The organism is Carnobacterium mobile DSM 4848, from assembly GCF_000744825.1.
GTDB lineage: Bacteria > Bacillota > Bacilli > Lactobacillales > Carnobacteriaceae > Carnobacterium_A > Carnobacterium_A mobile.
Map to the genome: position 1 here is coordinate 1,095,758 of NZ_JQMR01000001.1, position 57,671 is coordinate 1,153,428.

38 protein-coding genes, 3 rRNA genes and 2 other annotated features (1 of these 43 cut by a window edge) are annotated in these 57,671 nt (G+C 39.0%); of the genes, 4 read left to right on the forward strand and 37 right to left on the reverse strand.

The window, feature by feature from the left end:
• Positions 1-440 precede the first annotated feature (440 nt).
• From trxA to BR87_RS05095, 4 genes are all read right to left on the reverse strand, one after another.
• Entirely contained in the window at positions 441-752 is a 312-nt protein-coding gene (trxA, locus tag BR87_RS05080) for a thioredoxin (RefSeq protein WP_035029494.1), read from the reverse strand.
• 92 nt (positions 753-844) lie between these two features.
• Positions 845-3,214 carry an endonuclease MutS2 gene (locus BR87_RS05085; RefSeq protein WP_035029497.1) on the reverse strand — a complete coding sequence of 790 codons (2,370 nt, stop codon included), beginning with the start codon at positions 3,212-3,214 and terminating at the stop codon, positions 845-847.
• Between the two features lie 111 nt (positions 3,215-3,325).
• Positions 3,326-3,868 (reverse strand): CvpA family protein, encoded by a 543-nt coding sequence (locus tag BR87_RS05090; RefSeq protein ID WP_226799700.1) that lies wholly within the window; start codon positions 3,866-3,868, stop codon positions 3,326-3,328.
• Between the two features lie 40 nt (positions 3,869-3,908).
• Positions 3,909-4,187 carry a cell division protein ZapA gene (locus BR87_RS05095; RefSeq protein ID WP_035029500.1) on the reverse strand — a complete coding sequence of 93 codons (279 nt, stop codon included), beginning with the start codon at positions 4,185-4,187 and terminating at the stop codon, positions 3,909-3,911.
• A 376-nt stretch (positions 4,188-4,563) separates the two neighbouring features.
• On the opposite strand from BR87_RS05095, the gene rnhC reads away from it, so the two are divergent.
• Complete coding sequence (gene rnhC, locus BR87_RS05100) at positions 4,564-5,505, forward strand: ribonuclease HIII (protein ID WP_035029503.1); 942 nt, start codon at positions 4,564-4,566, stop codon at positions 5,503-5,505.
• 269 nt (positions 5,506-5,774) lie between these two features.
• Here the strand turns inward: rnhC and BR87_RS05105 are convergent, their stop codons facing one another.
• The 27 genes from BR87_RS05105 to BR87_RS05225 all read right to left on the reverse strand — a co-directional run bounded on the left by BR87_RS05105 (position 5,775) and on the right by BR87_RS05225 (position 42,888).
• Positions 5,775-7,091: an APC family permease gene (locus tag BR87_RS05105; RefSeq protein WP_035029505.1), complete on the reverse strand. Its 1,317-nt coding sequence runs from the start codon at positions 7,089-7,091 to the stop codon at positions 5,775-5,777.
• Between the two features lie 167 nt (positions 7,092-7,258).
• Positions 7,259-9,676, reverse strand: a complete 2,418-nt coding sequence (pheT, locus tag BR87_RS05110) for a phenylalanine--tRNA ligase subunit beta (protein WP_035029508.1) — start codon at positions 9,674-9,676, stop codon at positions 7,259-7,261.
• Positions 9,677-9,680: 4 nt separating this feature from the next.
• Positions 9,681-10,727, reverse strand: a complete 1,047-nt coding sequence (gene pheS / locus BR87_RS05115) for a phenylalanine--tRNA ligase subunit alpha (RefSeq protein WP_035029511.1) — start codon at positions 10,725-10,727, stop codon at positions 9,681-9,683.
• Positions 10,728-10,792: 65 nt separating this feature from the next.
• Positions 10,793-11,030: a binding site (T-box leader), on the reverse strand.
• A 70-nt stretch (positions 11,031-11,100) separates the two neighbouring features.
• Entirely contained in the window at positions 11,101-11,463 is a 363-nt protein-coding gene (locus BR87_RS05120) for a winged helix-turn-helix transcriptional regulator (protein ID WP_035029514.1), read from the reverse strand.
• Positions 11,464-11,705: 242 nt separating this feature from the next.
• Positions 11,706-12,215 carry an HD domain-containing protein gene (locus BR87_RS05125; protein WP_169741146.1) on the reverse strand — a complete coding sequence of 170 codons (510 nt, stop codon included), beginning with the start codon at positions 12,213-12,215 and terminating at the stop codon, positions 11,706-11,708.
• A 172-nt stretch (positions 12,216-12,387) separates the two neighbouring features.
• Positions 12,388-13,146, reverse strand: a complete 759-nt coding sequence (locus BR87_RS05130; protein ID WP_035029519.1) for a TrmH family RNA methyltransferase — start codon at positions 13,144-13,146, stop codon at positions 12,388-12,390.
• Positions 13,147-13,236: 90 nt separating this feature from the next.
• Positions 13,237-14,583 (reverse strand): M23 family metallopeptidase, encoded by a 1,347-nt coding sequence (locus tag BR87_RS05135; RefSeq protein WP_035029522.1) that lies wholly within the window; start codon positions 14,581-14,583, stop codon positions 13,237-13,239.
• A gap of 169 nt (positions 14,584-14,752) precedes the next feature.
• Positions 14,753-17,809, reverse strand: a complete 3,057-nt coding sequence (locus BR87_RS05140) for an AAA family ATPase (protein ID WP_035029525.1) — start codon at positions 17,807-17,809, stop codon at positions 14,753-14,755.
• Position 17,810: 1 nt separating this feature from the next.
• Entirely contained in the window at positions 17,811-18,941 is a 1,131-nt protein-coding gene (locus BR87_RS05145) for an exonuclease SbcCD subunit D (RefSeq protein ID WP_035029528.1), read from the reverse strand.
• 285 nt (positions 18,942-19,226) lie between these two features.
• Positions 19,227-21,023 (reverse strand): DUF4153 domain-containing protein, encoded by a 1,797-nt coding sequence (locus tag BR87_RS05150; RefSeq protein WP_035029529.1) that lies wholly within the window; start codon positions 21,021-21,023, stop codon positions 19,227-19,229.
• 482 nt (positions 21,024-21,505) lie between these two features.
• A 5S ribosomal RNA gene (rrf, locus tag BR87_RS05155) occupies positions 21,506-21,621 on the reverse strand.
• A 91-nt stretch (positions 21,622-21,712) separates the two neighbouring features.
• Positions 21,713-24,634 (reverse strand): 23S ribosomal RNA (locus tag BR87_RS05160).
• Positions 24,635-24,842: 208 nt separating this feature from the next.
• Positions 24,843-26,404 (reverse strand): 16S ribosomal RNA (locus tag BR87_RS05165).
• Together the 16S, 23S and 5S rRNA genes form the textbook arrangement of a ribosomal RNA operon.
• 760 nt (positions 26,405-27,164) lie before the next feature.
• Positions 27,165-28,529: a M20/M25/M40 family metallo-hydrolase gene (locus BR87_RS05170; RefSeq protein WP_035029532.1), complete on the reverse strand. Its 1,365-nt coding sequence runs from the start codon at positions 28,527-28,529 to the stop codon at positions 27,165-27,167.
• A gap of 126 nt (positions 28,530-28,655) precedes the next feature.
• Entirely contained in the window at positions 28,656-29,618 is a 963-nt protein-coding gene (locus BR87_RS05175; protein WP_035029535.1) for an ABC transporter ATP-binding protein, read from the reverse strand.
• Positions 29,619-30,674: an ABC transporter ATP-binding protein gene (locus tag BR87_RS05180; RefSeq protein WP_035029538.1), complete on the reverse strand. Its 1,056-nt coding sequence runs from the start codon at positions 30,672-30,674 to the stop codon at positions 29,619-29,621.
• Positions 30,675-30,727: 53 nt separating this feature from the next.
• Complete coding sequence (locus BR87_RS05185; RefSeq protein ID WP_035029540.1) at positions 30,728-32,371, reverse strand: ABC transporter substrate-binding protein; 1,644 nt, start codon at positions 32,369-32,371, stop codon at positions 30,728-30,730.
• A 42-nt stretch (positions 32,372-32,413) separates the two neighbouring features.
• Positions 32,414-33,340, reverse strand: coding sequence for an oligopeptide ABC transporter permease (gene opp4C, locus BR87_RS05190; RefSeq protein ID WP_035029543.1), 927 nt, complete (start codon positions 33,338-33,340; stop codon positions 32,414-32,416).
• A 14-nt stretch (positions 33,341-33,354) separates the two neighbouring features.
• Positions 33,355-34,305 carry an ABC transporter permease gene (locus BR87_RS05195; protein WP_035029546.1) on the reverse strand — a complete coding sequence of 317 codons (951 nt, stop codon included), beginning with the start codon at positions 34,303-34,305 and terminating at the stop codon, positions 33,355-33,357.
• A 28-nt stretch (positions 34,306-34,333) separates the two neighbouring features.
• Complete coding sequence (locus tag BR87_RS05200) at positions 34,334-35,530, reverse strand: amidohydrolase (RefSeq protein ID WP_035029549.1); 1,197 nt, start codon at positions 35,528-35,530, stop codon at positions 34,334-34,336.
• A gap of 30 nt (positions 35,531-35,560) precedes the next feature.
• Positions 35,561-36,796, reverse strand: a complete 1,236-nt coding sequence (locus BR87_RS05205; RefSeq protein WP_051929686.1) for a M20 metallopeptidase family protein — start codon at positions 36,794-36,796, stop codon at positions 35,561-35,563.
• A 273-nt stretch (positions 36,797-37,069) separates the two neighbouring features.
• Positions 37,070-38,716 carry an ABC transporter substrate-binding protein gene (locus BR87_RS05210; protein WP_035029552.1) on the reverse strand — a complete coding sequence of 549 codons (1,647 nt, stop codon included), beginning with the start codon at positions 38,714-38,716 and terminating at the stop codon, positions 37,070-37,072.
• Positions 38,697-38,825, reverse strand: a complete 129-nt coding sequence (locus tag BR87_RS13475) for a hypothetical protein (protein WP_280511679.1) — start codon at positions 38,823-38,825, stop codon at positions 38,697-38,699. Before BR87_RS13475 ends, BR87_RS05210 begins: the two co-directional genes overlap by 20 nt.
• Before the next feature lie 84 nt (positions 38,826-38,909).
• On the reverse strand, positions 38,910-39,374 hold the full coding sequence (locus BR87_RS13335) for a group II intron maturase-specific domain-containing protein (RefSeq protein WP_084683558.1): 465 nt from the start codon (positions 39,372-39,374) through the stop codon (positions 38,910-38,912).
• Positions 39,287-40,324: a group II intron reverse transcriptase/maturase gene (gene ltrA / locus BR87_RS05215; protein ID WP_244877016.1), complete on the reverse strand. Its 1,038-nt coding sequence runs from the start codon at positions 40,322-40,324 to the stop codon at positions 39,287-39,289. Before ltrA ends, BR87_RS13335 begins: the two co-directional genes overlap by 88 nt.
• Before the next feature lie 792 nt (positions 40,325-41,116).
• On the reverse strand, positions 41,117-41,785 hold the full coding sequence (locus BR87_RS05220) for an ABC transporter ATP-binding protein (protein ID WP_035029556.1): 669 nt from the start codon (positions 41,783-41,785) through the stop codon (positions 41,117-41,119).
• Positions 41,786-41,796: 11 nt separating this feature from the next.
• On the reverse strand, positions 41,797-42,888 hold the full coding sequence (locus tag BR87_RS05225) for an ABC transporter permease (RefSeq protein WP_035029558.1): 1,092 nt from the start codon (positions 42,886-42,888) through the stop codon (positions 41,797-41,799).
• Between the two features lie 180 nt (positions 42,889-43,068).
• On the opposite strand from BR87_RS05225, the gene BR87_RS05230 reads away from it, so the two are divergent.
• The gene (locus BR87_RS05230; RefSeq protein ID WP_035029561.1) at positions 43,069-44,250 is read left to right on the forward strand and encodes an iron-containing alcohol dehydrogenase; all 1,182 of its coding nucleotides are present in this window, start codon (positions 43,069-43,071) and stop codon (positions 44,248-44,250) included.
• Between the two features lie 217 nt (positions 44,251-44,467).
• A complete protein-coding gene (locus BR87_RS05235; protein WP_035029564.1) occupies positions 44,468-44,779 on the forward strand; it encodes a single stranded DNA-binding domain-containing protein in 312 nt (103 codons plus the stop codon).
• Between the two features lie 440 nt (positions 44,780-45,219).
• On the opposite strand, the gene pepV is transcribed toward BR87_RS05235, so the two are convergent.
• Complete coding sequence (gene pepV / locus BR87_RS05240; protein ID WP_035029567.1) at positions 45,220-46,620, reverse strand: dipeptidase PepV; 1,401 nt, start codon at positions 46,618-46,620, stop codon at positions 45,220-45,222.
• Positions 46,621-46,785: 165 nt separating this feature from the next.
• Here pepV and BR87_RS05245 point away from each other — a divergent pair, with 165 nt between their 5' ends.
• The gene (locus BR87_RS05245) at positions 46,786-47,613 is read left to right on the forward strand and encodes an NAD(P)H-hydrate dehydratase (protein ID WP_035029570.1); all 828 of its coding nucleotides are present in this window, start codon (positions 46,786-46,788) and stop codon (positions 47,611-47,613) included.
• A 334-nt stretch (positions 47,614-47,947) separates the two neighbouring features.
• Here BR87_RS05245 and BR87_RS05255 read toward each other — a convergent pair whose 3' ends face one another.
• The 5 genes from BR87_RS05255 to BR87_RS05275 all read right to left on the reverse strand — a co-directional run.
• Positions 47,948-48,670: a pseudouridine synthase gene (locus BR87_RS05255; protein ID WP_035029575.1), complete on the reverse strand. Its 723-nt coding sequence runs from the start codon at positions 48,668-48,670 to the stop codon at positions 47,948-47,950.
• Positions 48,671-48,744: 74 nt separating this feature from the next.
• Positions 48,745-50,412: a putative polysaccharide biosynthesis protein gene (locus tag BR87_RS05260; protein WP_035029578.1), complete on the reverse strand. Its 1,668-nt coding sequence runs from the start codon at positions 50,410-50,412 to the stop codon at positions 48,745-48,747.
• Between the two features lie 186 nt (positions 50,413-50,598).
• Positions 50,599-53,016: a leucine--tRNA ligase gene (leuS, locus tag BR87_RS05265; RefSeq protein ID WP_035029580.1), complete on the reverse strand. Its 2,418-nt coding sequence runs from the start codon at positions 53,014-53,016 to the stop codon at positions 50,599-50,601.
• 79 nt (positions 53,017-53,095) lie between these two features.
• Positions 53,096-53,317, reverse strand: a binding site (T-box leader).
• Between the two features lie 274 nt (positions 53,318-53,591).
• Positions 53,592-57,113: a LysM peptidoglycan-binding domain-containing protein gene (locus tag BR87_RS13480; protein WP_051929688.1), complete on the reverse strand. Its 3,522-nt coding sequence runs from the start codon at positions 57,111-57,113 to the stop codon at positions 53,592-53,594.
• A gap of 324 nt (positions 57,114-57,437) precedes the next feature.
• A protein-coding gene (locus BR87_RS05275; RefSeq protein ID WP_035029581.1) for a hypothetical protein crosses the window boundary here: on the reverse strand, positions 57,438-57,671 show its 3' portion. It continues 21 nt past the right edge of the window; 234 of the gene's 255 nt are visible here — the last part of the coding sequence; its start codon lies off the right edge, out of view; its stop codon occupies positions 57,438-57,440.

The following is a 57,671-nucleotide window of genomic DNA, read 5'->3' on the forward strand; positions in this document are numbered from 1 at the left end:
CTTGACCTCCGTAAAAATAGGGAATACGACTCGGGAGCAACGCTCCTTTCGTCGCCTTGTACTGGTATTCTACGAGATGAATCTCTTAACGTACCAGGCAAATGAGCCTACTGCACAATTACTAGGAGACTTCCAGCTTTAGCCGATTACATCAAATAGTCTAAAGCTCCCTCAGCGAAGCTTTAGACCTTTAATAAGAGCATTTTTCTTGATTTTTTTCTTTTGCTAATTAGAGCATTTCTACTTAACACTTCTTACTTGTTTCTTGCTTCTTTTGTTCGTTAGACCCACTCTATCGGATATTCCATCCCTCCCAAACCGAGTACAAGAGAGATGGCTATAAATATTTAATCTTTCCCTATTTTCCCAAAGTATTTTACATACTCTCATCCATAAAAAAAGAAGATGAGAAAAAAATCTCATCTTCCTTTTTTTAATTATTATTTATATTTTGCAATGACTTCTTCAAGTTGTTCTTTGCCATGGTAGCCAATTAATTTATCAACAACTTCTCCGTCTTTTTTAATTAGCAATGTTGGGATACTCATAATACCGAATGAAGCAGGTACAGTTGGGTTTTCATCAACATCCATTTTTACAAATTTAACTTGATCGCCAATTTCTTCATCTAATTCTTCTAAAACTGGTGATTGCATCCGACAAGGTCCGCACCAAGTTGCCCAAAAGTCAGTGATGGTTAATCCCTCTTTAGTTTCTTCTTCAAAGTTTGTATCTGTTACTACTTGTACCATATTATTTCCTCCTTAATTCTTAAACTTATTAATAGTAAGTCTTTCACTCTTATTATTATAACAAACAAAAGAAATTATTTCTACTATCTTGCTTATGCTTTAAACTCTACAATCGTTGCGCCGTTTCCACCTTGATTTGCAGGAGCATAATGGAAACTTTTGACAGAGCGATGTTTTTTCAACGCTTCCGTCACCCCTTGTCTCAAAGCTCCGGTACCTTTACCATGTACAATCGTAACTTGTGGATAATTCGCTAATAAAGCTGCATCCAGGTAACTGTCCAAGTCTGCTAAAGCATTCTCATAACGTTCTCCCCGTAAATCTAATTGAGGGGAAACATGACTAGATGAAGCCGATTGGACGGTAGCTGACATTCGGCGGGACGGTTCTTTTTCAGGAGCTACTACAGTCAAATCACTTTCTTTAATTTTCATTTTTAGCATTCCCATTTGAACGACCCACTGATTATTGTCGGCTTTTTCCAATAAGACGCCTTTTTGTCCAAAAGACGTCACTTGAACATCATCACCGACTTTAAAATTCTGCTGTTTTTTCGCTTTTTTTAAAACTTTATTTTTAGCTAATGCTTCTTCGTGCCGCATCTGAGCAAGATGTGTTTTAGCATCGATTAATTCATGCTCTTTGATCGCATTCCCATAAGGCATTTCCAATTGCTTTTTACGTAAATCAGTAATGATCTTATTTGCTTCTTCTTCTGTTTCCTCAACAATTGTATTGGCTTTTTCACGCGCTTTTTTTAATAAATCCTCGCGTTCACCATAAAATTGTTGAACGGCTGTTTGCAAATCCACATGAAGCTGTTCTGCTTCCGTGACATAATGACGAACTTCAAGGTATTCTGTTTCTGCCATTTTTCGTCGGTTTTCTAAATCACTGATCATTTCATTTAAGTCTTGACTCTCACTATCAATCAATTGACTAGCTGAATCAATGATTTCTGACTTCAAGCCCAATCGTTTAGATATCTCAAAAGCATTACTGCGTCCCGGTACCCCGATCAATAAACGATAAGTCGGACTTAATGTGTCTACATTGAACTCCATACTAGCATTAATGGTTGCAGGACGATTGTATCCATAGGCTTTTAGTTCAGGATAATGAGAAGTGACCATCACATAACTTCCAACTGCTCCAATCTGGTCTAAAATGGCTATCGCTAAAGCTGCTCCTTCTTGAGGGTCTGTGCCGGCTCCTAATTCATCTAAAATCACTAAACTCTTTTCATCAATTTTATCTAAAATTGAAACAATATTGGTCATATGCGAAGAAAAGGTACTTAGGCTTTGTTCAATTGACTGTTCATCACCAATATCAGCAAAGACTTCGGTAAATAAGCCCATTTGACTGCCTTCTGCTACTGGCAGCTGTAAACCTGCTTGTCCCATTAATTGCAATAAGCCTAATGTTTTTAAAATAATGGTTTTCCCACCTGTATTTGGACCAGTGATCACAATAGCTTGGTAATCGCCGCCTATTAAGATGTCATTAGCTACCACAACAGCAGGGTCCAACATTGGATGACGTGCACTCAGCAACCTGACTTCATTGGTTTCACTGATTGCCGGCCGAGTTGCTTCAATGCTTTTACCATAACTCGCTTTTGCTCCAATAAAATCCAATTTTCCAAGTAAAAACATATTATTCAAAATCTCATTGCCGTATGGTGCAATCTCATTTGATAATTCAGCTAAAATGCGTTCAATTTCTTGCCGTTCCTCGATCTGCAACTGACGTAATCGATTATTTAAATCTACAACAGCTTGTGGTTCAATAAACAAGGTTTGTCCCGTCGAACTTTGATCATGAACAACCCCGCCAAAACGATTCCGGTGCTCAGGCTTTACTGGAATAACATAGCGGTCATTCCGCATCGTAACAACTGCATCGGTCAAATATTGGGCGCTTTTTCCGCGAATCAAACTATCTAATTTTTCACGGATTGCGTTTTCTCCACGTTTGATTCCTGTTCGGATACCTTTCAATGTTGCGCTGGCATCGTCTAATACACGTCCATCTTCTTCAACTGATTCACGTATTCGTTGATTTAACTGAGGCGTAGTAACGAATCTCTCTGCTAATTGATAGAGGGTATTTAATTCGATTCCAGCTTCTTTTAAAGTCTCAAAAAAACGATTTATCTCTGAAGTTGTGCGCAATATTCTCCCAATTTGAGCTATTTCTAAACCATTTAAGGCTGCCCCGATTTCCAAGCGTTTTAAATGGGGTTGAACATTTTGCAATTTAGGAATCGGCATACCGCCTCGTATACGTAAAATAGTGGCCCCGTCTTCTGTTTCATCTTGCCATTTTTCAATATCCGACAAAGAAGTAGAAGGTTTCAATTCCATTGCTTGTTCTTTTCCCAATTCAGAAGCCGTAAAACGAGCTAATGCTTGGATGATTTTAGTGAACTCCAATGTTTGAAATATTTTCTTATTCATTCTATTCACCTCTATTAAAAAATAGTTTATCTCTACATACTAAGAAACCGTCCTTTAAAAATTGAAGAACGATTTCTTGATTATCTTATTTTAATCACTGTGGTATTTCTGTTAAATAACCGTTTCGATCCACCAATTATAAATTTGGTTTGAAAAAACAGGTGTGTTTTCCACAATCATTTGAGCTACTCGACTATGACCGAAAGCAGATTGAATCGAATCAATTGGCAACATGGTTAATACAGTCAACACTAAAAAGATGCCTACGTAAGTCACCAAAAAGGCTAACAAAGCGCCTCCTATTGTATTTACTTGTTTTAATACCGGTATAAACGTTAATGAATTCAACAATCCGCCCATAAACCGCGTTATAAGCCATCCGATGAATAAAATCAAGAGAAAGGCAATGCCATTATAAAAAGCATGATCCAGACTGAACCCTATTGCTTGATTATAAAATTGGAAGTGACTTCCTTCAGAGGCTGCAGGATATGGTATCAGCAACTCTAAATGCGAACCCAACGTTTTATAGTATTGGGCAGCTACAACATAAGAAACTGCATAACCAATCGTCATTACAAGTTGTAGAACTAATCCTCTTCTAGCCCCGCCATAGATCCCTAGTGCTAAGATAATTATTATTGCTATTGACATGATCATTTTTCCACCCTTTTCAATCAGAAGTCATGCGTTTTTAGTTCTGAATTTGTTTTAACTGAGACTCTAACTCGTGTACTTTTTTCTCTAATTTCGCCAATTTTATCTGCATTTCGTATTGATCAGAAACTGCATTAACAGCTGCTAATACAGCACGTCTTTCTGGATCTAAATCCTTAGATAAATTTTCGATTTGACGCATCTGCTCATCTACCGTCTCGGCTACCATTTTTAAATGTGCTTCAGGTCTTGCACCAATGATCGTGTAGGATTTTCCTGCAATGGTTGCTTTATAACGAATTTTACCTTGAGACATTGCGACCCCTCCTAAAAATTACATTTCCTTTATTTTACCATGAAAGACTAAGGAGTGACACTTTTTTCAGGTATCTTTTTTCATTTCCAGTAAGATAGCTTTTAATTCTTCTTGTTTTGCCTTAAAACGGCTTTGTTCACTCCGCAGATAACCTGCATATGCTATAATAAGCCACGTGCTGATAAGACAAATTCGACTAATAATTTAGCGAATCAGCTTAACTTGTTCCGCTCTTATTCTAAAAACAATCAAGGAGATTATCTGTTTTCTAACTTCAGGCTTAACAGATAGCTTCAATCAACAGATTAAAAACAACAGTTGAAAAGTACATTTAAACAGAAATTATGGCACTACGTTATATGAAAGGAAAATCAATATGGCAAATGAAGTTTTAACAGTTTCACCTAAAATACTAAAAGAAATGAAAAGCTATTATCAAAACTACTTAAAATCAACTACTCCGCCTGGAGGTAATTTTGCTGCAAAAAAAGCAGCAGTCAACATCACCGCTTACAACTCCGGAAAAGTTTTGTTTCAAGGACATTCAGCACAACAGGAAGCAGCACTTTGGGCAAGTAAAGCGACGAATAAACCAACGAAAAAAAGCAGCAGTAACGGTTCTACACTTAATACCCCTCTACCAGCAGGATTTCGCAATTGGTCGGTTATTGGCAGTGATGAGGTTGGAAATGGCAGTTACTTTGGACCTTTATCGGTAGTAGCTGCTTATGTTGATCAATCACAACTGCCTTTATTGAAAGAATTAGGTGTCCGCGACTCAAAAGATATGAAAGATGCTGAAATTATAACAGTCGCAAAAGACTTGATTACTTTTTTACCGTATAGTTTGCTCAATGTCATGCCGCAAAAATACAACGCTATCCAGCCGACTATGACTCAAGGTAAAATGAAAGCTGTTCTTCATAATCAAGCTTTAGGCCATGTACTGATGAAGATTCAGCCAGTTACACCTGATGCAATTTTAATTGATCAATTTGAATTACCCGCTACTTATTTTAAGCACATTCAAGACCAGCCGCAAAAAATCAAAGATGCTGTTTACTTTCAGACTAAAGGCGAAGGCCATCACCTTGCTGTTGCCGCAGCTTCTATCATTGCTCGTTATGCATTTTTAAATAGTTTAGATGAATTAACAGCTGAAGCTAAACTGAAAATTCCTTCTGGAGCAGGAAACAATGTTGATTTAGTCGCTGCTAAGTTATTAAAGAGAGGCGGCTTATCTTTATTGGGAAAATACGCTAAGCTTCATTTTGCTAATACCGAAAAAGCTAAAAAAATTGCTGGTTTTTCAAATTAATTTAGGCTTTAACAAAAAAATAAGCACAGAAAAATAAAGAGGCTGGGACAAAATTCTCAACCTCTTTGGCATATCCGAATGTTTATTCTAGAACGTGTTCCAAAAAGCAGATCCGACGTCCACTTCACGAATAATGCTCGATGGTCTGTGACCATACTGCGGTTATTCGTTCCAGTTGCCTTAGCCCTTGCAGCTTTAGCTGCTTAGGGATACGGTATGCGAGATAGAAGATTCGGGTCTAAACGCTTTTTGTTTCACTCCCTTTATTTTTAGTCCTTTCTTTTACTGCAAAATAAATAAATTGGAATACCAGCTAGAGTTAAAACCAAACCTAAAAATGCATTTTGCGGCTGCACAATGAGGGTATTGACGATAATATAAAATCCGCCAAATATAGCAATCAGAGGAATGATTGGATAGAAAGGAACTCGATAAGGTCGTTCTATATCCGGCTGAGTTTTGCGTAATATCAGGACAGCTATAAAAGTCAACGTAATAAATATCCAAATGACGAAAATAATCAAATCTGTTAATTGATTAAACTGTCCCGTTAAAATCATCACTATAGAAATAATCAAGATAACCAATCCGCCATTTATAGGGATATTGGTTTTCGGGCTTATTTTACTGAACCACCCACTAAATGGCAATAATTTTTGAGTGGCCAGTACATAAGGGATACGGATGCCTGAAATAGCATAGCCGTTCATACCGCCAAAGACCGAAATCAAGATACCCGCAGTTACTAGTTTTCCTCCGATACCGCCGAATAAATGCGCAGCAACTAAAGCAGCAGGTGTATCAGTAGCTGCAAGTTGCGAACTATCCAAGACGAATAAATAAGCGACGTTGATCATTAAATAAACCGCCATCACGATTGACAGCCCTCCCACGATCACTCTAGGCAGCATTTTAGCAGGATTTTTCATTTCTCCTGCCAATGCTCCTACGTTGATCCAGCCGTCATAAGCAAACAACGTCGCTACCAATGCAGAACCTAAACTAGATGCAACTGGATGGCTTGACACTGAAAATGGGATTAACCGAACACTTCCTCCTCCCGGATAACATAAACCTGCCACAATAATGACAGCGATTGGAATCAATTTTAAAATAGTTGCCGTAGTTTGAATCCGACCACTATACTTGGTTCCCATAAAATTGATGACCATCACAAAGATAGCTGTCACAATGGCAATAGGAACAATATACTGGTCTGATAATAAAAACAAACTGCCGACTTGTGTTGCAAATATAATAGCTAAAGCACCGATATTGGCTGGATAATAAACAATCATTTGAGCCCAGCCGACTAAAAAGCCAAGCCAGCGTCCATATACTTTTTCTAAATAAATCATCATTCCGCCGGTTTCAGGATAAATGGTTCCTATTTCTGCAACGGTTAGCCCACCTGCGATCGTAATGATCCCACCGATAAGCCAAGCAAGCAACGTTAGTCCAGGCGCTCCCGTTGCGCTGCTTACAGCTGTTGGTTTAAAAAAAATGCCTGCTCCAATAACTGTCCCTACTACTACTGTCAAAGCCGTTAAACCCGTTACTTCTTTTTTTAAATGCCCTTCATTCATTTTCTGCCTCCTTTATTCTATTGTTCAATTCGAGAATAGATTTCACTAGCTTACCATAATCATTTTATGACGGCTATCTTTTTTATGCAAATTCTATTTACACTATGAAAGCAAGCAAAAAAAGGCTTTGTCAGTAGCACAAAGCCTTTTTTTGCTATTGCTCTTTCTTATCTGACTACCGCTTGGTACGTTTCGATTAAAGCTTTGATTACTTTCTCAAATGCCTTAGTAACTTCCTCTTCAACTAGTGTATCTATTGGATTTAAATAAGACAATGTGTAAGCAAGAGATTTTTTACCTGTTTCAATATTATCTCCTTGGTAAATATCAAATAGCCGTACATTTGTTAAAAATTTCCCGCCTTTTTCAAGGATCAATTCGGTCAATTCTTGATTTGTTACTGTTTCATCCACTAATAAGGCCACATCGCGTGTCATTCCTGGGTATTTTGGAATACCAGCATAAATCGTCGGATGTTTCGCTGCATCTGCGATAGCCTGTAAATTCAATTCAAATGCATAAGTTTCTTTCAATTCATATGCTTTCGCTCTTAAAGGATGGATTTGTCCTGCAAAGCCGATTTCTTCTTCGCCAAGATAAATTGTTGCGGTACGTCCAGGGTGCATGCCTTCATGATCGCTAGCTGCCACAAAAGACACAGGATCAGTTAATCCATACGTGGCAAACAATCCTTCAAGAATTCCTTTCATATCAAAGAAATTCACTTTAGCTGCTTTTCCCTGCCAATTATCGTTCACTAAAGAACCTGTTAAAACACCCGCTAAATGATCCTCTTCTACGGGCAATACACGATCTCCCTCTTTATAAAAAACATGACCAATCTCATAAAGTGCAACGTTTGTATTTTTTCGAGCACTATTGTAGCTAGTATTATCCAGTAAACCACTGACTAAATTCATCCGCAGTGTACTGTGATCTTCACTCATTGGCCATTCTACGCGAGTCATATCACTTTTGCGCATCATGAATTGTTGAGCTTTCTCAGAAGTTGTCAAAACGTAGCTGATCGCTTGTGACAATCCTGCACCTTCCAAATAATGTCTTGTATGACGTACTAAACGTTGTTTGTCATTTAATCCTCCAGGAATAGCTTCCGATACTGGTAAAGTTGCCGGTAAATGATCGTAGCCATAAATACGCGCTACTTCTTCTACCAAATCAGCTTCGATTGAAATATCCCAGCGGCGCGGCGGAACAGCTACCTCAAATAACCCATTTGTTTCAGTTACTTTAAAACCAAGACGATCAAAAATCGCCATCACTTCTTCAGTCGTGATTTCAGTTCCCAAAGAGCGGTTCAATTTTTCCAATGTAATGCTGACTAGCGCATCTTTCACTTCAAGAGTGCTTTCAACAGCTCGTCCTGATACTACCGTGCCGCCTGCTAACTCTGTTATCAAAGCAGCTGCATGGTCTCCGGCTGTTGTGATAGCAGCATGGTTGATGCCTTTTTCATAACGTGAACTAGATTCGCTGCGCAAATTGAATTCTTTCGCCGTTTTGCGAATCGCGATCGGATCGAATAAAGCCGCTTCAAGTGCGACATTTATGGTGTCTTCTTGAATTTCTGAGTCCATTCCGCCCATGACTCCAGCTAAAGCAACCGGTTTTTCACCATTAGTAATCACAATATTTTCAACAGACAAGTTGCGTTCTTTTCCGTCTAACGTTGTTAATACTTCACCTTTTTCAGCTCGGCGAACTAAGATTTCTTTAGAATGTAATCTGTCATAGTCAAATGCATGCAGCGGTTGGCCATACTCTAATAGAATGTAATTCGTAATATCCACGACATTGTTCAATGGACGAATACCAGCATTCATTAATTTCGTTTGTAACCATAATGGACTTTCTTCTACTTTTACATTTTTAATCACTCGAATGGTATAACTTGGTGTGTCTAAGTTGTTTTCAACAGCTACTTTAATATAATCCTCAACTTTTTCATCAGCTGCTTCTGTCAAATGATAGGTTTTGAAGTAAGGTTTTTGATTGTAGATTGCTCCCACTTCATGAGCTACTCCATGCATACTTAAAGCATCTGCTCGATTAGGTGTGATCGACAACTCTAAAATGGCGTCGTCCATTGCCAAATAAGGAAACACACTTTCTCCCGGAACAGCTTCTGCCGGCAAAACGTAAATCCCTTCCGCATATTGTTTCGGTACCACTTTTTCAGAATAACCCAGCTCTTCCAAAGAACAGATCATGCCATTTGAAACTTGTCCGCGCATTTTGCCTTTTTTGATTTTAACGTTTCCGGTGATTCTTGAGCCGGGTAAAGCTACAATGACTTTTTGTCCTGCAGCAATATTCGGTGCTCCACATACGATTTGCGACAATTCTGCTTCGCCGATGTCGACTTGGCAAACATGCAAATGATCAGAATCGGGATGATCCACTACTTCTGCAGTATAGCCTACTACAATTTTTTTCAAGCCTGTTTCTGGAATAGCCACATCTTCAACTTCAATACCTGTACGAGACATCTTGTCTGCCAGTTCCTCAGGTGTAATATCTGTTAAGTCTAAATATTCTTTTAACCACTGATAAGATACGTTCATCATTCTACTCCTTTACTTTGAATTGATTTAAGAATCGTATATCATTTTGATAAAAATGACGGATATCATCAATCCCATATTTCAACATTGCCACACGGTCTGGTCCTAAACCAAACGCAAATCCGCTGTATTCAGCTGCATCAATTCCTGACATTTCCAACACATTCGGGTGAACCATTCCGGCGCCCAGTATTTCGATCCAACCTGTGTGCTTACAGACGTTACAGCCTTTTCCGCCACATTTAAAACAACTAACATCCACTTCAACAGAAGGTTCAGTAAAAGGGAAGTAGCTAGGACGCAATCGGATTTCACGTTCTGCACCAAACAATTTTTTCGCAAAAACTTCCAATGTGCCTTTTAAATCCGCCATTGTTACGCCTTTTGAAATAACCAAACCTTCGATTTGATGGAATTGGTGTGAGTGAGTCGCGTCGTCACTGTCGCGGCGATAAACTTTCCCTGGACTAATCATTTTTAGCGGGCCTTTAGAAAAATCATGTGTGTCCATTGTTCTTGCTTGTACCGGAGAGGTATGCGTCCGCAATAAAATGTCATCCGTAATATAGAAAGTATCTTGCATATCACGGGCTGGGTGATTTTTTGGCAAATTCATCCGCTCGAAATTGTAACTGTCTTCTTCTACTTCAGGTCCCTCAATGATTTGATAACCCATACTGATAAATAAATCTTCAATTTCTTCCATGATTTGAGTCAATACATGCGACTGACCTTCAGGTACTGGATTTCCCGGTAATGTCACATCAATAGCTTCGTTAGCTAAATCATGATTGATTTTTTCCATTTCTAATACACTTTTTCGTTCCTCTATCGCAACGGCAATGGCATCTCTGATTTCATTAGCAATCGAGCCGACGACCGGCCGTTCTTCAGCTGAAAGATCTTTCATTCCTCGAAGAATTTCAGTAATGGGACCTTTTTTGCCTAGATAAGCAACGCGCACTTGATCCAACTTCGCCAACTCTGCAGCTGCTGAAATTTTTTCCAGTGCTTCTTTTTTTAATGTATCTAATTTATCTTTTATCTGCATGCTTCTTCTCCTTCTTTTACTGCTTTATTTTATCTGTTTTTGGACGCAAAAAAAGCCTTATCCCTAAAAGGGACGAGGCTTCGATTCGCGGTACCACCCTTGTTTGGATTTACAGAAACTAAATCCACACTTGATTACATAACGGTGTATACCGGAACTTTTTTCATTACGTTAAACGTAACTCCCAAAGTCAACTCAGGAAGTGAACCTTCGTCTGGTCGATTAGACAAATGCTTACAACCCAGGGCATTTGCTCTCTTAACTAATCAAGTCCAAATTACTTTTTTCCGTCATCGTTTTTATTTACCATATTATTTTGCTTCATACTCAGTCTACCCAACTGGTGCGAGTGAGTCAAGGATTGTTCGAAAAATTAATCTTTCTTTACGCAGATCCATTCATCCGCCCAATTTTGTATTTCATACATCACTGATCTTAAATCTTCGCCTTTTTTAGTCAAACTGTAAGCAACACGCATCGTTGCTTTCGGATCGACTGTCCGTGTTACCAGTCCTTCTTGTTCCAACTCTTTTAAGCGTTCCACTAATACACGATCACTAACATTGGGAATAGTTGCTGCAATATCTTTAAAACGTTGAGGGCCTTCTAACAATACATCGATGATTAGACCCATCCATTTTTTCCCTAAAATAGAAAAAGTGTGTTCGAACTTTGGACAAATTTCTCTTTGTCTAGTTTCACAGCTGATCTCTTGGTTCACATCTTTTACTGTCATTGTGTTTATTCACCTCTTTTGTTGTATTATATCACTTTTGGTTATCAATAGTAAGTGATATGTTTGTTGGTACTTCTCACTTTTTGTATTATACCTTAATTTTTTTATTTGTCCTGCTTTATTTGATTAATTTATCGCATATCAGAAAAAATACTTCTTTTATCTAAAATAAGACTTAATAAAAGGCCACTTCAAAGTTTTAGACTTTGCAGTGGTCCTAGTTTTATATTTACTGGTTTAATTTAAGCTTCTGCTGGTTTAAATCGTGCTAAGATATTTTTCATTCGATGATGGACTTTATTTGATAACGGCACAGCAACTTCTTTTACTGCACAATACTTATCAACAAAAGTAACCACATAGCTTTCTTTATACTTAGGTAAAGCTACAGTTGCTAACCACATGTGTTTAATGATAATGTCACATTCCAACTCGCTCAGCTCAGTTATCTTTTTGGCATTTTCACAAGCCATCCGCGGATGAACATAAGCATGAGTTCCTTCATCAAATTTTGTGGTTCTCCAATCATAGTAGAACAAGTCATGAAGTAAGCCAGCACGTGCAGTTGCTTTTGCATCCCAGCCATATCGTTTGGCAATACGATAACTAAGATAAGATACGCTAATTGAGTGTTCTAGACGCGTCGTGAAATGATGTTGTGTGTAGTCATTCAGCTTTTGAACTTCTTCGCAATTAAGCAAGTCTTCAATTAAAGCAACGTATTCTAAGTCTTGTTTCCATTTTGGTTCGATCATTCAAAGACTTCCTTTTCTATGAGTTTAGGTCGTTTACGCGACTTGCAACTAGCATACACTTTTTCTTACCGTATTAAAAGTAGAACGTTTGCGTTTTACACTAAAAGAAAGAAATTTAATAATTTAGACATAATTAAGTCATTTTTTTCTCTTTAAGCAACTTTGCTATTTATTTTATTAAAGCAAACATCAAAATCCCAGCTGCCACTGCTACATTTAATGATTCAGCTTGTCCTTTTATAGGGATATAGAGATTTTTTGTAGTTTTCTCTAATAATTCTTTGCGCATTCCATTTCCTTCATTTCCCATCACTACAGCAAACACAGGTTGAGGTTGGATCTCCCGGTAAACAACTGCTGCTTCATTTAATTCTGTTCCATATACTGGAATATTTTCTTTTTGAAATAAATCAAACCACTCCATTAAATCACCTTGAAAAATCGGTAAATGAAAATGACTGCCTTGCATAGAACGAATTACTTTACTGTTATATAAATCAACTGTTCCTTTACCTAATACTACCCCGCCGAAACCAGCTGCATCAGCTGTACGGATCATCGTTCCCAAGTTGCCCGGATCTTGAACGTTATCTAAGAATAAGTAGGGCTTGTCTAAAATAGGTGTTTCAGGCGTGCTTTCTTTTTCTATCACTGCAAAAATCCCTTGTGGTGTTTCTGTTTCACTCAATTGTTTAGAGATATCGCGCGATACAAGAACTGTTTTTTCGTCCAAATCAGGAATTTTTTCAGAATCTCCATTGTCTTCACTAATGATCAATTCTAGAATAACTGCATTATTTTTGCTTGCCTCATCGATTAAATGAAACCCTTCAATTAAGTAAGCAGCCGCTTTTTCACGACCTTTTTTTGTTTGTAATTTTTTCCATTGCTTCACACGTTCATTTTTAGCTGATACAATTTTTTCCATTATTTTATTATCCTCCAATTGCCCCTATCTGTTTGCTCTTTCATTGTACTAAAAAAACCTCTCTTTTTATAGAGAGGTTTCTCGTTTTAGTTACATTCCTAAATAAGATGCTGGATCAACGCGAGTGCCATTTACATATACTTCAAAGTGCAAATGAATGCCTGTTGCCGAACCTGTCATTCCCATAGTCCCAAGATGTTGTCCTTGAGAAACTTTTTGCCCAGGAGCAACAGCTAAACTACCTGAAACCATATGCGCATATAGGGTTTCTACTCCATTACCATGGTTGATTTTAACATAATTTCCCCAGCCAGAGTCATAACCAGCTATTTCAACCGTACCGCTTTGAGCTGCTACGATTGGCCCGCTTCCACCAAAATCTATCCCGCCATGCAATTTATGTTCTCCTGTAATCGGATGGATTCGGTAACCAAAAGGTGAAGTGGTTACACCATTACTTGGACGAATAAATCCAGAACTATTGGACGTCGTTGGTGAAACATCTGCTGCTTTATTTGCAGTTTTTGTTTCATTTGAAGCAACTTGACTCTGTTCTGCTTGTTCTGCTTGTTCTGCTTGTTCTGCTTCTTTTGCGGCTTGCTGCGCAGCCTTTTCTGAAGCTTCTTTAGCAGCCGCTTGTCGCGCCTGTTCTTCTTCAACAATACGTTGACGTTCTTGTTGAAGCTCTTTAGATAACACACTTGTTTGAGTGGCAATCACTTGCTGTTCGTTCACAAAAGAATTTTTTTCAGATTCTGTCATATCGTACTGAGCAGCTAATTGGATAATTTTATCGTCCATTTCAGCCTTTTGAGTGACCAGATTATTTTTAGCCACTTCAATTTCACTCTTTAAGCTTTCAATGGCTACTTTTTCTTCCTCAGCCTTTTTTTCATTCGCTTCTAATTTTTTTTGATCATTTTGTTGTTCCATTACAATATCTTTATTGGCGGTGACCAATTGACTGATTATGCCGACACGGCCGATCAAATCAGAAAGACTTTCTGATGAAATAATCATTTCTACCATATTAGAAGATCTTGCATCTGTTTGAACTACCCGTGCTTGATTTTCCAGCTTTTCTTCACGTTGCGCAATCAATTCTTTTAAAGCTTCAATTTCTTTTTGTAATTTTTCAATTTTTACTTTTGAATCAGCTAACTTCTTTTCCTGCTCATGTAATTTAAGAACCACTTCGTCGATCTTTGTTTGCAGTTGCTTGACGTCGCCCTCAAGATCAGCTTTTTGGGACTCTAAGTTATTTAATGTATCTTCTTGTTTTTTTATTTTACTGTTTAAATCATTTGATTTTGATTCCAGCTCTTGTTTTTGCTTTTCTAATTCTTGAACACTTTCTGCTTTAACAAGTGTCGGCATCGCGAATGGACTCGCAAATATCACTGTTGCAATCAATCCTGTAGTTAATTTCTTTTTCAAAGCGAACCTCCTGTAAATATAAAAATAAATCGATGTTGTACTTTTTCTCAACTTAAAAAGTATAGCATGGAAAGACTGAACTGACGATGCTATTCCGGTAACAAATACCCGTTACTGTTACAATCAGATTACATAACAGATGGCTCTTTTAATTTTTTCTTGGAGCCACCTAAATTTTTATATTTACATGACTTCCTTGTGAAGATTTCGTTACCTCGATATGAACAGGTATACGCATTTTCAATTCTTCAACATGGGAAATAATGCCGACTAACCGTCCTCTTTGGTTTAACTCAAACAATGTTTCAATGGCAGTATCTAAAGAATCCGAATCTAACGTTCCAAAACCTTCATCAATAAATAACGTATCCACACTGACTCCGCCGCTATGGTTTTGAATGACATCACTTAAGCCCAAAGCCAAGGCTAATGAGGCTTTAAAACTCTCACCACCTGAAAGCGTCCGAACACTCCTTGTTTTGCCCGTATAATTATCAAATACGTCCAAATCAAGCCCTTTTGCGCCTGTTCCTTTAACTTTTTCTTCACGTCGCAATAAAGAGTACCGATTATTGGTCATTTGTGTGAAACGTAAATTTGCTGCAAGAATGATTTCTTCAAAATAGATAGCTAACACATATCGTTCAAATGATACATAATCTGTTTCTTTGGAACCATTAGCTAATTCAGATAACTCACTATACAAACGATAATTTTCCAATTGAGTTTTTTTAGCAGCATAATGTTTACTAATTTCTGTTTTTGCCATTTCATAATTTTTTACGATTCCAACTAACTCTTGGTATTTTTCTGTTAGTTCCGTCACTTCTTTTTCTTTTTCCTGATTTTCTAATTGGTACTCTTCAATTGAACGGCTGTCTTTTCTTGCAGCTATTTTCTCTTTTTGTTTTTGATAGTTTTCCTGATTGACCCAAACTTTTTGGTCATAGTTACTGACTTCTTCTGTTAGTGCCTGTACTTGTCCAGTCTCTAATAAATGTTCCTCAAATGCCTCATTCAACTGAGCTGCTTCTAATTGTTTTTCAAATTCAACAGTCGCTTCTGTATACCGGCCCGAAATGTTTTTGAGTTGAGTTTCAAAAGAATGTAGGCTCGTTCGGTAGTGTGTTTCTAGTTTTTCCAGTGCAGCCGTTTCATCTTGCTGAGTTTTGTGTTCCATTTCGATCTGCTGGATTTCCTTTGTCAGCTGCAAAAGATTTTCTTGGACTTGTTTAAGTTCTTTATAAGTTAACTGATTCTTCATGTTTTGTACTTCCTCAGTTATTTCTTGGATTCTCTTATCGTTATTTTGACGAGTAGAACTTAAGTCTTGGATAGCTATCTCCAACTGACGCTCTGCCTGTTGATGGCTTTCCTCTTGTTGTTGGAGATCGTCTTCTTGTTCAATCAGCTGCTCCAGCTGATCAATTTCAGCAGTCAGCTTGTTTTTTTCTGTATTTAATGCTGTCAGTTCAGCCTGCAGCTGTTTTAACGTTTCACCTGCTTCGCTGTGGTGTAATTCTAGCACTTGTTCGTATTCTTGGATTTGTTCATTTAAGTGACGCACTTCATTAGAAACTGCATTATATTCTTGGTACTTTTGGTTTTTCGCTTCTTCTAGCGCCTCTAATTGTTCTTGTGATCCCGTATCTTCCGTTAAAATTGCCGGGTCAGGGTGATGGACAGAACCACAAACCGGACAAGCCGAATCTTTTTCCAAATCATGAGCCAATATGCCTGCAATATTTCGGTTATAAGCCAAGCGTTGTTGTTTGTATTTTTCTTCAATAGCTTGGTAAGCTGACTCTGTTTCTTTAAATAAAGTTAATTTCGTTTCTTTTTGTTCTAAAGTTCGAACTACTTCTTTAACCGATTTTTGCTTAATAGTTAAAACAGCATTTTCCTCTTGTAATTCATTTGCATGTTTTTGTTTTTCCAAAATTTGGATTCTTGCTTGATGAATTTCCATTAATTGCCGTTTATTTTCTTCTAATTGATTTTTGTACTCCCTCAATTGTGCTGTTTGTTTTTCTATCTTTAGTTGATGGCATTGATTTTCTTCTTCAAAAGCTGTTACTTGGCTTTTTTTTGCTTCGATTGCTTTTATCGTCAGCTCTTCTTGTTTTAATTCATTGATAGCTTCTCTTTTTTCCGGTAAATGCAAGTAATCTTTTTCAGCTGCTGCACGTTCCTTTTTATTTTCTTCAAGTGCACTTAATGTTTCTGCCAAAGCTTGTCTGTCTAATTCTAATTGCTGCTGAACAGTTTCTTTGTCTTTTAAGGCTTTTTCCTGTTCTGCTTTATACCCTTTTAATTTTTGCGCTTTTTCATGCAGTTCGATGCTTAACCGTTTTTGATTTATCTCTGCTTCTAAATCAGTTAATTGTTTTTTTACTTTTTTTAATTGAGCCAGTTCCGTCAATCTGTCTATTTGTTCTTGATTTTGCTGTATTGTTTTTCGTGAGCGCTCCATTTCAATTGTATAACCTTGAGTTTTATCCTGGTAATCGCTCAAGGATTTTTCTAATTCCTCTACTAAACGTGTGATATCCAATAACTGAATGGCTTCAGCTAACGCTTCATTTTCCTGTGGTTGAATCATGCCCACAAATTGTTCCATCATTTTATTGCTTTGTTCAACTTCTGCTTTCAAGCGACGCGCTTCTTCTTTCAAATTGGATTGGAAAGCCTTGATCGTATCCGTTTGAAAAATATTCCGAAATATTTTTTCTTTATCTGCACTATTAGATTCCAGCATTTTTTTGAATTCACCTTGAGGCAGCATCACGATTTGTTTAAACTGTTCATAAGAAAGCGACAGCAAATCTTGTATTTCTTTATTTGCTTCATTTATTTTAGTCGTTACATTCGTACCGTGTATAAATTCAACTTCCGGACTGTATTTTTTTATTCTGTGTTTTCCTGGTCCCATTTGAGCGGGCGTACGTTTAATATAATATTTTTTCCCAGCCAATTCAAATTCCAACTCAACGAAGCAAAGAACCTCATCTGAAGCAAATTGTGATTTAAACGAGTCTTTGCCTCGACTTGTCCCACTGGCATCGTCATATAAAGCATAAGCAATGGCATCAAAAATGGTTGTTTTACCAGCACCGGTTGGTCCGCTCACCAAAAAAAGTGTTTTTTGATTAAATTGAGTAAAATCAATTGCTACTTTATCCTTATAAGGACCAAAGGCATTCATGACTAACTTTAACGGTCTCATCTTATTCTTCCCTTCCAATTTCATGAAGCATTTTTTCAACTATTTCTTTTCGGTCAGGTTCTAATTCTTTTTGTTTATACTGCTGATAGAAATCACTAAACAGATCCTGCAAAGGAATTTCTTTCAAACGCGCTTGATCATGGGTCAAGTGCGTGCTGGTTTGTTCTTTTCTAGCTGCATATTCCAATCCCATCGCATTTGGGAATCGCCTGCGCAATTGGTTCATTGCATCCATCACAAAATGCTCATCTTCCAATTCAAAAAAAACGTAATCATCAGACTTTTGTGTCATCAAGTCTTGAAATATTCCTTTAACGATCCGCATATCGCGTCTGGTTTCCAAATAAATCGGTTCAACTTCTACTTGACCTTTTTCAAGCGTCACCAAAGAGACCTGTTTCTTCTGAATGGCTTCTGATTTAGAATATTTTAAAATTGAACCGCTATAGCGGATTCTTTCATGTTTTACTTTTTGTGGTTTATGTAAATGCCCTAAAGCCACATAATCAAAGTCTTCGAATAATTCGACATTGACGTATTCGGCCGTTCCGATGCTCAATGGCCGCTCTGAATCGGTCGTTTCAGAAGTATCATTACTAAGATTGATCACATATCCATGTGCGATCAATACATTGGTTTCATTAGGATTCATCGTTTCTTTGATTTTTTCGATTTGAATCCGAGTGGCATCTTCCAAGTTTTTGATTGAATCGTCCTTTAACAGTTCACGAATATAAACATGGTCTGCAAATGGCAATAAATAGAAATTTGTACCTTGAATCGTAACTTTTCGAGTCGTTTCTTTGACTGTTCCTTCTATATAAAGCTGACTGGACTCCAACAAAGCAGCTCCATATTCAACTCGCTCATTGCTGTCATGATTGCCGGCAATTACGAACACGGGAATTTTCACCTCATAAATCAATCTCGTCAGTACCGAATTCACCAAAGCAACTGCCTCTTTTGGTGGAAAAGCACGATCATATAAATCTCCCGCCATAATCAGTGCATCAACTTTTAAGCTTTTCAATTCTTCAATTAACTGGTTTAGAAAAAATTCCTGGTCTTCCAGCATCGACACTTCATTGACGATTTTTCCAATATGCCAGTCAGCTGTATGTAATATACGCAAAATAATCGGCTCCTTTGTTTCATTTCTGTTAGTTTGTTTTAATTTCAAACGTATTTAATCGAACTATTGTTTCGGTCTTTCTAGTTTACCACGCTTGAATTAAATACAAAAGTTTCGTTTTGCTGATCTAAACTAATAGTATTTCCTTCTATATTTTATTATCCGTTATTAAAGAAGTATTCGTTAAACCCATATAGTATAAATACTTCAATTTGGTTTTTACCAAAAATAAAAGTTCACTTGAAATTTAATTCAAGTGAACTTCCTTTTTTAAAAAGATAGCTTTTATTTGATTTCAATAAAAAGATAAAAGCTTCCATTATATTGGTTTTCATAAGCATCCATAGATTCAACTAATATCTTTACTCGGGCTTGCTTATTTTCCTTCATAACGGTTGCTTCCTCCACCGTCAAAGTTCCTTTTTGAACATTTTTATCTGTTAAGATTTTATCAAATATATCTTTCATATCGATTTTGATGAGTTCATTATTCTTCTCGTCCGTTAAGTTAAGACTGTAGTAACCATCGTCTTTAAGCTGTTTTACCAGTGTATAGACTGAGCTGTCTTTTTCAAATGTAAGAGTTTTTTTCTCAGATGTTTCAGTTTGAGAACCATATAAATCCAAACGAATCAGTTGGTCATAGCCTTTGACAGGTAAGCTTAGCTCACCATTCCAATCTAAATTAACATATTGTCCATTCTGATTAGTATTCTGATTTTCATACTCTTTTGCAAAACCGAAAGTTGTTTCAAACTGCTGATACGTTGCAACGTTACTTGGCAGCCACTCAACATCTTTCACATAGTCCATCCTTTCCAAATAATCGAACGTTTCTGTAATCCGTACTTTATCTTCTTCAGAAATAGAAGCATTAGGAACGATCTCATTATTTTCAAGCATATTATTTTTTACCAGCACTTCTTCTAATAAATGTGTTTGATTTACGCGGCTCACTGTAAAAGCATCGATTGGCGGAACAATTGAAAGAAGACAAAAAGTGATCAATACAGCCGCTACTATGCCATTTTTTCTAACAGGCAAGAAACTAAAGACTAGGCCTGCAATCGTAGCAAATACGCCAAAAAGAATCACATAATAACGGCCTTGTGTAATGCCCATCTCCCCTATTTTCAAAATAGAAGCAATTGTTTGAAATAAAACGATTGGAATCAATACTTTCGGAAAGATTTTTCTAAATACTGCCGCAACTTTATTTTCAATGTTGCTCGCTAAGATATAAACAAGAATGACAGACACCGCATAAGAGACTAGCATCGGCTCTAGTAAATTGTTGGTCCAAAAACTGCCGCGAATGTTTAGAACGATATAAGTCAACAGAATAGCTGTATAAATCACTGTTAACGGGATAATCACATATGAAATTAAAGCTGCTAATGTTTTCGGACAACTTACCGCTTGTCGCAACTGTTCTTGCTTCAGCAGACGTTCTTCTTCAGAACTTTGCCTCATGTTTTGACTCATATAAATGGGTGTAAAAGATAAGAAATACAAAGGAGCAAATAAAGAAAATACGACATTTAGTATATACAAGGTAACTTTATAATCGACCGAAAAAAGTAGCCGATCGATTGCAAAAAGAATCGAACTGACACCAGCTGCAATAATTAATGTAAACAGTACTGTTGTGAAAAAAGCTTTAAAAGCAGACATAAAACTTTCATTAAAGGTCAATTTTTTTCTGATCGTTGGAATCCAAACATAGCCTAAAAATAATGCAAAAACCGCAACACTCGTTTTTATGCTTATTTCCAAACTATATACCTCTGTTGTTCGAATAATAAAATAATAGCCGATTGACAATAAAACTGCTCCGCCCATTAATAAAAAACGTTCTCTTTTTTTGCTAAAAAACCGTTCATAAACTTGTTGAGCCACTCCGCTAAGCACTGTACCAACAAAAAAAGTAAATAAGTATCTTGTATAATTTTCTTGTTCTTGATGAATTGCCATTGCATTTATTCCCGCAATGGCTAAAAGAAATAAGACAGTTAACGGATAACGATTACTAGCATGGATGAGTCCTTGAAATGTATTTTGTAAATTTTTCATCAGTTTCATTTTATTCACCTTCTCTTCTTTTATTTTTCTTTAACTAGATTATAAGCTACCCATCTGCAATTGTATAATAGATTGTTTTTTCAGAATCTATAACGAACCAGTTATCATTTCCTTTTTTATACTGCACTTATACACTTTATTTCATCAAGTTAGATCTTTTCGGCCGCAGCCGAAAAAAATCATTATAAAAAATCTTTCAAAAAATTAGTTTGCGTGCCCTAAGTATAGAGATTTCAATCACTTAAGACACGCAAAAAAGGTTTACGTGACTTAAAAGCTATTTTTTTTATACTTAAGGTAGGCAAAAGTAATTTGCGTGCCCTAAGGACTAGAAATGCAGCTTCTTAAGGTAGGCAAAACAATTGAGACAGTGATGCACTCCATGATAATTTCATTATCATTTTTTAAATCAAGCTGAGCAACAATTAACTTTTTGAACGACAAAAAAAGATACCATCCGCAGATGATACCTTTTTTGATTTGCGCGGCAGCGTCCTACTCTCACAAAGGGAAACCCTTCACTACCATCGGCGCTAAGAAGCTTAACTGCTGTGTTCGGCATGGGAACAGGTGTGACCATCTTGCCGTTGCCACCGCACATCTTACATATAAGAGAACGTTGTTCTCTCAAAACTGGGTATTGTTTACTGTAAAGTTGGTTTAAAACCGTTCGTTCACCGTTTAAAAAATTGGTTAAGTCCTCGACCGATTAGTATTGGTCCGCTCCATACATCGCTGTACTTCCACTTCCAACCTATCTACCTGATCATCTCTCAGGGGTCTTACTCACTTACGTGATGGGAAATCTCATCTTGAGGGGGGCTTCACGCTTAGATGCTTTCAGCGTTTATCCCGTCCACACATAGCTACCCAGCAATGCCCTTGGCAGAACAACTGGTACACCAGCGGTGTGTCCATCCCGGTCCTCTCGTACTAAGGACAGCTCCTCTCAAATTTCCTGCGCCCGCGACGGATAGGGACCGAACTGTCTCACGACGTTCTGAACCCAGCTCGCGTACCGCTTTAATGGGCGAACAGCCCAACCCTTGGGACCGACTACAGCCCCAGGATGCGATGAGCCGACATCGAGGTGCCAAACCTCCCCGTCGATGTGGACTCTTGGGGGAGATAAGCCTGTTATCCCCAGGGTAGCTTTTATCCGTTGAGCGATGGCCCTTCCATGCGGAACCACCGGATCACTAAGCCCGACTTTCGTCCCTGCTCGACTTGTAGGTCTCGCAGTCAAGCTCCCTTCTGCCTTTACACTCTACGAATGATTTCCAACCATTCTGAGGGAACCTTTGGGCGCCTCCGTTACACTTTAGGAGGCGACCGCCCCAGTCAAACTGCCCGTCAGACACTGTCTCCCAGCCAGATCATGGCTGAGGGTTAGAGTGGTCATACAGCAAGGGTAGTATCCCACCATTGCCTCCACCAAGACTAGCGTCCTGGCTTCATTGGCTCCTACCTATCCTGTACAAGCTGTACAAACACTCAATATCAAACTGCAGTAAAGCTCCATGGGGTCTTTCCGTCCTGTCGCGGGTAACCTGCATCTTCACAGGTACTATAATTTCACCGAGTCTCTCGTTGAGACAGTGCCCAAATCATTACGCCTTTCGTGCGGGTCGGAACTTACCCGACAAGGAATTTCGCTACCTTAGGACCGTTATAGTTACGGCCGCCGTTTACTGGGGCTTCAATTCTGAGCTTCGCCTTACGGCTAACCCATCCTCTTAACCTTCCAGCACCGGGCAGGCGTCAGCCCCTATACGTCATCTTTCGATTTAGCAGAGACCTGTGTTTTTGATAAACAGTTGCTTGGGCCTATTCACTGCGGCTGACCAAATGGTCAGCACCCCTTCTCCCGAAGTTACGGGGTCATTTTGCCGAGTTCCTTAACGAGAGTTCTCTCGCACACCTTAGGATTCTCTCCTCGACTACCTGTGTCGGTTTGCGGTACGGGCAGATCGTTTCTCACTAGAAGCTTTTCTTGACAGTGTGACATCAGGAACTTCGGTACTTGATTTCCCTCCCCATCACAACTTGTCCTTAAGGGAATAAGCATTTGACTCATTCCCAGACTTATTGCTTGGACGTGCATATCCAACAGCACGTATTCCTTAGCCTACTGTGTCCCTCCATCGTTCAAACAAAACGAACTGGTACAGGAATCTCAACCTGTTGTCCATCGTCTACGCCTATCGGCCTCGACTTAGGTCCCGACTAACCCTGGGAGGACGAGCCTTCCCCAGGAAACCTTAGTCATTCGGTGGACGGGATTCTCACCCGTCTTTCGCTACTCATACCGGCATTCTCACTTCTAAGCGCTCCACCAGTCCTCACGGTCCAGCTTCGACGCCCTTAGAACGCTCTCCTACCATAGAACCAAAAGGTTCTATCCACAGCTTCGGTGTTCTGTTTAGCCCCGGTAAATTTTCGGCGCAGGGTCACTCGACTAGTGAGCTATTACGCACTCTTTAAATGATGGCTGCTTCTGAGCCAACATCCTAGTTGTCTAAGCAACCCCACATCCTTTTCCACTTAACAGAAACTTTGGGACCTTAGCTGGTGGTCTGGGCTGTTTCCCTCTCGACTACGGATCTTATCACTCGTAGTCTGACTCCCGGATATAAATCAATGGCATTCGGAGTTTATCTGAATTCGGTAACCCGAGAAGGGCCCCTAGTCCAAACAGTTGCTCTACCTCCATGATTCTAATTCCGAGGCTAGCCCTAAAGCTATTTCGGAGAGAACCAGCTATCTCCAAGTTCGATTGGAATTTCTCCGCTACCCACACCTCATCCCCGCATTTTTCAACATACGTGGGTTCGGTCCTCCAGTGCGTATTACCGCACCTTCAACCTGGACATGGGTAGATCACTTGGTTTCGGGTCTACGACCACATACTCATTCGCCCTATTCAGACTCGCTTTCGCTGCGGCTCCGTCTCATCAACTTAACCTCGCATGGGATCGTAACTCGCCGGTTCATTCTACAAAAGGCACGCTATCACCCATTAACGGGCTCTAACTACTTGTAAGCACACGGTTTCAGGTGCTGTTTCACTCCCCTTCCGGGGTTCTTTTCACCTTTCCCTCACGGTACTGGTTCACTATCGGTCACTAGGGAGTATTTAGCCTTGGGAGATGGTCCTCCCGGATTCCGACGGAATTTCTCGTGTTCCGCCGTACTCAGGATACTGATCAGAGTGAACGAAGTTTCAGATACGGGGCTTTTACCCTCTTTGGCAGACCTTTCCAGGTCGCTTCTCTTACTTCATTCATTTATGACTCTATGTGTTCAGTCCTACAACCCCAGAAAGCAAGCTTTCTGGTTTGGGCTTTTCCCGTTTCGCTCGCCGCTACTCAGGGAATCGAATTTTCTTTCTCTTCCTGCAGGTACTTAGATGTTTCAGTTCTCTGCGTCTACCTCTGTTGACCTATGTATTCAGTCAACAGTAACACCCGATAAAGGGTGTTGGGTTTCCCCATTCGGAAATCTCTGGATCACAGCTTACTTACAGCTCCCCAAAGCATATCGGCGTTAGTCCCGTCCTTCTTCGGCTCCTAGTGCCAAGGCATCCACCGTGCGCCCTTATTAACTTAACCTATGGTTGTTGTTAATAGGAATCTTCTCATCTTATAAAAGATAAGGATTCGTTTCAAACTCTTACAAACGCGGTGTGTTTCTCGGTTTCTTACAATTTTTACAATTAAACAATATCCAGTTTTCAAAGAACAACGATTTTGAGAAGATTAGACCTCTCAAAACTGAACAAAAGAAGAACGACTGTGTAGGTTCCGTTAAAATCCTTAGAAAGGAGGTGATCCAGCCGCACCTTCCGATACGGCTACCTTGTTACGACTTCACCCCAATTATCTATCCCACCTTAGGCGGCTGGCTCCCAAAAGGGTTACCTCACCGACTTCGGGTGTTACAAACTCTCGTGGTGTGACGGGCGGTGTGTACAAGACCCGGGAACGTATTCACCGCGGCGTTCTGATCCGCGATTACTAGCGATTCCGGCTTCATGCAGGCGAGTTGCAGCCTGCAATCCGAACTGAGAATGGCTTTAAGAGATTAGCTTGACCTCGCGGTCTTGCGACTCGTTGTACCATCCATTGTAGCACGTGTGTAGCCCAGGTCATAAGGGGCATGATGATTTGACGTCATCCCCACCTTCCTCCGGTTTATCACCGGCAGTCTCACTAGAGTGCCCAACTGAATGCTGGCAACTAGTAATAAGGGTTGCGCTCGTTGCGGGACTTAACCCAACATCTCACGACACGAGCTGACGACAACCATGCACCACCTGTCACTTTGTCCCCGAAGGGAAAGCTCTATCTCTAGAGTGGTCAAAGGATGTCAAGACCTGGTAAGGTTCTTCGCGTTGCTTCGAATTAAACCACATGCTCCACCGCTTGTGCGGGTCCCCGTCAATTCCTTTGAGTTTCAGCCTTGCGGCCGTACTCCCCAGGCGGAGTGCTTAATGCGTTAACTGCAGCACTGAAGGGCGGAAACCCTCCAACACTTAGCACTCATCGTTTACGGCGTGGACTACCAGGGTATCTAATCCTGTTTGCTCCCCACGCTTTCGAGCCTCAGCGTCAGTTACAGACCAGAGAGTCGCCTTCGCCACTGGTGTTCCTCCACATATCTACGCATTTCACCGCTACACGTGGAATTCCACTCTCCTCTTCTGCACTCAAGTTCCCCAGTTTCCAATGACCTTCCCCAGTTGAGCTGGGGGCTTTCACATCAGACTTAAAGAACCGCCTGCGCTCGCTTTACGCCCAATAAATCCGGACAACGCTTGCCATCTACGTATTACCGCGGCTGCTGGCACGTAGTTAGCCATGGCTTTCTGGTTAGATACCGTCAGGGGATGAGTAGTTACGCTCATCCTTGTTCTTCTCTAACAACAGAGTTTTACGATCCGAAAACCTTCTTCACTCACGCGGCATTGCTCCGTCAGACTTTCGTCCATTGCGGAAGATTCCCTACTGCTGCCTCCCGTAGGAGTCTGGGCCGTGTCTCAGTCCCAGTGTGGCCGATCACCCTCTCAGGTCGGCTACGTATCATTGCCTTGGTGAGCCATTACCTCACCAACTAGCTAATACGCCGCGGGTCCATCCATAAGTGACAGCCGAAACCGTCTTTTATCCATCCACCAGGAGGTGGTTGGAGTTATGCGGTATTAGCATCCGTTTCCGAATGTTATCCCCCACTTATAGGCAGGTTACCCACGTGTTACTCACCCGTCCGCCACTCTTTGATTCTGGTGGGTGCAAGCACCCGGTAGAATCAAAGCGTTCGACTTGCATGTATTAGGCATGCCGCCAGCGTTCGTCCTGAGCCAGGATCAAACTCTCATAAAAGTAGTTGTTGCCTCGAAAGGTTCCAACTGATTATGCTGTTTGAAGCTCTTTTGACTTGCTAGCGAATAATTATTCACTTTGTTACTTTTGGTTTAACCGTTGTTAAACCACCTTACACAGTTATTTCGTTCTTGCTTTGTTCAGTTTTCAAAGGTCTAATGTGTTTGTGTTGTCGTTTTGACAACTTCTAAACATTACCAGAAGCTGTACTGCTTGTCAACAACTTTTTTGAAACTTTTATTTTTCGTTGCTGCGATGTATCGCTGCGACGTCTACTAATATAACAGGTTGTTAAACTTTCGTCAACTGTTTATTAGAAAAAGTTTTCAGCGTATAAAACAGCTGACTACCATATATAGATAAATTCATTTTATTTTTCATCCAATAAATAAAAAATGGAATCCCTTATTAACCATCATTTCGCTCTTCATTTCAGGTGCATTTTCATCTACTAAACGCCTTATTTTTAATGTATAAAAATTTGAATTTTAAGTATAATTATACCAATATTTTTCTACCTCTTTTCTTTAAGTCTTCTATATTAAGAAAAAAGGATTAAGAAAGAAACCTAAAACTATTTAACTCTTTCTGTTTATTTTTTTCTAACGTCCCTTTTCTATAAATAATTTTTAAAAACCAGTATCTTTTAGAAAACTATTCATCCCTTTACTTGCCTTACATTTATTAAAAAAGAATAGGGTATGACCAAAGCTATCTACAACTAACTTTGGTTATACCCTTTTTCCTTTTATAAAGCTTTCTATTTAGCAAAATCGTTCAGTAAGATAGCGATATGCTCTGTCCCTTGATAATAATCTGCTAATCGGACGGACTCATTCGGTGCATGTGCTCTAGAATTTCCCCAACCGACTCCGCTGCTTAATATCGGCAGTTTTAAATAGTGGTAAAAGTGGTACATCGGACCTGAACCAGCACTATTCGGCGAAAGAACGATTTCTGTATCTGATCCATAAGCTTTTTGAGCTGACTCAGTAACAGTCGCAACAAATGAATCGGTCATATCTGAACGAAAAGCATGCATGCCTTTGATTAATTCTAGTTTTACATCTTGGAAACCATGATCATCCAGATGTTTACGCAAAACTTCATAAATGTGTTCTGGTTCTTGACCAGGCACCAGTCGGCAATCAATTTTAGCAGCAGCAGCCTTGGGCAAAACCGTTTTGATACCCGGATCTGTATAGCCGCTCAATAACCCGCTAATAGTCAGTGTTGGTTCAAAGACCAGAGCTTCATTAGGCGTCACTTTTTTGTCTTTTGTAATCAATTTGCCTGTCAAACCATAAATATCTTTAGTCGCTGCTTCATTAAAAGGCAATTGACTGACGATTTCCTTTTCCAACGAAGTAGGAGGCGTGATATTATCATAAAAACCTTCGACCACAATTTCATTATCAACCGTGCGCATCGTTGCTAGAGCTTGTACCAATCGCCAAGCCGCATTGTCTACCACGGCTGCCATTGAAGAATGAATATCAACTTTAGCACTTTCAACAGTTACATCAAAGTAAGCAATGCCTTTAACTCCAGCTTCAATTACAAAACGCTCGTCTTTGTCTTTACCGCCAAACTCCCAGATACAAGCATCAGCAGCAAATAAGTCAGCGTATTTTTCTAAGTATTTTTTTAAGTTTGGGCTGCCGTTTTCTTCTTCACCTTCAACTAAAAACTTGACGTTACAAGGCAAACCACCTTCTGTTTCCAGTAAAGCCGAAAGGGCATTCAAACGTACCATAAAATTCGCCTTATTGTCGGCTACACCGCGAGCGTACAAAATACCATCGCGAACAGTCGGTTCAAAAGGTTCAGTATCCCATTCACCAATCGGGTCTTCCGGTTGCACATCATAGTGATTATAGAACAGAAGTGTTTTAGCAGAGTTGCCATTTGGGCCAGCTTCAAAGGAACCATAGACAACCGGATGTCCCCCCAAGTCATCAAGTACTTGTACTGTTCCTCCTGTTTTTTCAATCATTTTTTTCACGTATGCGACGGTTTTTGGAATTTGACGGTGCTGGGTTGAAACAGATTGCAAACGCAAATAATCGTAAAACTCTTCCATTCGTTCATCAGCTATTTTCCGAAAAATTTCTTTAGTTGTCATTATCTTCTCTCCTTCCTAGCAGGTTTACCGAACTAGATCAACTGAATTTTAGGGAAAGCCGGTCAACGACAAACTTTAAAGCTGTCTTTTCTCGTTTTCCCCTAACTTTATTTTCATTCAATCAGATCAGGCCTGCTGCATTTTTTGCTGTTTCTTTTTCAAAAACGGAATTTCATCGATATGGCAATAGACATAGTGTTCAGGAGAAATTTCATGCAGCCCGACATTTGTTTCATCCTCATATTCATGGTAAGCCGGATCATAAGCCATTCTCGAACGTTTTCGTTCTTCAATCGGATCGGGAGCAGGAATAGCCGACAGCAAGGATTCTGTATACGGGTGCAGCGGCGCATTGTATAAGTCATCTGCCGGTCCTAATTCTAAAATCCGACCATTATTCATCACTCCAATGCGATCGCTGATGTATTTTACCATCGACAAATCATGAGCAATAAACAAGTAGGTCAGATTTTTTTCACGTTTTAATTCCTTTAACAAATTAACGACTTGTGCTTGAATCGAAACGTCTAACGCAGATATAGCTTCATCAGCAATAATAAATTTAGGACTGACAGCTAATGCCCGCGCGATTCCGACACGTTGGCATTGTCCGCCTGAAAATTCTCGTGGATAGCGGGTGGCATACTCTCGGCTCAAACCCACCAAATCCAATAACTCGTAAACCATCTCTGCGCGTTCTTTTTTATTTTTAGCCAAGCCGTAGACATCGATCCCGCCAGCAATTGTGTCCATTACTGTCATTCGAGGATTTAAAGAAGCGTACGGATCTTGAAAAACCATTTGAACAGATTTACGAAATGCCAACAGTTGTTTCCGGTTTTTAATGTTATTGATTTCTTTCCCTTCAAACAGAACTTCCCCTCCAGTAGCCTCGAGTAATTTAGACAACATTTTCCCGGTAGTCGATTTTCCTGAACCCGATTCTCCGACTAACCCAAAGGTCTCGCCTTCGTACAAATGAAAAGAAAGATTGTTTACTGCACGAACTTCATTCTTTTTATTGGCATTAAAGTACTGCTGCAAATTTTTGATCTCAAGAATTTTATTTCGTTCAGGTATTGCCGCCATTTACCCCACCTCCTGTTTTTTCAACTTAGCGTATACCTCTTTACGTCTCACAATCTCATTAGGTGGCGTCACAGCTGGCGCATCTGGATGCAATAGCCAAGTAGCGGCGAAATGAGTTGGCGAAACTTGGAAAACTTCTGGTTCTTCTTCAAAGTCAATTTCTAATGCATATTCATTTCGAGGAGCAAAAGCATCACCGATAGTCGGATATAATAAATTTGGCGGATTGCCCGGAATAGCATACAGATCTGTTTCTTCAGTATCCAATGTTGGCATCGAAGCCAGCAGCCCCCAAGTATATGGATGTTGCGGATTATAAAAAATTTCATCCACTGTTCCGGTTTCTACGATTTTCCCTGCATACATAACAGCTACCCGATCGGCCATATTGGCAACCACACCTAAATCATGGGTGATAAAAATAATCGATGTATTGATTTTCGCTTTTAATTCATTCATTAAGTCGAGAATTTGTGATTGAATGGTGACATCCAATGCAGTAGTCGGCTCATCCGCAATCAAAACTTGCGGATTACAAGCCAATGCCATGGCAATCATCACTCGCTGGCGCATTCCACCTGAAAATTGATGCGGATAGTGATGCATCCGATTCTCCACCTCTTTGATCCCGACTAAATGCAGCAATTCCTTCACACGGTCAAAAGCTGCTGCTGCGTCCATATCTTGGTGTTCAATCAGCGGTTCAGCAATTTGCTTGCCAATTGTCATGGTTGGATTGAGCGAGGTCATCGGATCTTGGAAAATCATTGCAATTTCTTTCCCTCTGACTTTTTGCATTTCTTTATCAGAAAGAGACAACAAATCTTTCTCCCCGAATTGAATCGATCCACTTTTGAGCAGCGTGTTTTTCGGCGGCAACAACCGCATGATTGCTTTTGTAGAGACAGATTTCCCAGATCCGGATTCTCCTACGATCGCAAGTGTTTCTCCTTTATATAAATCAAAATTCACACCGCGAACAGCGCTTACTTCCCCTTCAAATGTTTTAAAAGAAATAGCTAAGTCTTTGACTTCCAGTACCTCTTCTTTCTCCATCTCTCCACCTCTTCTCATTAGTTTTAAAGAGCTTTTAACATTAACTCCTGTTGTTATTGAGCGCCTGATAAGGTCCATTCAGACAAATCAGACAAAGAACCTGCCCAGAATTCTTTTACTCCGCCTGTTAATTCATTCCGTTTCACAGCGAATTGACTATCGGAATACAACGGCAGAACATACATCTGTTCTTGCCATAATGCTTGGAATTCATTATAAATCTTTTGCCGTTCTTCAAATGTTGTAGCTTTTTTGCCGGCTTCCAATAAAGCATCACTTTCAGGATCGTTATAGCTTGAATAATTAGAAGCTCCATTAGAGGCAAAATACGTTGAAACATCTGGATCAACTGTAAAAGCATACCCCATCAACATGATTTCGTATTCGCCTTTTTGCGCCAATTCCAAAGTTGTTGGAAAATCATAGGTTGTTTGGACCACGTTAAACCCAACTGCTTTTAGATCTTGTTCAATCAAATTCGCGTATTGTTCTCGAACTTTATTGCCGATTGGAACAACTAAGCGGATTTCTTGGCTCATATCGAAATCAGATTCAGCAATGAGTGCTTTAGCTTTTTTCGGATCATACGGAGTCGGTTTTAAATCCTCGTTTTTATATGGACTAGCTGATGTATAGGCACTCTCTAATACTTCTCCTTCGCCTTTCAACAAATTATCTACGATTTGCTGGCGGTTGATAGCGTGAGCGATCGCTTGCCGAATGGAAGTATCCTTAAAAATTCCATTGTTGAGCAACGCAAATTGTTCGGAATAACTTGGATTCGTATCGACAGTTAATTCATTACGTTCTTTCAAAGTAGCTATATCTTGAATCGGTACAACACCAATGCCGCCACCGGCATTAGCCTGGATGCCGCCTGATTGAAATTCAGTCACCAGATTCGTTCCATTCATAATTCGAATAAACAGCTGTTTGATTTCTGGAGCACCTTTGTAATACTCTTCATTAGCTGCCAATTCCAAGTGATCGTCTTTTGCATATTCTACAAATTTATAACTTCCGCTTGTAACTGTTGGATGTGTTACAAAGTCAGCATTTGCCAACTCTTTTTTCGGAATGTCTTTTAAAATATGCTTTGGTACAATAAAAATTTCAAAACCTAAGATTTCTTTTAAATAGTTAGGATCCACTGGAGTTTTTGTTTTTAATGTAACGGTTTTGTCGTCAACAGCTACCAAATTCGGCAGTTCCGTTAGCCCAGCTTCCCGCTTCCCAACGTCATTTGTTCCTTCTAATGAAGAAACTGCCATTCCGCGAACCGATTCCACTTCTGGATCAGCGATCAGATTATACGTAAAAACTACATCATCCGCCGTAATTGGCGTTCCATCAGTCCAAGCAGCTTTTTGGTTTAATTTGATCTTATAATGTTGATTGTCTTCTGTTTCGAAACTGTCAGCCAGTGCAGGTTCAAAAGTAAGAGGTTCAGGCATTTCTAATAAACCATCATAGAAAAAACGTTGTGTCCAACGGCCAGAAACGCCGGGAGTGTTTAAAGGATTAAAACTATCGGGAGCATTGGTCAGCCCCATATAAAGAATATCTGAAGGTACTTTCTTAGCTGCGTCAGCTTTTTTTTCAGAGTCCGCATTTGTACCGCATGCTGCCAATACCGACAAAACCATTAAATACCCTACCACTAATTTCCACTTATTTACTAATCTACCTTCTTTCATTTCCCATCCCCATTTCTTTTGATTGCATCTAAATAGCTGTTTTTATTTTGTTTCACCTTCAACAGCGTCGCGAAGACCATCTCCAATAAAGTTAATGGCTAGAACAGCGAGCAAAATCATGATACCTGGCGGAACCCAGCGCCACGGCTGGTCAGCCAAAACAGTCAATGATTGAGCATTTGACAGCATGTTTCCCCAACTTGAGGTTGGCGGGCGAACTCCCATTCCTAAGAAACTAAGTGAAGCTTCCGTTAAAATCGAGTTGGCAATCCCAAAAGTTGCGTTGACCAAGATGGGTGAAAGCACATTCGGCAATATTTGTTTAAATAGAATATGCGGAGTTGAGTGCCCTACTGAAACAGCTGCTTGAATAAAATCGGTGTCTTTGATCGTCAGCACACTTCCACGAACTAAGCGGCACACTGTCGGCCAGCCAAGCAGTCCCAATACAATCGTCACTGTCCAAATACTTGGTCCGACCAAACTGACCAAAACTAAAATAACCATAAAGTAAGGAAAAGACATAAAAACTTCTGTGAGCCGCATAATAAATGCATCTGTTAGACCGCCGAAGTAACCAGAAATCAGACCTAAAGTTGCTCCGATGACGATGTAAATCGCCACTGATCCTAAACCTACAATCAAAGACACGCGAGCTCCATAGACCAAGCGGCTAAAAACGTCTCTTCCTACTTCATCTGTTCCTAATAAAAAATCACTGTTCGGAGCCATTTCAAAAAAACCGGTCGTTTCGTAAGGAGAGTAATTCACGATCAAAGGCGCAAAAACGGCCATTAAAATCACAAGCCCAAAAACGATCAAACCGCCCATCGCTACTTTATTTCGCATAAATCGCTTGGCGATGGTTTTGAGATAGCCTTCATCTTGCGATACCAGCATCCGTTCTTCTGCTTCTTGTTCTAGTTGCTCCATTCTCTTTGTCGATACTAAATTAAAATTAGCTGCCATTTACTCCTCTCCCTTCAATCGTATTTTATTCTTGGATCCACTACAGCATAGAGAATATCCGTTGAGATATTAGCAACTAAAACCGCAATAGCCGACAGCAAATTGATGGCCATCAATACTGGATAATCTCTAGAATTGATCGAAGTGATCATCAACTGGCCCAAACCTGGCCATTGAAAAATTTGTTCAGTAACAACAGCTCCTCCGATCAACTTCGGTATATCCATCCCAATAACGGTAATGATCGGAATCAAAGCATTGCGAAATCCGTGTTTCGTTAAAATGTCTCTTGTTTTTAATCCTTTAGCGGTGGCTGTTCGTAAATAATTTTCGCCCAAAACATCAATCATACTCGAACGGACATAGCGGATCATATTTCCTGAAATGCTTGTTGCTAAAACAATCACTGGTAAAATCAAATGCTGGATCCTTTCCAACACTCCTCCGTTACCGCCTAAAATTTGCATACCGCCAGTCGGCAACCATGCTAATTGCAAAGCAAAAATATAAATCAGACCCAACCCTAAGAAAAAGTTTGGAACAGAAACCCCTAAGAAAGAACTGCTTGTGATAAAATAATCCACCCATGTATTTTTTTTGACAGCACTATAGATTCCAAGTGGAATAGCTACCAAGTAACCGACTATCAAGCTGATGCCCATTAGTTGCAGCGTCGGCGACACACGACTGAAAAGGATAGCCGTTACCGGCTGTCTAGTTGAATAAGAAAAGCCTAAATTTCCTTGGATCAAATTAGTGATCCATTTAATGTATTGAACGGGCAACGGCTGATTTAATCCTAAAGCTGTTTTAGTCGCTTCGATTTGTTCTGACGTTGCATCTGGCGCAACATATAAATCAACCGGGTTTCCAGGCGCCAGATTAATAATAAGAAAAGAAAAAATGGAGACCATAAACAATACCGGCACAGCAATCACGAGTCTTTTTACTATATATTTTTTCATCGAAGGACCTCCTTTTGCTCCTATTTGCTTAATCAGCTTTATTTACTAAATAATCTTCTGCAATCGCTAAGAAAGCTTCTCCAGAACGCAATAGTGCTGTTTCATCAATTTTAAATTTCGGATGATGGTGAGGGTAGTTCGCCTCAATTGCTGCATTTTTAGCTCCTACATAAAAGAAGGTTCCCGGTTTTTCTTGTAAGTAATAAGCAAAATCTTCGCCGCCCATTCCAGCTTCAACTTCTAAAACCTCCGTATCTCCAAATTTCTCTTGCATCACTTTGGTTAATCGCTCAGTTTCAAGCGGTGTATTCATAATAGACGGGTACCCTCTCGTATAATGGATTTTGACAGTCCCTTGGTTAGCTGCGGCAATGCTCTGGCTCATTTGATTGACCTGTACTTCCATTAAATCACGAACCTCTGGACTTAGTGTCCGAATAGTACCTCGCAATACAGCTTTATCCGCAATAATATTATTGGCTTCGCCACCTGCTTGAAAACCAGAAAAAGTGACTACTGCTGGTTGTACTGGGTCGACTTGACGACTGACCAGTGTTTGCAAAGTGGTCACGATTTGCGTACCGATCATAACGGAATCAACTGTCGTATGAGGAGCAGCTCCATGTCCGCCTTTTCCTTGAATCTGCATTTGAAAAGAGTCAGATCCGGCTGAACCATAAGATGAACTATAAGCAATTTTTCCTGCTTCTAAAACAGACATGATATGGATACCAAAAACATAATCGACGCCCATCAAGCAACCTGCTTCAATCATACTTTTCGCTCCGCCTGGGACAACTTCTTCCGCATTCTGATGCAGCAAAACCACATTTCCATGTAAATCTGCTTTGTGTTTGCTTAAAACTTTCGCAACACTTAAGAGTGAAGCGGTATGACCATCATGTCCGCAAGCATGCATAATACCGGGATTTTTCGATTGGAAAGGGACATCCGTTTCTTCATGGATTCGTAAAGCATCAAAGTCTGCTCGAAAAGCAATCGTGGGACCAGAATGATCCCCATAAATTTTAGCAACGATTCCATATCCATTGCCTACATTCGTTTGGATATCTTCAATTCCCATTTGCTGCAATTGGGTCACGATAAATGCTGCTGTTTGCTCTTCTTCAAAGGAAGGCTCTGGGTACTCATGCAAGTGTCGTCTCCATGCGACCGTTTCATCAAAATTTGCTTTTAATTCTTCTGTCCATTTTTCATAACTCATTCTATCCACTCCTCACAAACTAAGTTGTTTTTATTCTGCTGCTGTTTCAACAACTGTTTTTTTCTTTACAAGCACTTCTGATTGTTCTAACAAGTGATGTTCTGCAATTGCTAAGAATGCCTTTCCGCCTGTTAACAATGCCCGTTCATCAATATCGAATTTAGGATGGTGATGCGGGTAAATGATCCCTTTCTCAGCATTTCCTGAATTAACAAAGAAAAACGAACCGGGTTTCTTTTCAAGAAAATAAGCGAAATCTTCACCGCCCATTCTTAATGGTGTGGATTCTACTGCTTCAGCACCGAACTTTTCGCTGAACAAGTTTTGTACAACTTCTGTTTCAGCCGGATGATTATAAACTGCAGGGTACCCTTTTGTGTACGTAACAGTACAAGTCGCCTCATACGCTGCACAAATGTGTTCCGCCATCGTTTTTATTTTTTCTTCAAGCAGACTGCGCAGTGTTGGTTCAAAAGTTCGAACCGTTCCTTTTAAGCGTGCTGTATCTGGAATAACATTGTTCGCTTCACTTCCAGCTTGAAAAGTCGAAATAGTCAACACACCCGCTTGCATTGGGTTTTTCGTACGGCTGATAAGTGTCTGTAGCTGATTGGCTAAATGAGATCCGACAACAATTGGATCAACCGATGTATGAGGACTTGAACCATGACCGCCTTTTCCTTGAATCGTGATTTCAAAAAAATCTGCTGCCGCCATGGAGAAGCCGCTACAGTATTGAACTTTTCCATATTCTAATGGTGATCTTAAATGCAGTCCATAAACGTAATCAACGTCTGTTAAAGCACCATCCTTGATCATTGCTTTCGCTCCACCCGGCAACATTTCTTCAGCGTGTTGGAAGATAAAAACGACTTCGCCTTTTAGCTCTGCTTCAAATTGTTTTAAAACTTTTGCAACACTTAACAGAATTGCGGTATGTCCATCATGACCACAAGCATGCATGACTCCATCATTGACCGAAGCAAAAGGCAGTTGTGTTTCCTCTTGAATACGCAAAGCATCAAAGTCTGCTCGAAAAGCGATTCTAGGTCCTGGTTGTGCGCCTACCAAACGTGTAACCAGGCCTCCGCCACCTACGTTCGTACGGATGTCTGTATAACCAAATTCAGTTAGTTTTTCAAAAATATAAGCTCTTGTAGCCGTCTCTTCAAAAGAAATTTCTGGATAGCGGTGCAAATGTCGTCTCCAAGCAACCGTTTCATCAAAATTATTTGCTAAATGCTCTTCCCATTCGTTATACCCCATTTAAGCCCCTCTTTTCTTTTTTATTTCTATTAACCTCTTAGCTGCTTTTTTCTTTGTTCTTTGTTACGATGTCAGGTTTCCTAACTTCTATTCTCGTTTAAATACAATAATTAGCTATTTCCCACATGTTTTAAAATTTTTTTTAAATTCTACCCGTTAAAATGATAAAAGTCAAACTATAATTTAATCTTTTTATAATTACAATAACCAATTATCTCTAAAAATAAAACGAATGTAAGGAAACTTAACAACAGTCGTTCTTAGTATGCTAATTTATTTCTTTTTTGCTTGATTTAAAGTCCATGTTTCGACATCTGTTAATGAACCAGGCCAAAAATCAGTTATTCCGCCATTCAAGGTTTTATTTTTGACCACGATATCCAATGCAGAATAAAGCGGTACAATAAACATGTCATCTTGCCAAATTTCTTGTGCTTCATCATAAATCACTTTTCGTTTTTCTGGATCGGTTTCGGCTAATCCTGCTTCTAATAAAGCAGTACTCTTAGGATTTTCATAATTCGAATAGTTGGAGACACCGTCTGGGCCAACATAGTTCGATACATCCGGATCAATGTTCAATGAATATCCGTACATCATCAAATCAAAATCGCCAGCACGCCCTTTTTCCATAACTGTTGGGAAATCAAAATTAGACAATTTAATTTTAAATCCGACAGCTTCCAAATCTTGTTGAATTAAAACAGCGGATTGTTCTCTCACTTTGTTGCCGACCGGAACGACAATTTCTATTTCTTGGTTCATATCAAAATCGGATTTAGCAATCAACTTCTTAGCCAATTCAGGATCGTAGGCCGTTGTTTCCAGTTCTTCATTTTTATAAGGACTAACAGAAGTATACATACTATCGACAATTTCCCCTTGGCCAGCCAATAAACTATCCACGATTTGCTGACGATTGATGGCATGTGCTAAAGCTTGACGGATGTATTTATCTTTAAACACTTCCGTATTGATCGGCATCATTTGAACCGTCAAGCTTGGTTGTACGCTAACTTCCAATCCTTCTAGTGCTTTAACTGTTTTTAATTCTTGTGTTGGAACTTCTCCAATGCCTCCGCTGGCATTCATGTGCAAACCGCCTGATTGAAGTTCAGTTACTAAGTTAGTACCATTCATTACTTTTAAAAAGACTTCTTTGATTTCAGGTTCACCACGATAGTAATCGGAATTTGCAGTCAATTCGATATGAGAATCTTTTACGTACTCAACAAAAGTATACGGTCCGCTTGTTACTTCAGGTTGGGTTACAAAACTAGCATTGGCCAATTCGCTTTTGGGTGTCACTTCCCATACGTGTTTCGGTAAAATGAAAATACCATAAGCAAGAAATTCTTTTAAATAGTTCGGATCGACTGGTGTTTCCGTCTTTAATGTGACTGTTTTATCGTCTACAGCGACTAAATTGGGAATCTCCGTTAGTCCTTCTTCCAGTTTTCCAGAAGATGTTACACCTTCCAATGAAGCTACCGCTACACCACGTGTTGTTTCTACTTCAGGATCCGCAATCAAGTTGTAGGTAAAAACCACATCCTCTGCCGTAACAGGTATGCCATCAGACCATTTGGCATCTGGATTTAATTTGATCGTATAGTTTTGATTATCTTCTGTTTCAAAACTATCTGCCAATCTCGGTTGAAATGTCAATGCATCCGGCATATCCAACAGGGCGTCATAGAAGAAACGCTGCGCCCACCGAGCAGATACACCAGCTGCATTTATCGGGCTGAAATTATCTGGCGGGTTGGTCATCCCTATGTAGAGAATGTCTTGAGAGGTGGCTTTAACTTGCCCTCCTTCCTTTTCTGCCTTATTGCCGCAGCCGGATAAGAATAAAAAAATTACTAGGCTCATTAAGATGCTCCATTTCTTCATTCCACTATTTGTTTGCTTTTTCATAGTTGTTCTCTCCTTTTTTGTCATTTATTCTCTCTACTGCTGTTCTTTTTCTTGCTCTAGCCTGATGTTCTCCTTTCTCTTTAACCATAAGTCCTTCTGCTTTTTCCATGCTCTTACTTAAAAAAACGAGTAGGAGGAACCTTACGGTTCCGACCTCTCACACCACCGTACGTACCGTTCGGTATACGGCGGTTCAATAACTTGAGTATCTTGTTTGGGCAGACGCATACAGTTGGGATAAATCTTTTAATCCCCACTTTATGAGTCTGTCTTTTGTTATAGCTGTATGAATAATGTGGTTTTTGGATGTTCTCCAGTACCCTTTTCGAGAAGCAGCTAATTTTAATGCGTCATCATGTTGGATACCATATCTTTTTAACATAGTATAACGTGTTTTAACTTTCTTCCATCGTTTCCAGATAAGTTGCCGAAGCCTGTGGTTTAACCAGGATTGTGTTTCTGCTATAAAGGTTTTCATATAACTGATACCATAATAATTAATCCAACCAACGGTAACTTGATTAATCTCTTTTACAATGTTCAGGAAAGTTCCTGGTCGTTTACGACTAGTTAGTTTTTGAAGTTTGTCTTTGAATCTTCGTTGTGCCGACTTAGCAGGTCGGCATCCAACTTTCCCATGTGGTTCATAATATGGAATCCTAAAAACTTCGCTTTTGTTGGAGTGGTCACCTTGCTTTTCTTTTGATTTACTGTTAGTCGTAAATCTTTTTCTATATACTCAGTAACACTCTCCATGACTCTTTCACCAGCACGCTGACTTTTAACATAGATAACGAAATCATCCGCGTAACGAATAAATTTATGCCCTCTTCTTTCTAGTTCTCGATCTAGTTGGTTTAGATATACATTTGCGAGTAAAGGTGACAGTGGGCCACCTTGCGGTGCCCCCTTATCTGTTTCGATATAGATATCTTTATCTAATATCCCAGAGCGAAGAAATTTCCAGATTAACTTTAATACAACTTTATCTTGGATAAATTCTTCTAAATAGGCTCTAAGCTTTTGATGGTGGATGGTATCGAAATAACTTTTCAAATCGCAATCGACCACTATTCTATACCCTTCTTCATAATATTCTTCCGCTTTTTGTATGGCTTGATGGGCACTTTTACCTTTACGGAAACCAAAACTATTATTTGAAAAATAGGGGTCAATCATTGGGTCGATAACTTGCAAAATAGCTTGTTGAACAACTCTATCAAGTACACTTGGAATACCTAAATAACGTTTAGAACCATCTGGTTTTGGTATGGGCACTCTTCGAACAGGTTGAGGTTTATACGTACCGTCCTTTAGTTTCTGTACTAACGTTGGGTAATATTTCTTCATATGGTCCTCTAGCTCTTCGACCGTGATACCATCTATTCCTGGAGCTCCTTTATTTTTTCGTACTTTTTCATACGCTTGCCATAGATTACCACTCTCTATGACTTTATCTATTAACGTGATACCATCTTGTTCTTTCATCTCCATGCTGTCACTACTACGCGCTCTTACATACTCTTTCGCTTCCAGCTTGTCCCTTTGTAAGAAGCCATCTTTTCGGTCTTTACCACGATGTTTTCTGCGATTTTGTAGTGACTTCACCTCCTTGTTTCTTCAAGATTATTATTGTTCTGCCCTTCAGAGAACGGCGTTCTCCTACTATGGCATCTGCTGACTTCTCACTATTCGTTGTTACTACGGTGTTTGCCGCTAGTGAGACCTCCCCGGGTAAGAATGATAACCTTCCACTCATGTCACTGCCTCATTTACTGTAGGAGATTCGTGCAGTATAGGACTTCACTTTATTTGGCAAGCTCGTCCATCTCCAGTCAGCCTTGTATGAGATTTCTGTTCGTCAGTGCGAGTGTTTGCGTCCAGCTTCCTCCTCACGGGGGACACCCTTGCTATTCGCTAACAGTTCCTACTGCAAAGCCTGTAGTGGACTTTCACCACCAAGTTATCACCCATGCCGGGCGCACCAAAAAACAAGCCCTTCAGAAAAGATGAAGGGCTTGTTTACCGAACAGAATCGATAGAGCCCCAGGATACGAAAACTAGGACTCAACTAATTGAATAGTTCGAATCCTAGGGCATAATTAAAATTAAGTTGTTTTTACTTAGAAGAGCAGCAGGCATAACAGATGCGAAGGTCAATTGTTTTTCTTTTCTCATAATGTTTTCCCACCCCTTAAATGTATGTTGTAGTTGAATGATACCTGCAAAAATTAGAATAGTCAAACGTTATTTTAATCTTATTTTCATCATAAAGCCACTCTGCTAAAAGTAAGCGCGTTCAATAATCACCGTTTTATTCTAGTTATTAGCGTAGCAATAGCTTTTTTTGTAAAAAAAGAGAACTAATAAAAAATATTTTTTTCATTAGCTCTTTTTTTATTATTTTTTTGTCAGTATTCCATCTTTCATCACATATACACTATCACAATGTTCAATTAACCGCTCATCATGTGTGACCATAATGGTAGCTTTTTTTTGTGCTTTGGTTTCACGGGCTAAAATTTTGACCACTTCAAATGCTTTTTCGGAGTCTAAACTAGCTGTTGGTTCATCTGCTAAAATAACCGAAGGCCCATGGTAAATTGCTCGTGCGATAGCTGCACGTTGGCGTTCTCCCCCTGATAAGTCGCTTGGGTATTTCTTTTTCAGTTCTTTTATTCCAAGTTCGTCTAATAAAGTATCGCTTTTAGTTGTGTCCATTTTAGTTTTGTTTACTTTGTTCACCAAACGCAATTGGTCTTCCACCGTTAAAAATGGTACTAAATTTGAAGCCTGCAAAATAAACCCAATTTCTTTAAACCGCAAAGCAGCTCGTTCTTTTTCAGGCACTTCGCTAAACTTATGATTGTTTATCATTACTTTTCCTTCAGAAGGAGTTTGCAATCCGCCGATAATCGTTAACAATGTACTCTTACCTGAACCGCTCGGCCCAATGATTGCAGCAAACTCACCTGCTTCAACTGAAAAGTTCGTTTTTTTCAATGCTTCAACTTTCGTATGTCCTTCGCCAAAAGTACGCGTTACATCAACTAATTCGATTAATTTCATCTTGTCCCCTCCTAACCGATCGCTTCTAATGGGTCAATATTGACTACTGTTCTGACTGAAAACAAAGCACCTAATACAGCTACTAAAATCAATAAAAACGTTATCGCCGCTAGAAAGACTACGTTGGTTCGATAAGGCACCGCTGCTGGTAAAACTAGAGCTGTTAAAATAGTTAAGCCTAATCCGATTCCCACTCCTACTGCCGCTAATAAAAAAGTTTGTGCGACAACTGAAGCAGAAATATACCTGTTCGAGATTCCTTGGGCTTTCATCACGCCAAACATGCTGGTTTTTTGCAAGGTTAAGACATAGATAAAGATGCCAATCACAACAGCAGCAATTACCACTAAGAAACCGATCATCAACCCAAAGGTCAAAACTTGCGCAGTATAGCCTGGTATTTTATTAATGTATTCTTTAATCGGATAAGCGACCAAGTCATCATTATCGATTTGTACCGTATCCAATGACCCGCCTTCCCCCCTAACGACTACTGCGCTGATACGTCCATTATCAGAATCATCCGCTTTTTCAAAACGCACTTCTTGAAAAGCCGGTATAGTCGTATACAAAACCGGTGCTACATTGAATTTAGCATTTTCTGTAAATCCTACAACGGTTACTTCTTTGTCATTTCCAGCCAGCTCTAAGGTATCTCCAATCTCCACGCCTTCTTCTTCTTTCAAACTGATGTCAGACACGACTTCATCTTTTCCGCTAAATGCTTTGCCTTCGATTACTTCCGGCATAATAAATTGATCAGCATCAATACCAAAAAACGTGACATTTATTTTAGCATCTTCACCAGTCTTTCCAGCTTTTCTGACAACACTTGGAGCTTGTCCTAAAAAAGCCACCTCTTCACCGGTCACTTCTTTAGCTTGTCCCAATGTCATCATGGACATATTGATATTCGTATTAGATTCATCGGTCAGCACAATTCCATCTGCCTCCCATTTATCTACACTAGTGCGGTTATCTTGCGCTAACCCATACGCTAAACCAACTAGAAAATAAACTAAATAAGAGACTAAAACCAAAACGCCAATAATTAATGCAAAACGTGTTTTTGAATATTTTATTTCTTTCCACGCTAAAAACATTCTTTCACTCCTTTTCTTAAACATATTTAACTAAATATACCATAAACCAATGGTTATTTTATAACTTTCTGATTCTTATCTGCACGGGAGCAACTCCTTTCCTTTTCTTACTTCTCTGCGCTTAATCGTACAAAAGTTGTGCTATACTAAAAACACTTAAACAAAGGAGTGAAAAGACGTATGAAAAATGAAATGAACAATTTTACTTATTACAACCCAACAAAAATCGTATTTGGCAAAAACCGTGTTCCTGAATTGAGTCAACTGATTCCGCATGGCAAGAAAGTTCTGATTACTTATGGGGGAGGCAGCGTGGTAAAATTTGGAACTTTAGCTAGAGTTAAAACGGCTTTGAAGGGTTACGAAATTGGAGAATTCGGCGGTATCGAAGCAAACCCAAATTTTGAAACAGCTATGAAAGCTGTAGAATTAATCAAAAATGAAGGGTATGACTTTTTACTAGCAGTTGGCGGCGGTTCCGTCATTGATGCAACTAAGTTTATTGCTGCCGCAGTCCCTTTTGATGGCGATCCAATCGATATTTTTGGAGGCGGCATCGGAAAACGTCTACCGGTCACTACTGCTTTGCCATTTGCTACGGTTTTAACGCTGCCCGCAACAGGTTCAGAAATGAATGCTGGATCAGTTATTACTTTTAAAGAAAAACAAGCAAAATTAAGTTTTGGCAGTCCATTTGTTTTTCCGCAGTTTTCTATCTTAGAACCTGAAATTACTTATACTTTACCAGAACGTCAACTAGCTAACGGAGTGATTGATGCTTTCGTGCATATCATCGAGCAGTACTTGACTTACCCTGTAGGTGCTATGGTTCAAGATCGTTTTGCGGAAGGTTTACTGCAAACTTTGATTGAAATTGGACCCAATATTATTGATGAAACCAATCATGATTACAACTTGCGGGCTAACTTTATGTGGACAGCAACCAATGCTTTAAATACCGTTCTTTCCCCTGGTGTACCTCAGGATTGGGCATCTCATGATATGGGACATGAAATTACAGCTCTTTATCAAGTTGATCATGCCAGAACCTTGACTATTGTTTTGCCGGCATTATTAACCGTGCGTAAAGCAGAAAAATGGGATAAACTTTTACAGTATGCTGAGCGTGTCTGGCATATCACCACTGGCAACGATGAAGAAAAAATCGATGCCGCTATTGAAAAAACAAAAACATTCTTTGAAAGCTTAGGCGCTCCTACTTCTTTTAAAGATATCGGTTTAGGCGAAGAAGTGATCGACCCATTAGTAGCTCAATTAGAAAGACATGAACAAACTGCACTATCTGAACGCGGCGATCAAACTCTGGAAGTAAGCCGACGCATTTACCGTCAAGCCCTTTAAGCTATTGATTCTTTCTCTTTTTCGATTTTTATTACTTTATGCTTAGTTTTTTTTAGAATACCAAATACTCACTTTCCCGATCAGAAAACTCTGGTCGGGCTTTTTTTAAGGAATTCAGCTTATTTCATGTTCTGTTCGCTTTACTTATAGAACGTTTGTTCGTATAATAAAAATGTAACTATCTATAGTGAAAGTATCCAGCAAAGGAGCTGCTAATATGAATTCCGCCATTATTACAGGAAAAGTTGTTTCAGAAGTTAAGGTTATCAATACGCACAATGGAACACCTCTATGCCGTTTCACACTCGAAGCAGATGGACGTCATTTTAATTGTTTAGTCGCTGGGATGAAAGCTTATCAATTTGTGTATGCTATTGAAGAATATTCTATTATTACGATAGAAGGCCCCATTAACTCTCGCATGCAAGTGGTGGTGCAAAATTATCGGACTGAATCAAAGCCAAATTATTTTGGGCAAATATTTGATTATAAAGGCAGAAAATTACCGCATAAAAAAGTCATGTTTTAGTCTACTCAAAAATTATACCTTATATTCAACTGCTCGATCTAGTGTGTTAAAAGGTTTACTGAATAAAAAAGTTCTTTATTTTTTAACGTTGGTAAGAAAATTTCCTCCGGAATATGGGGTTGCTTGTGGAAAGCCATGGGACCGTTTGAGCCGAAGAACGTGTCTCAAAACTTACAAGCTCAAACCCAGCGTAGCAGCTAAAGCCTAACGCTAAGTAATTCTCCTTGTATCCTTTTACATGGCTACAAGCAACTCCCTCTTCCTCCAGAAATATTTGAGGTGTATTTCTAAATTATTTTTAACTGATTAACGTCAAATGTTATAGGACCATAAAAAATAAGACAAAAGTTTTTAGAAATGCAGCTGTATGCAGCATTTTAATCTTCTCTCGTCTTATTTTTTGTTGTTTCTTATACTATTTTTTTATAAAATGGTGTAATCTACTTGATTAATTCATAAATGGCTTCAGCATAGATGCTCATCGCATTCATTAAGTCATCAATTGCCATAAATTCATTTGCTTGGTGCATAGTGTCCACGCTATCTGGGAACATGGCGCCATAAGCTACACCACGTTCAAACAACCGGCCATATGTGCCTCCGCCAATCGTTTGTTCATGTGCTTCCAGTCCTGTTTGCTTCGCATAAACATTCAGCAAGGTTTGAACTAAAGGATCTTCTGCTGGTACATAATGCGGCAGTTGTTCTTTTCCCCGTCCTAATGTAACACCGTAATGAGAAAGCTTCTTATCTAATTCAATTTCGATGCTCTCCACACTGACTCCTTTTGGAAAGCGGAAGTTTAAAGCGATCATTCCGCCATCTTTCGGGGTAAAGGTAAATACTCCCGGATTCATTGTTAAATCGCCCATTACCTCATCAACATGGTTCAATCCTAATTTTTCAGCTCTTGAATCATCATGGAAAAATTCAGCTGTCATTTCTAAAAAGGCTTTAGCATCTCCGCCAAATGAGTATCTATTTAGAAAGACTGCCAAGTATGTTGCTGCGTTGACTCCGCCGCGCGGTTCCATGGCATGAGCTGCTTTCCCATTAACTTCAATGGTTACTTGATTAGCTTCAACAGAAACAGTGCCTGTTACGGGTGCTGTTTCGATAAAGTCATAGAAATCTTTTTCAAATTTCTCTGCTTCTTCGCTTTTAAAAATAACTGTTGCATCTTGAGGAACCATGTTTTCACGCAAGCCAGCATCAAAACTGATTAACGTATTTTTGCCGCCTTCCGTCGTTCCTTGGGTATTGATATATTCTGTTAAGATCCCTTTTTCTCCATTGATAATAGGAAATTCTGCATCGGGAGAAAAGCCGAAATCCGGTTTTTCTTCAACTTCGAAGTAACGGTCCATACACATCCAGCCGCTTTCTTCGTCTGTACCGATAATAAAACGAATCCGTTTAGAAACAGGTAAATCCAACTCTTTAATAATCTTTAATGCGTAATAAGCAGCCATACCCGGTCCTTTGTCATCACTAGATCCGCGGGCATAAATACGGCCCTCTTTAATAACTGGATCAAAAGGGTCTGTTTCCCAGCCGGTGCCTACAGGTACAACGTCAACATGAGCTAAAACTCCAAGTGTTTCATCTCCATCGCCATATTCGATATGGCCGGCTAAACTATCAACATTCTTCGTTATAAAACCGTCGCGTTCTCCTAATGCTAAAAAGGCTTCCAATGCTTTTTTAGGTCCAGGTCCGACAGGGGCATCATCAGTTGCTTGGCTGTCATCACGAACACTATCTATTTTTAACAAAGAAATTAAATCCGTTAAGAAATCTTCTTTACGTGCTGCTACTTCTTTTTTCCAATCTATTGTCATATGCTCAACACTCCCATCCTTTTTTCAACACCTCTATCATATCACTTTTTCAGTCGCATACCAATATTCGTCTCTTATTTCCTAAATATTTGACCAATGTTTTAAAGATGTGTTTTTTCGCCTTTGCCTTTATAATTAACTTACTAACTCTTGAGGAGGGAAAAAATGAACAGACTAAATCAAGAAAAAATACAAGGTTTGATTCCAAAAAGGCAAGCTGACAGTTACAAAGAAGATTACGGGAAAGTCCTTTTAGTTGGAGGAAGTAAAAGAATGGGAGGCGCAGTGATCCTAATGGCACTTGCAGCTGTTCACAGTGGAGCTGGTCTAGTAACGGTTGCTACCGATAAATGCAATCACGCGGCTTTGCATGCTCATTTACCGGAAGCAATGGTGGTCGACTGGAAAAACCAAAAACAACTTGAACAGCAAATAAAAGCCGCATCAGTTGTGGCGATTGGTCCAGGTATGGGCGATTCAACTGGTTCATTAAAAATATTGAAATTTCTATTGGCTCAAGTCCAGCCGTATCAACACATCATTATCGATGGTTCCGCTATCACGCTAATGGCAAAATATGACTTGCCGACGCCAAACGACAATACGATCTATACTCCACATTTGGGTGAATGGGAACGATTAAGCGGGTTAAAGCCAACTGAACAAAATGAAGCCGTAAATAGTGAAGCACGCGCTCAGTTAAATGCAACGGTTGTTTTAAAACAACACCAAACAGAAGTTTATTTCAAGGAAGATGTTTGGAAAAACGAAGCTGGCAATCCAGCTATGGCCACTGGCGGGATGGGAGATACATTAGCGGGAATCATTGCCGGTTTAGTCGCTCAAATTCCTGATACAAAATCTGCTGTTTTAGCCGCTGTTTATCTCCATAGCTATATTGGCGATCAGCTAGCTGAAAAGCAATATGTTGTCTTGCCTACCCATATTATCAATCAGTTGCCTGCCACACTTAACAAATTCACTGTTGATTAAAAATAAGTTTAGCAAATAGAGGGTTCAGAGAAACTTTCAATACTCTTCTTTGATCAATGAAGGAAAAAATTACTGATTTTTAGGCTTAATTTGTCCTTTAGTCGTTCTTTTGGGACAAACTTCCTGCTTTCTAGCCTTTGTCTGTCCATGAACCGTTCTTCCGGGACAAACTTTCTGCTTTCTAGCCTTTGTTTGTCCATGAACTGCTCTTTCGGGACAAACTTCTTGTTTTTTGGTCTTGGTTTGTCCATGAACTGCTCTTTTGGGACAAACTTCCTACTTTCTGGCCTTTGTTTGTCCATGAACCGTTCTTTCGGGACAAACGCTCCTTAATTTAGTTAATTGATTTCAAAAGTTCGATTTCTACTTCAGTCAACTTGCGATACTTTCCCAAAGCCAATGTTTCGTCTAACTTTAAAGGCCCCATCGTTACTCGTTTTAAATAAAGTACTTTTTTATTCACTGCTTTAAACATGCGTTTAACTTGGTGAAATTTTCCTTCATGGATAGTTACTTGAATGGTTGAAGTTTGTTTATCAGAATCGATGCCAGTCAGCGTTAAATGAGCTGATCGGCAGATAAAACCATCATCTAAAATGATGCCATCTGCAAATGCTTGGATATCTGCTTCATCAACGATTCCTTCAATAACTGCTTCATAACATTTATCTACTTCTTTTTTTGGAGACAATAAATTATGTGCTAACTTGCCGTCATTAGTAATCAATAACAAACCTTCTGTATCTTTATCTAAACGACCTACTGGAAAGGGATGTAGTAAACGGTCTTGCGGCGCAAGTAAATCAATCACCGTTTTATGCAGATTATCTTCTGTTGCGCTGATTACACCTTGTGGTTTATGCAGCATAAAATAACAAAAAGCTTGGAATTTTACCACTTCACCAGAAACTGTTACCTGATCCTTTTCAGGATCAATTTGAATTTTTCCATCTTTCACCAAACGATTATTAACCGTTATTTGTTTGCCTTTCAACAATTCTTTCGCTTCTTTTCTAGAACCATATCCTGTATGTGCTAAAAATTTATCCAACCGCATCTTATTGTCTCCAATCTTTATCATATTAAAAGAACTAGTCAGCACCTCTAACAGCTGCTAACTAGTTCTTGCCATTATTTGATTCTTAATTTTCTTCTTAACCCTGCTACTCGACTGCCTAATAAACGATCAGCTAGTCGTACTTTTAAAGTAGCATATAAATAAAAAATCCCGCCGACTGTTGCTGAAACACCCATATTGATCAATGATCCCATCCGGTCTTTAGAGTCAATAAACTGATACATTCCTTTTTGTATAAGGAAAACAATCAGCGCCATGGCGGAAGTTATCAATACCATTAATAAAATACGTCTGAACAATCGATTGAAGTCTAAGTGCGTCATTTTATAAATGGTACGCAGCATTAAATAAATTGTTACGCCAAAACCAACTATATTTGAGACCAGCATCCCATAAGTGTGGAAAAGATACAGTAATGGAAATTGTGTAACTAATTTAACTACTAAACCAATTACCATTGCAGTTAGCGCTGGTTTTGTTTGATTGGCTGCTTGAAGTGTTGACCCCAGTAAGACGAACAAGCCTAAAAAGATACTCATATAAGAAGACAATTGTAAAATATTTGTCCCAAAGGCGCTATAACCATAAAAAACGGTATAGAGTGGTTTTGAAACTACTGCCATTCCAATTGCAGCGGGCAACATAATAAAGAAAAACAATTGAATGCTGTCGCTTAACTGATTTCTTACATCTTTCATTTTATCTTTAGCTAGTAATTCTGCAATCAAAGGAACAGAAGTAATCGCCATTGAACTGGCCAAAGAAATAACAATCATAATGAGTTTGTTTGCATTTCCTGCAGCAACGGCATAATTATTTTCAATTTGCTTCGCTGTCATCTCACCGACCCTATTCATGATCGGTGCAAATGTAAATTGATCAATCAGTTGAAACAGTGTGATTCCTGACGCGATAATAGTGAAAGGGATCGCTGTTTTAATAATGGATTTTAAAATATCATTAGTCGAAACTTGTATTTTATTTTTACTATTGGCCACGTGAAAATCCAACTCGGGCTTTTTCCGCCAAATAATATACAGTAAATATAAAATACTAAACAAAGCTCCGATAAATGCTCCAAAAGTAGAAGCAGATACAGCATCAACTACTTCTCCATTCATGACAATCCGGATAATGTATACTGCCGCCAACATAAAAATAACGCGGCCTAGCTGTTCAATGAATTGTGAAATAGCAGATGGTGCCATTGTATTGTGACCTTGAATAAAGCCACGAGTGACACTCATACAAGGGATAATCAATAACGCCCAACTTAAGGAGCGAATAACTTGTGTTCCATCACTTACTGAAGCAGTTGGACTATTAGCAGCAATAAATGGAGCAATCAAATACATGACCGCTGCTGAAACAATTCCTGTGACCGCCATCAGCTGTAGTCCTTTTTTATAAATGTCACGACTAACTTGATATTCCCCTAAAGCATTGTAATAAGAAACTTGTTTAGCGATAGCAGATGGTACGCCAGCTGTTGCAATATATAAAAATAATGCATAAGGGGTATAACCTACCATATATAAGGCGTTTGCAGAAGTCGCTACATCTTGTGTCCCCATCCAAGCCATCCAAGGGATAATATATAACGCACCTAAAAGACGAGATAAAATACTGCCGCCTGTCATCCAAGCAGAGCCGCTGACCATTTTGTCTCTTGAACTTTTTTCGTCAATTTTCTTATTTTCATTTATAGTATCATTTGACATTTTCCATACCCTACTCTCATACTTTTATGTACTAATGTTTATTCTACTTCTTTACCATTTTGGTTGCAATGCCTTTACTGGCAGTCACCATGATATTTACCAAAACTTAATTTTCTCTTTTGCTTTTATCTTTTTCTCCAAAAGAAGAGCTGCTGTTTTAGTACCCCAGCAGCTTCTACTCTTCTATTAGTTTGCAACAATATTAACTAATTTCCCAGGTACTACGATCACTTTTCGAATCGTTTTTCCGGCAATAGCGTCTTTTATTTTTTCATTATTCATGGCTAAAGTTTCTAACTCATCTTTACTGATTTCTTTTGCTGCTTGAGCTTTAGCTTTCAACTTCCCGTTTACTTGGAAAACAACTTCAATTTCATCTTGAACTAAGAAAGCTTCATCATATGTTGGCCAAGCTACATAAGAAATTCCCGCATCGCTTCCTGTTAACATCGCCCACAATTCTTCACCTAAATGAGGAGCTACGGGTGCTAATAATTGGACAAAGCCTTTGATGTAATCAACTGGCAAAGCTTTAGCTTTATACGCTTCATTTACAAATACCATCATTTGAGAAATAGCTGTATTAAAGCGAAGGTGTTCAAAATCTTCAGTAACTTTTTTAACTGTTTGATGGTAAACCACATCTAAGCTTCCATCATTAAAAGTCGTTATGCGATCGCGAACTTTCCCTTCTTCATCTACGATCAAACGCCAAACACGGTCTAAGAATTTGCGGCTGCCTTCTAGTCCATTTTCGCTCCAAGCAATGGATGCATCTAAAGGTCCCATAAACATTTCATACATACGCAAAGTATCTGCTCCATATTTTTCTACCACATCATCAGGGTTTACCACATTTCCTTTTGATTTAGACATTTTTTCGTTATTGTCTCCTAGAATCATTCCTTGATTAAATAATTTTTGGAATGGTTCTTTATTCGGAACAACACCAAGATCATATAAGAATTTATACCAGAAACGCGCATACAACAAGTGCAATACCGCATGTTCTGCTCCGCCTATATAAATATCTACTGGCAACCATTCTTTTAATTTTTCAGGATCAGCCAACATTTTTTTATTTTTCGGATCAATAAAACGCAAGAAATACCAAGAGCTTCCAGCCCATTGTGGCATTGTATTTGTGTCACGACGTCCTTTCAAACCTGTTTCAGGGTCTACTACATTGACCCAATCTGTAATATTAGCTAAAGGGGATTCGCCCGTACCACTTGGTTTTATTTGTTCTGTTTTAGGCAGCAATAAAGGCAGTTCTTCTTCTGGCAAAGTTGTTGCAGTTCCATCTTCCCAATGAATAACGGGAATCGGCTCACCCCAATATCGTTGACGCGCAAATAACCAGTCGCGTAATCGATACGTAGTCTCTTGTTTTCCTACACTCTTTTCCTCTAGCCATTCATTCATCTTAACAATCGCAGCTTCTTTGTCCAATCCATTTAAGAAATCAGAATTAATATGCGGGCCGTCTTCTTGGAAAGCTTCTTTTTCAATATTTCCGCCTTCTAAAACTGGAACAATAGCTAAATCAAATGTTTTAGCAAATTCATAATCTCGTTGATCATGAGCTGGAACGGCCATAATCGCACCTGTACCATAGGAAGCTAAAACATAATCAGCGATCCAAATAGGCATTTTTTCCCCATTAGCGGGATTGATTGCATAAGCTCCTGTAAATACTCCCGTTTTTTCTTTGCTTAAATCTGTTCGATCTAAGTCACTTTTTAAACTCACTTTTTCAATATAAGCTTTAACTTCTGCCTTTTGTTTTGCTGTTGTGATTTTTTCTACTAAATCTAATTCAGGTGCCAACACACAATAAGTAGCTCCAAATAAAGTATCAGGGCGAGTAGTAAAAACAGTAAATTCTTCATTCGTATCTTGAACACTGAACACTACATTTGCTCCAACTGATTTTCCAATCCAATTGCGCTGCATATCTTTGATACTTTCAGGCCAATCAACTAATTCTAAATCTTCCAATAAACGTTCAGCATAAGCTGTGATTTTCAACATCCATTGTTTCATCGGTTTACGGAAAACAGGATGACCACCGCGTTCACTTTTTCCATCGATCACTTCTTCATTAGCTAAAACAGTGCCTAATGCCGGGCACCAGTTTACTGCTACTTCTGCTTCATAAGCCAGCCCCTTTTCATATAACTTTGTGAAAATCCATTGTGTCCATTTAAAGAAATCAGGGTCTGTTGTATTTATCTCTCGTTCCCAGTCATAACTAAAACCAAGAGAGTTGATTTGCCGTCGGAACGTTTCAATATTGTGTGCAGTAAATTCTGCCGGATCATTACCAGTATCAAGCGCATATTGCTCAGCCGGCAGTCCAAAAGCATCCCACCCCATTGGGTGCAAAACATTGTAATCTTGTGCTCGTTTCATCCGAGAAAGGATATCTGTTGCGGTATATCCTTCAGGGTGTCCTACATGTAATCCTTGACCAGATGGATAAGGGAACATATCTAAGGCATAAAATTTTTCTTTTTCCGAGTCTTCTGCTGTTCGGAATGTTTTATTGGTTTTCCAGTAATCTTGCCACTTTTTTTCAATCGTTTTATGATTAAAACTCATATCATTCTGCCTTCTTTCTGTATTTTCTCTTTTAATAAAAAAAATCGTCTTATGAGCGCGCAGATAAACTATCTGTTGCTCATAGGACGATTAAACATTTCATTGATCGTGGTACCACCTATATTTTCTACTATTTTGTAGACTCATCTTACCTTTAACGCAGGCGTTACGGCTTTACCTACTGTACTCTTTCAGTAAAGCAACATCCAAGGCGAGTTCAAAATTTTTCTTTATGCATTTCCACCAACCATGCACTCTCTTTAAAAGAAGTATTTCTACTATTCCTTTTCTTTGTTTTTAAACTATTGGTTTCATTCTATCAAATAAACGTTCTTTGGGCAATAGTAAAATACCCTTTAAGCTCTTATTCAAAAAGCATTCTACGGTCAGGAGTAGATTATTTCTTAATTTGCTCACTTCATCAGCCGTACCTGGTTCTTCCTTTCCGACCAACACATATACTAGTTAGGCCGGAAAAGTTTGTTCATACCAGTGCAGAAAAACCAGTAACCACCATATAATAGGAGCTTAAACGACGAGTCTCCTCTAGGTTTAAGCCCCTATCCTCATTCTATTTACTTTTTAGTCAAAAGAACTTGATCTATAAAAATGACGTCTGTTTTTAGGTAATTCCATTCTTTTAAATCTGCTACTGAAACAGTTAAACGATTAGCAATATCCCACAGCGTATCGCCGCTTTTTACAATATAGCTAGCTTGGTTAGTTGTATTTACTTTTTCATTAACAGTTGAAACTGGAGTAACCGGAGTATTGGTTTGTTTTCCAACTTTTACATTTAAAGATTGACCAACATAAATCGTATCATTGTTTAATTTATTCCAGGATTTCAAATCTGATACCGTAACGCCATATTTTAAACTAATAGCAGATAACGTATCGCCGCTTTTGACAGTATAACCAACGGAAAGATTTGAAGCAGTTGTATCTGGACTAGCGACGGTTTCTTTTGTACTTGTAGAAGAACTGCCTTTAATTGCTAATGCTTGACCAACATAAATGGCATCAGATTTTAAATTGTTCCAAGTTTTCAAGTTGGCTACTGAAACGCCTTTGCTATTCGCAATTCCCCATAAAGAATCTCCGCTTTTTACTGTATAAGAAGAAATCGTTGTATTAGTGGAATTAGAACTAGTAGATCCGCTTCCTGTATTCGTAGTTGGTGATGTTACTGTCCCGCCTTGAATCTTCAAGCTTTGGCCGACATAAATCGTATCAGTTGTTAAGTTGTTCCATGATTTCAAATTCGTAACTGAAACGCCTTTGCTGTCTGCGATTCCCCACAACGTATCGCCGCTCTTCACTGTATAGGAAGAAGTTGTTGTGTTAGAAGATACCGTATTACTTGACGTTGAGCTATTATTAGCTGAATTAGTACCACCTTGAATTTTCAAGTTTTGACCAACATAAATCGTATCGGATTTCAAGTTGTTCCATGATTTCAAATTCGCAACTGAAACGCCTTTACTGTTTGCGATTCCCCATAAAGAATCTCCGCTTTTTACTGTATAAGAAGAAGTCGTTGTGTTGCCAGAATTAGAACTAGTAGATCCGCTTCCTGTATTTGAAGTTGGTGGTGTTACTGTACCGCCTTGAATCTTCAAGCTTTGACCAACATAAATCGTATCGGTTTGCAAGTTATTCCATGATTTCAAATTCGCAACTGAAACGCCTTTGCTGTCTGCGATTCCCCATAACGTATCGCCGCTCTTCACCGTATAAGAAGAAGTTGTTGTATTAGTGGAATTGGAACTAGTAGATCCGTTTCCTGTATTTGTAGTTGGTGGTGTTACTATTCCGCCTTGAATCTTCAAGTTTTGGCCAACGTAAATCGTATCGGATTTCAAGTTGTTCCATGATTTCAAATTCGCAACTGAAACGCCTTTACTGTTTGCGATTCCCCATAAAGAATCTCCGCTTTTTACTGTATAAGAAGAAGTCGTTGTGTTGCCAGAATTAGAACTAGTAGATCCGCTTCCTGTATTCGTAGTTGGTGGTGTTACTGTACCGCCTTGAATCTTCAAGCTTTGGCCAACGTAAATCGTATCGGATTTCAAGTTGTTCCATGATTTCAAATTCGCAACTGAAACGCCTTTACTGTTTGCGATTCCCCATAACGTGTCGCCACTCTTCACTGTATAGGAAGAAGTCACTGTATTGGAATTTTCAGGAACCGTTGGAGCAGGATTTGGATTAGCAGGTACTGAAGGAGCCGTTACATTTCCACCAGTGTAGCCTCTATCAAATCTTGTTAAATCATAATTTTTAATAATTGCATTTAGTTTAGAAGCGTAAGAAGGATCGGTAGCATAACGACCTTGAAGCCAAGCCGTTGCTTCTGAATAATTATTAGTATTACTCATCCATGCACCTGAATAATAGCCATTGTCCCAATTCGTTCCATTTTTCAATAAGTTTGCATTATCTTGTAAAGACTCTGCATGAGATGGGTATTTTTTAAAGTTCTGCGGGATATAGATCCAGCCGCCACTTGCACTGTATTCTGAAGTATACATTGTTACAGATTGTCCATTATAACTGCCTTTGATTCCAAATAAATTATGGTTTGGAGAAGCAGACAATTTACTAGAACCCCAGCCACTTTCCAAAGCTGCTTGCGCAATCATAATTGAAGCATATAAATCATTTTTAGGTGCAACTTTAGCTGCATACGCTCCAATAAATTCCACAAATTCAGCATTCGACATGGTTTGAATTGCCTTATTCGTATTTAAAGCTGTTGTTGCTGCTGTTGCTGCTTTTACAGTTTCAGCTGCAGCTTTATTTACGGACAATACTTGTCCTGCATGAATCAAATCAGAAGATAATTTATTCCAGCTCTTTAAATCAGCTACAGAAACTCCATTTGCTTTAGCAATTTTATTTAATGTATCACCAGATTTAATGACGTATGTTTTTGAGTTCTCCATGGCTTTAGCTGCTTTTTCTTTTGCTGCTTTTTCTTTTGCCGCTTTTTCTTGAGCTGCCTTTTCTTTAGCTGCTTTTTCTTTTGCTGCTTTGTCTTTTGCCGCTTTTTCTTTTTCTGCTTTTTCTTTTTCTGCTTTTTCTTTTGCTGCTTTTTCTTTTGCTGTTTTTTCTTTTGCTGCTTTTTCTTGTGCTGCTTTTTCTTGAGCTGCTTTTTCTTGTGCTGCTTTTTCTTGAGCTGCTTTTTCTTGTGCTGCTTTGTCTTGTGCTGCTTTTTCTTGAGCCGCTTTGTCTTGTGCTGCTTTTTCTTGAGCTGCCTCTGTCAGTTCTGCAGTTTTATCAACTGAGCTACTTTCTTCAGCAACATCTTCATTTATTTCATCTGCTTCAATTGTCACTTTTTCTGTTTCAGTCGTTTTATTTGTTGAATCTGCTACAACTGTTTCTTTTGCTGTTTCGTTCACCATAGCATCAGTTTTCATTTGTTCTGGTTCTTTCACTTCTTCTGTTTCTTGTGTACTTTCTTCTTCAGATATGACATCTTTTTCTGCAGTTAATTGATATGTATCTGCTGTTTTATTTTCTTCTACTTGTGAATCTAACAGAATTTCGTTGTTTTCAGCATGAGAAGTTTCTGCAAGTGATTCCTCAGAAGCAATTGTTCCTTCTTCTGTCAGCTGTTCAGTATCTTTCACATCTTCTTGTGAAGAACTTAATGCTTCTGTAATTAACTCATCAATTTCTTCACTGCTTAGTTTTTCAAAGTCCAAACTTTCAAAAGCTTCAGCTGTCAATAATTTTTTTAATTCTGTTACTTTTTGGTCTTTTTCAATGACCGATTCTTCCGACAGAACTTCTTTACTGTTCTCTTTTGGATTTGCTGATGAAGCAGCTGTTTCGACAGCAGTTTCTGTACCTTCTGCAGCAACTTCTGGTTTATTTTCTAACTGGTCTTCTAAAGTTTTATTACTTGTTTTAGCTAAATCATTAGCACTAGCAGATGCTGAAAAAGAAGGAAAGGCCAATAAGCTAACTAATAAAGTTGTACTTAACACTGCTGTCCCTCTTTTATACACAGCACTTGACTGATTCATTTGTCCAAACAACTTCTTACTACCTGTAGCGACGATTCTTTCTTTTCTAGTTTTTTCCAATGCTATACCTCCTGATTTAAACGATTCCCTCGATTATACTCAAACAATTTAATCGTGAAAACTACTTATTCTTAATCCTTCTCCTATTATAGCCTTGTGTAAGCTGTTTTAATAGAACTATCCAGCTCCATGACCATTTTTTAATATACGTTACACAAACGTAATATTTCTTATGTAAATAACAATCCGCCTTTTAGATAAAAAAGAGGATGAAACAAAAGTCCCACCCATTTTTTCTGTTTCTTATTCATTTTTCTTAAATGCAATCCCAAGATAGACACGAGCTTAAAAAACTTTTTCCGCTCTCTTTCTCATATTTTGAAATTAAGTATATTGAGGGTCGACCAACCAATCAAAATCCAACAAATAATTTACTTCTTTTTGAAATGGCAGCCAAATCTCAGCTTCTTTAATGTTCATTATTGCTTCCCAAAAAATCACATCTGCTTGTTGTTGTTTTGTTGTTTTAATTTTTACTAATTGGTTAGCTTCTGTTTGCAAGATTATATTTGGAAACTCAATACTTTTTATTTGACCAGAACCAATAGTTTCTAAATT

Bases quoted from the DNA above. Each gene is read 5' to 3' on its own strand.
- pheT (WP_035029508.1), bottom strand. From the start codon at position 9,676: ATGAACGTATCTTATCAGTGGTTAAAAGAATATTTAGACTTAACAGAT.
- BR87_RS05235 (WP_035029564.1), top strand. From the start codon at position 44,468: ATGAATTCCGCCATTATTACAGGAAAAGTTGTTTCAGAAGTTAAGGTT.
- BR87_RS05120 (WP_035029514.1), bottom strand. From the start codon at position 11,463: ATGACAGTAAAAGATGTGAACCAAGAGATCAGCTGTGAAACTAGACAA.
- BR87_RS05105 (WP_035029505.1), bottom strand. From the start codon at position 7,091: ATGAATGAAGGGCATTTAAAAAAAGAAGTAACGGGTTTAACGGCTTTG.
- BR87_RS05150 (WP_035029529.1), bottom strand. From the start codon at position 21,023: ATGAAACTGATGAAAAATTTACAAAATACATTTCAAGGACTCATCCAT.
- BR87_RS13475 (WP_280511679.1), bottom strand. From the start codon at position 38,825: ATGGAAAAAGCAGAAGGACTTATGGTTAAAGAGAAAGGAGAACATCAG.
- BR87_RS05260 (WP_035029578.1), bottom strand. From the start codon at position 50,412: ATGTCAAATGATACTATAAATGAAAATAAGAAAATTGACGAAAAAAGT.
- BR87_RS05175 (WP_035029535.1), bottom strand. From the start codon at position 29,618: ATGGCGGCAATACCTGAACGAAATAAAATTCTTGAGATCAAAAATTTG.
- BR87_RS05205 (WP_051929686.1), bottom strand. From the start codon at position 36,796: ATGGGGTATAACGAATGGGAAGAGCATTTAGCAAATAATTTTGATGAA.
- BR87_RS05180 (WP_035029538.1), bottom strand. From the start codon at position 30,674: ATGGAGAAAGAAGAGGTACTGGAAGTCAAAGACTTAGCTATTTCTTTT.
- pepV (WP_035029567.1), bottom strand. From the start codon at position 46,620: ATGACAATAGATTGGAAAAAAGAAGTAGCAGCACGTAAAGAAGATTTC.
- BR87_RS05245 (WP_035029570.1), top strand. From the start codon at position 46,786: ATGAACAGACTAAATCAAGAAAAAATACAAGGTTTGATTCCAAAAAGG.
- rnhC (WP_035029503.1), top strand. From the start codon at position 4,564: ATGGCAAATGAAGTTTTAACAGTTTCACCTAAAATACTAAAAGAAATG.
- BR87_RS05225 (WP_035029558.1), bottom strand. From the start codon at position 42,888: ATGTTTTTAGCGTGGAAAGAAATAAAATATTCAAAAACACGTTTTGCA.
- opp4C (WP_035029543.1), bottom strand. From the start codon at position 33,340: ATGGCAGCTAATTTTAATTTAGTATCGACAAAGAGAATGGAGCAACTA.
- BR87_RS05220 (WP_035029556.1), bottom strand. From the start codon at position 41,785: ATGAAATTAATCGAATTAGTTGATGTAACGCGTACTTTTGGCGAAGGA.
- trxA (WP_035029494.1), bottom strand. From the start codon at position 752: ATGGTACAAGTAGTAACAGATACAAACTTTGAAGAAGAAACTAAAGAG.
- BR87_RS05130 (WP_035029519.1), bottom strand. From the start codon at position 13,146: ATGGAAAAAATTGTATCAGCTAAAAATGAACGTGTGAAGCAATGGAAA.
- BR87_RS05200 (WP_035029549.1), bottom strand. From the start codon at position 35,530: ATGAGTTATGAAAAATGGACAGAAGAATTAAAAGCAAATTTTGATGAA.
- BR87_RS05140 (WP_035029525.1), bottom strand. From the start codon at position 17,809: ATGAGACCGTTAAAGTTAGTCATGAATGCCTTTGGTCCTTATAAGGAT.
- BR87_RS05255 (WP_035029575.1), bottom strand. From the start codon at position 48,670: ATGCGGTTGGATAAATTTTTAGCACATACAGGATATGGTTCTAGAAAA.
- BR87_RS05195 (WP_035029546.1), bottom strand. From the start codon at position 34,305: ATGAAAAAATATATAGTAAAAAGACTCGTGATTGCTGTGCCGGTATTG.
- BR87_RS05210 (WP_035029552.1), bottom strand. From the start codon at position 38,716: ATGAAAAAGCAAACAAATAGTGGAATGAAGAAATGGAGCATCTTAATG.
- leuS (WP_035029580.1), bottom strand. From the start codon at position 53,016: ATGAGTTTTAATCATAAAACGATTGAAAAAAAGTGGCAAGATTACTGG.
- BR87_RS05095 (WP_035029500.1), bottom strand. From the start codon at position 4,187: ATGTCTCAAGGTAAAATTCGTTATAAAGCAACCATTGCAGGAAAATCC.
- BR87_RS05230 (WP_035029561.1), top strand. From the start codon at position 43,069: ATGAAAAATGAAATGAACAATTTTACTTATTACAACCCAACAAAAATC.
- BR87_RS05090 (WP_226799700.1), bottom strand. From the start codon at position 3,868: ATGTCAATAGCAATAATAATTATCTTAGCACTAGGGATCTATGGCGGG.
- pheS (WP_035029511.1), bottom strand. From the start codon at position 10,727: ATGCAGATAAAAGATAAATTAGATACATTAAAAAAAGAAGCACTGGAA.
- BR87_RS05170 (WP_035029532.1), bottom strand. From the start codon at position 28,529: ATGACAACTAAAGAAATTTTTCGGAAAATAGCTGATGAACGAATGGAA.
- BR87_RS05085 (WP_035029497.1), bottom strand. From the start codon at position 3,214: ATGAATAAGAAAATATTTCAAACATTGGAGTTCACTAAAATCATCCAA.
- BR87_RS05185 (WP_035029540.1), bottom strand. From the start codon at position 32,371: ATGAAAGAAGGTAGATTAGTAAATAAGTGGAAATTAGTGGTAGGGTAT.